The sequence below is a fragment of the Stenotrophomonas sp. GD03680 genome, from assembly GCF_029844625.1.
Taxonomy (GTDB): Bacteria; Pseudomonadota; Gammaproteobacteria; order Xanthomonadales; family Xanthomonadaceae; genus Stenotrophomonas; species Stenotrophomonas maltophilia_P.
This window is the reverse complement of the sequence record NZ_JAOCKC010000015.1, coordinates 1-56,577: the sequence shown is the minus strand read 5'-3', so window position 1 is coordinate 56,577 and position 56,577 is coordinate 1. Positions and strand designations below refer to the sequence as shown.

The 56,577-nt window shown below is 67.6% G+C and carries 49 protein-coding genes, 1 other RNA gene and 1 riboswitch (1 of these 51 only partly in view); of the genes, 18 read left to right on the top strand and 32 right to left on the bottom strand.

Annotated features, from left to right (window positions below; translation table 11 throughout):
• The 3 genes from N5J29_RS14620 to N5J29_RS14610 all read right to left on the bottom strand — a co-directional run.
• Positions 1-212, bottom strand: the 5' portion of a protein-coding gene (locus tag N5J29_RS14620; protein ID WP_279924465.1) for a TonB-dependent hemoglobin/transferrin/lactoferrin family receptor. 1,981 nt of this gene lie to the left of the window's left edge; 212 of the gene's 2,193 nt are visible here — the first part of the coding sequence; the start codon lies at positions 210-212; the stop codon falls past the left edge of the window.
• A 149-nt stretch (positions 213-361) separates the two neighbouring features.
• On the bottom strand, positions 362-556 hold the full coding sequence (locus N5J29_RS14615; RefSeq protein ID WP_005412278.1) for a hemin uptake protein HemP: 195 nt from the start codon (positions 554-556) through the stop codon (positions 362-364).
• 194 nt (positions 557-750) lie between these two features.
• Positions 751-1,722 carry an aldo/keto reductase gene (locus N5J29_RS14610; RefSeq protein ID WP_053516475.1) on the bottom strand — a complete coding sequence of 324 codons (972 nt, stop codon included), beginning with the start codon at positions 1,720-1,722 and terminating at the stop codon, positions 751-753.
• Between the two features lie 192 nt (positions 1,723-1,914).
• Between N5J29_RS14610 and N5J29_RS14605 the strand changes: the two genes are divergently transcribed.
• The 6 genes from N5J29_RS14605 (at position 1,915) to N5J29_RS14580 (ending at position 9,358) form a co-directional block, all read left to right on the top strand.
• Entirely contained in the window at positions 1,915-3,213 is a 1,299-nt protein-coding gene (locus N5J29_RS14605) for a nucleoside transporter C-terminal domain-containing protein (RefSeq protein WP_053516424.1), read from the top strand.
• Positions 3,214-3,238: 25 nt separating this feature from the next.
• Positions 3,239-4,204, top strand: a complete 966-nt coding sequence (locus N5J29_RS14600) for a ribokinase (protein WP_053516425.1) — start codon at positions 3,239-3,241, stop codon at positions 4,202-4,204.
• 240 nt (positions 4,205-4,444) lie between these two features.
• Positions 4,445-5,440, top strand: a complete 996-nt coding sequence (gene dusB, locus N5J29_RS14595) for a tRNA dihydrouridine synthase DusB (RefSeq protein ID WP_053516426.1) — start codon at positions 4,445-4,447, stop codon at positions 5,438-5,440.
• 51 nt (positions 5,441-5,491) lie between these two features.
• Entirely contained in the window at positions 5,492-6,319 is an 828-nt protein-coding gene (locus tag N5J29_RS14590; protein WP_053516428.1) for a methyltransferase domain-containing protein, read from the top strand.
• 163 nt (positions 6,320-6,482) lie between these two features.
• Positions 6,483-8,342 carry a hypothetical protein gene (locus tag N5J29_RS14585; RefSeq protein ID WP_164151656.1) on the top strand — a complete coding sequence of 620 codons (1,860 nt, stop codon included), beginning with the start codon at positions 6,483-6,485 and terminating at the stop codon, positions 8,340-8,342.
• A gap of 11 nt (positions 8,343-8,353) precedes the next feature.
• Positions 8,354-9,358 (top strand): glycosyltransferase, encoded by a 1,005-nt coding sequence (locus N5J29_RS14580; protein ID WP_164151658.1) that lies wholly within the window; start codon positions 8,354-8,356, stop codon positions 9,356-9,358.
• Between the two features lie 27 nt (positions 9,359-9,385).
• On the opposite strand, the gene N5J29_RS14575 is transcribed toward N5J29_RS14580, so the two are convergent.
• The 3 genes from N5J29_RS14575 to N5J29_RS14565 form a co-directional block, all read right to left on the bottom strand.
• On the bottom strand, positions 9,386-10,462 hold the full coding sequence (locus tag N5J29_RS14575) for a metal-dependent hydrolase (RefSeq protein WP_164151660.1): 1,077 nt from the start codon (positions 10,460-10,462) through the stop codon (positions 9,386-9,388).
• Positions 10,463-10,526: 64 nt separating this feature from the next.
• Entirely contained in the window at positions 10,527-11,330 is an 804-nt protein-coding gene (locus N5J29_RS14570; RefSeq protein WP_164151662.1) for a UDP-2,3-diacylglucosamine diphosphatase, read from the bottom strand.
• The gene (locus tag N5J29_RS14565; RefSeq protein ID WP_164151664.1) at positions 11,327-13,036 is read right to left on the bottom strand and encodes a lysophospholipid acyltransferase family protein; all 1,710 of its coding nucleotides are present in this window, start codon (positions 13,034-13,036) and stop codon (positions 11,327-11,329) included. The genes N5J29_RS14570 and N5J29_RS14565 overlap by 4 nt, the downstream gene beginning before the upstream one ends.
• Before the next feature lie 335 nt (positions 13,037-13,371).
• Here N5J29_RS14565 and metK point away from each other — a divergent pair, with 335 nt between their 5' ends.
• Positions 13,372-14,583, top strand: a complete 1,212-nt coding sequence (gene metK / locus N5J29_RS14560; protein WP_053516433.1) for a methionine adenosyltransferase — start codon at positions 13,372-13,374, stop codon at positions 14,581-14,583.
• 140 nt (positions 14,584-14,723) lie between these two features.
• Positions 14,724-15,230: an acyl-CoA thioesterase gene (locus N5J29_RS14555; protein WP_053516435.1), complete on the top strand. Its 507-nt coding sequence runs from the start codon at positions 14,724-14,726 to the stop codon at positions 15,228-15,230.
• A 67-nt stretch (positions 15,231-15,297) separates the two neighbouring features.
• Here the strand turns inward: N5J29_RS14555 and ppc are convergent, their stop codons facing one another.
• Together ppc and N5J29_RS14545 are read right to left on the bottom strand one after the other, a co-directional pair.
• The gene (ppc, locus tag N5J29_RS14550; protein WP_164151725.1) at positions 15,298-18,009 is read right to left on the bottom strand and encodes a phosphoenolpyruvate carboxylase; all 2,712 of its coding nucleotides are present in this window, start codon (positions 18,007-18,009) and stop codon (positions 15,298-15,300) included.
• Between the two features lie 169 nt (positions 18,010-18,178).
• The gene (locus N5J29_RS14545; RefSeq protein ID WP_164151666.1) at positions 18,179-20,695 is read right to left on the bottom strand and encodes a prolyl oligopeptidase family serine peptidase; all 2,517 of its coding nucleotides are present in this window, start codon (positions 20,693-20,695) and stop codon (positions 18,179-18,181) included.
• A 118-nt stretch (positions 20,696-20,813) separates the two neighbouring features.
• Positions 20,814-20,897: riboswitch (S-adenosyl-L-homocysteine riboswitch) on the top strand.
• A gap of 36 nt (positions 20,898-20,933) precedes the next feature.
• Here N5J29_RS14545 and ahcY point away from each other — a divergent pair.
• The 3 genes from ahcY (at position 20,934) to N5J29_RS14530 (ending at position 23,562) form a co-directional block, all read left to right on the top strand.
• Entirely contained in the window at positions 20,934-22,379 is a 1,446-nt protein-coding gene (gene ahcY / locus N5J29_RS14540) for an adenosylhomocysteinase (RefSeq protein ID WP_065182797.1), read from the top strand.
• Positions 22,380-22,603: 224 nt separating this feature from the next.
• Positions 22,604-23,077, top strand: coding sequence for a Cys-tRNA(Pro) deacylase (ybaK, locus tag N5J29_RS14535; RefSeq protein ID WP_164151668.1), 474 nt, complete (start codon positions 22,604-22,606; stop codon positions 23,075-23,077).
• Complete coding sequence (locus N5J29_RS14530) at positions 23,077-23,562, top strand: hypothetical protein (protein ID WP_164151670.1); 486 nt, start codon at positions 23,077-23,079, stop codon at positions 23,560-23,562. Before ybaK ends, N5J29_RS14530 begins: the two co-directional genes overlap by 1 nt.
• A 26-nt stretch (positions 23,563-23,588) precedes the next feature.
• Here N5J29_RS14530 and N5J29_RS14525 read toward each other — a convergent pair whose 3' ends face one another.
• Entirely contained in the window at positions 23,589-24,146 is a 558-nt protein-coding gene (locus tag N5J29_RS14525) for a DUF3228 family protein (protein ID WP_065175850.1), read from the bottom strand.
• Positions 24,147-24,284: 138 nt separating this feature from the next.
• Here N5J29_RS14525 and metF point away from each other — a divergent pair, with 138 nt between their 5' ends.
• Both metF and N5J29_RS14515 read left to right on the top strand, forming a co-directional pair.
• A complete protein-coding gene (gene metF / locus N5J29_RS14520; protein WP_053516480.1) occupies positions 24,285-25,112 on the top strand; it encodes a methylenetetrahydrofolate reductase [NAD(P)H] in 828 nt (275 codons plus the stop codon).
• A 40-nt stretch (positions 25,113-25,152) separates the two neighbouring features.
• Positions 25,153-25,731, top strand: a complete 579-nt coding sequence (locus tag N5J29_RS14515) for a DUF4124 domain-containing protein (protein WP_164151672.1) — start codon at positions 25,153-25,155, stop codon at positions 25,729-25,731.
• 70 nt (positions 25,732-25,801) lie between these two features.
• On the opposite strand, the gene N5J29_RS14510 is transcribed toward N5J29_RS14515, so the two are convergent.
• The 3 genes from N5J29_RS14510 to N5J29_RS14500 all read right to left on the bottom strand — a co-directional run bounded on the left by N5J29_RS14510 (position 25,802) and on the right by N5J29_RS14500 (position 30,808).
• Entirely contained in the window at positions 25,802-26,755 is a 954-nt protein-coding gene (locus N5J29_RS14510; RefSeq protein WP_065182800.1) for a Nudix family hydrolase, read from the bottom strand.
• A 102-nt stretch (positions 26,756-26,857) separates the two neighbouring features.
• Positions 26,858-29,590, bottom strand: coding sequence for a preprotein translocase subunit SecA (gene secA / locus N5J29_RS14505; protein WP_053516445.1), 2,733 nt, complete (start codon positions 29,588-29,590; stop codon positions 26,858-26,860).
• A gap of 264 nt (positions 29,591-29,854) precedes the next feature.
• Entirely contained in the window at positions 29,855-30,808 is a 954-nt protein-coding gene (locus N5J29_RS14500) for a M23 family metallopeptidase (protein WP_053516446.1), read from the bottom strand.
• A 12-nt stretch (positions 30,809-30,820) separates the two neighbouring features.
• Here N5J29_RS14500 and N5J29_RS14495 point away from each other — a divergent pair, with 12 nt between their 5' ends.
• Positions 30,821-31,270: a DciA family protein gene (locus tag N5J29_RS14495; RefSeq protein ID WP_053516447.1), complete on the top strand. Its 450-nt coding sequence runs from the start codon at positions 30,821-30,823 to the stop codon at positions 31,268-31,270.
• A 281-nt stretch (positions 31,271-31,551) separates the two neighbouring features.
• Here N5J29_RS14495 and lpxC read toward each other — a convergent pair whose 3' ends face one another.
• The 15 genes from lpxC to mraZ form a co-directional block, all read right to left on the bottom strand.
• The gene (gene lpxC / locus N5J29_RS14490) at positions 31,552-32,463 is read right to left on the bottom strand and encodes a UDP-3-O-acyl-N-acetylglucosamine deacetylase (protein WP_065182801.1); all 912 of its coding nucleotides are present in this window, start codon (positions 32,461-32,463) and stop codon (positions 31,552-31,554) included.
• Between the two features lie 188 nt (positions 32,464-32,651).
• Positions 32,652-33,887 carry a cell division protein FtsZ gene (gene ftsZ / locus N5J29_RS14485; protein WP_053516450.1) on the bottom strand — a complete coding sequence of 412 codons (1,236 nt, stop codon included), beginning with the start codon at positions 33,885-33,887 and terminating at the stop codon, positions 32,652-32,654.
• A 161-nt stretch (positions 33,888-34,048) separates the two neighbouring features.
• Positions 34,049-35,284, bottom strand: a complete 1,236-nt coding sequence (ftsA, locus tag N5J29_RS14480; protein WP_005408083.1) for a cell division protein FtsA — start codon at positions 35,282-35,284, stop codon at positions 34,049-34,051.
• Positions 35,281-36,030, bottom strand: a complete 750-nt coding sequence (locus N5J29_RS14475; protein ID WP_053516451.1) for a cell division protein FtsQ/DivIB — start codon at positions 36,028-36,030, stop codon at positions 35,281-35,283. Before N5J29_RS14475 ends, ftsA begins: the two co-directional genes overlap by 4 nt.
• Positions 36,027-36,989 carry a D-alanine--D-alanine ligase gene (locus N5J29_RS14470; RefSeq protein ID WP_164151674.1) on the bottom strand — a complete coding sequence of 321 codons (963 nt, stop codon included), beginning with the start codon at positions 36,987-36,989 and terminating at the stop codon, positions 36,027-36,029. The genes N5J29_RS14475 and N5J29_RS14470 overlap by 4 nt, the downstream gene beginning before the upstream one ends.
• Positions 36,986-38,422, bottom strand: coding sequence for a UDP-N-acetylmuramate--L-alanine ligase (gene murC / locus N5J29_RS14465; RefSeq protein ID WP_053516454.1), 1,437 nt, complete (start codon positions 38,420-38,422; stop codon positions 36,986-36,988). The genes N5J29_RS14470 and murC overlap by 4 nt, the downstream gene beginning before the upstream one ends.
• A gap of 40 nt (positions 38,423-38,462) precedes the next feature.
• A complete protein-coding gene (gene murG, locus N5J29_RS14460) occupies positions 38,463-39,551 on the bottom strand; it encodes an undecaprenyldiphospho-muramoylpentapeptide beta-N-acetylglucosaminyltransferase (RefSeq protein ID WP_065175811.1) in 1,089 nt (362 codons plus the stop codon).
• Positions 39,548-40,864 carry a putative lipid II flippase FtsW gene (ftsW, locus tag N5J29_RS14455; RefSeq protein WP_065175812.1) on the bottom strand — a complete coding sequence of 439 codons (1,317 nt, stop codon included), beginning with the start codon at positions 40,862-40,864 and terminating at the stop codon, positions 39,548-39,550. The genes murG and ftsW overlap by 4 nt, the downstream gene beginning before the upstream one ends.
• Positions 40,865-40,866: 2 nt before the next feature.
• On the bottom strand, positions 40,867-41,952 hold the full coding sequence (mraY, locus tag N5J29_RS14450) for a phospho-N-acetylmuramoyl-pentapeptide-transferase (protein WP_053516457.1): 1,086 nt from the start codon (positions 41,950-41,952) through the stop codon (positions 40,867-40,869).
• Positions 41,942-43,336: a UDP-N-acetylmuramoyl-tripeptide--D-alanyl-D-alanine ligase gene (murF, locus tag N5J29_RS14445; protein WP_164151676.1), complete on the bottom strand. Its 1,395-nt coding sequence runs from the start codon at positions 43,334-43,336 to the stop codon at positions 41,942-41,944. The genes mraY and murF overlap by 11 nt, the downstream gene beginning before the upstream one ends.
• A complete protein-coding gene (locus N5J29_RS14440) occupies positions 43,333-44,832 on the bottom strand; it encodes a UDP-N-acetylmuramoyl-L-alanyl-D-glutamate--2,6-diaminopimelate ligase (RefSeq protein ID WP_164151678.1) in 1,500 nt (499 codons plus the stop codon). Before N5J29_RS14440 ends, murF begins: the two co-directional genes overlap by 4 nt.
• On the bottom strand, positions 44,829-46,673 hold the full coding sequence (locus N5J29_RS14435; RefSeq protein ID WP_065182805.1) for a penicillin-binding transpeptidase domain-containing protein: 1,845 nt from the start codon (positions 46,671-46,673) through the stop codon (positions 44,829-44,831). The genes N5J29_RS14440 and N5J29_RS14435 overlap by 4 nt, the downstream gene beginning before the upstream one ends.
• A complete protein-coding gene (ftsL, locus tag N5J29_RS14430; RefSeq protein WP_053516463.1) occupies positions 46,670-46,933 on the bottom strand; it encodes a cell division protein FtsL in 264 nt (87 codons plus the stop codon). Before ftsL ends, N5J29_RS14435 begins: the two co-directional genes overlap by 4 nt.
• Positions 46,930-47,898 (bottom strand): 16S rRNA (cytosine(1402)-N(4))-methyltransferase RsmH, encoded by a 969-nt coding sequence (rsmH, locus tag N5J29_RS14425; protein ID WP_164151680.1) that lies wholly within the window; start codon positions 47,896-47,898, stop codon positions 46,930-46,932. Before rsmH ends, ftsL begins: the two co-directional genes overlap by 4 nt.
• A gap of 14 nt (positions 47,899-47,912) precedes the next feature.
• Positions 47,913-48,359 (bottom strand): division/cell wall cluster transcriptional repressor MraZ, encoded by a 447-nt coding sequence (gene mraZ / locus N5J29_RS14420; RefSeq protein ID WP_004143635.1) that lies wholly within the window; start codon positions 48,357-48,359, stop codon positions 47,913-47,915.
• A 324-nt stretch (positions 48,360-48,683) separates the two neighbouring features.
• Here mraZ and N5J29_RS14415 point away from each other — a divergent pair, with 324 nt between their 5' ends.
• On the top strand, positions 48,684-49,472 hold the full coding sequence (locus N5J29_RS14415) for an NRDE family protein (RefSeq protein WP_164151682.1): 789 nt from the start codon (positions 48,684-48,686) through the stop codon (positions 49,470-49,472).
• 51 nt (positions 49,473-49,523) lie between these two features.
• Here the strand turns inward: N5J29_RS14415 and rnpB are convergent.
• Both rnpB and rsmI read right to left on the bottom strand, forming a co-directional pair.
• Positions 49,524-49,875, bottom strand: an RNA gene (gene rnpB, locus N5J29_RS14410) — RNase P RNA component class A.
• 87 nt (positions 49,876-49,962) lie between these two features.
• A complete protein-coding gene (gene rsmI, locus N5J29_RS14405) occupies positions 49,963-50,781 on the bottom strand; it encodes a 16S rRNA (cytidine(1402)-2'-O)-methyltransferase (protein WP_053516466.1) in 819 nt (272 codons plus the stop codon).
• An 81-nt stretch (positions 50,782-50,862) separates the two neighbouring features.
• Between rsmI and N5J29_RS14400 the strand changes: the two genes are divergently transcribed.
• The 3 genes from N5J29_RS14400 to N5J29_RS14390 all read left to right on the top strand — a co-directional run bounded on the left by N5J29_RS14400 (position 50,863) and on the right by N5J29_RS14390 (position 54,425).
• A complete protein-coding gene (locus N5J29_RS14400; protein WP_128989130.1) occupies positions 50,863-52,584 on the top strand; it encodes a penicillin-binding protein activator in 1,722 nt (573 codons plus the stop codon).
• Positions 52,574-52,942 (top strand): YraN family protein, encoded by a 369-nt coding sequence (locus tag N5J29_RS14395; RefSeq protein ID WP_065182806.1) that lies wholly within the window; start codon positions 52,574-52,576, stop codon positions 52,940-52,942. The genes N5J29_RS14400 and N5J29_RS14395 overlap by 11 nt, the downstream gene beginning before the upstream one ends.
• Positions 52,943-53,039: 97 nt before the next feature.
• Positions 53,040-54,425, top strand: a complete 1,386-nt coding sequence (locus N5J29_RS14390; protein WP_279924460.1) for an FAD-linked oxidase C-terminal domain-containing protein — start codon at positions 53,040-53,042, stop codon at positions 54,423-54,425.
• Between the two features lie 72 nt (positions 54,426-54,497).
• Here the strand turns inward: N5J29_RS14390 and thiL are convergent, their stop codons facing one another.
• From thiL to ribH, 3 genes are all read right to left on the bottom strand, one after another.
• The gene (gene thiL, locus N5J29_RS14385) at positions 54,498-55,460 is read right to left on the bottom strand and encodes a thiamine-phosphate kinase (protein ID WP_164151686.1); all 963 of its coding nucleotides are present in this window, start codon (positions 55,458-55,460) and stop codon (positions 54,498-54,500) included.
• A gap of 126 nt (positions 55,461-55,586) precedes the next feature.
• Positions 55,587-56,066, bottom strand: coding sequence for a transcription antitermination factor NusB (nusB, locus tag N5J29_RS14380; RefSeq protein WP_128989124.1), 480 nt, complete (start codon positions 56,064-56,066; stop codon positions 55,587-55,589).
• Positions 56,063-56,530 carry a 6,7-dimethyl-8-ribityllumazine synthase gene (gene ribH / locus N5J29_RS14375; RefSeq protein ID WP_010481977.1) on the bottom strand — a complete coding sequence of 156 codons (468 nt, stop codon included), beginning with the start codon at positions 56,528-56,530 and terminating at the stop codon, positions 56,063-56,065. The genes nusB and ribH overlap by 4 nt, the downstream gene beginning before the upstream one ends.
• Positions 56,531-56,577 lie beyond the last annotated feature (47 nt).

The window sequence follows — 56,577 nt, the reverse complement described above, 5'->3', positions numbered from 1 at the left end:
ATGTCCTGGACCAGGTGCCGGTCCATCTGCTCACGGTCGATCACGTCCACCGTCGCGGCGACGTCACTCACTGCGCGCTCGGTGCGCGTGGCGGTGACCTGCACGCGATCGAATTCGCGCGCATCGGGCGCGGCGCTGGCGGCAGTGGCAGCGTGGGCGGACAGCGGCAGCGCCATCCAGACAGCAAGGCAAAGGGCGGTATGGCGGGTCATCGGGTTCGTTCGGTCAGGCAGGGGACCCCCGGCCACCGGCACGCCGGAGCGCACGCGGTAGACCGAGGGGGAGAGAGCGGGAGCGGTCGGGTCGCCCACCCTGCGGGCGGCGCCCGGCAGGAGGGAGGGAGGCGGGCGACCAGGCCGCATTACTTGGTCAGGATCAGCTTGTCGTTGCTGGTGTGCCGCAGGCGATAGAAGCGATCGCCGTGCTGGATCAGGATTTCACGACGGCCCTTGAGCAGGGCTTCGCTGTCGATGACCTCTTCCGGCGGAACGACGCGGACCGGACGATCGCGGAGGGTCAGTGTTTCAGGGCGCAGCAGTACAGGTTGAGCGTTCATGAGCATCTGGACTCGTGCGAGGGACGAGTTAAATGATAATGATTCTCAGTTGACAATCAACAACCATTCTCAATTTGATTGATGAGATTAATGATCGAAATCCAAAATTCGATAGATTTTGTGAATCGAATGGTGGGTGGCGGCGACCCTGGGGTCGAGCACAGCTCGACTCCCCGGCGGGAAAATGCTGCGGGTCAGACGAAGGCGGCTTCGATCCGGGCCCAGCCGGCGGCGTCGATCTGCTCCAGCACTTCCAGGGCCTGCAGGTTCTGCAGCAGCTGCTCGACCCGGCTGGCGCCCAGGATCACGCTGGACACCTGTGGATTGCGCAGGCACCAGGCGATGGCCACGCTGGCCGGGGCGTGGCCAAGCTCGCGTGCCACCGCGCTGAAATGACGGACCTGGGCCAAGCGTGCCTGTGCATCGGCGCCCAGAACCAGATCCTGCAGCCACTCCATGCCCTCGCGGCCCAGCCGGGCGTCGGCCGGAATGCCACGGTCGTACTTGCCACTGAGCAGGCCGGACGCCAACGGCGAGAAGATGGTGGTGCCCAGGCCGGCCCCCGCGTACAGCGGGGCGTACTCGGTTTCCACCCGCTCGCGGTGCAGCAGGTTGTACTGCGGCTGCTCCATCGATGGCCCCTGCAGGTTGTGTCGCGCGGCAATGTCCAGCGCCTGCTGGATCTGTGCCGCCGACCACTCGGACGTGCCCCAGTAGAGCACCTTGCCCTGCCGTATCAGGGTATCCATCGCGTGCACGGTCTCGGCGATCGGCGCGTCGGGATCCGGGCGGTGGCAGTAATAAAGGTCCAGATAGTCCACCCGCAGGCGCTTGAGCGCGGCATGGCAGGCATCGGTGACGTGCTTGCGCGACAGGCCGCGCTGGGTCGGTCGCGGATCCTTGGCACTGCCGAAGAACACCTTGCTGGACACGCAGAACCCATCGCGCGGCAGGCGCAGGTCGGCGATCACATCGCCCATCACCTGCTCGGCGCGGCCATTGGCATACCCCTCGGCATTGTCGAAGAAGTTGATGCCATGGTCCCAGGCCGCGGCAACCAGGTTGCGGGCCTCGTCGCGCGGAATCTGGTCACCGAAGGTCACCCAGGCGCCGAAGGACAGGGCGGATATCGGCAGGCCGGTGGAGCCCAGGCGGCGGTAGTGCATGCGAATCTCCTGCTGCGGGCCCGCATCCGGGCCGGAATCGAGCCCCATTCTACCCGTCGTGCCGACCGCAACCCCTTGCCGTTGCTGGCCCGATCGGTGCCGATGGCCGCGCGCACGCTGCTTTTCCTTGCCCCGGCCCCTGCCCTGCACTAGGCTTCCCGTTTTTCGCGACGCCCCAGGGGAGTCACTCACATGGTCGAAGGTTTGGGCAGGATCGGCTTCGGCCTGTTCGGGTTGGCGGTGCTGATCGGCATCACCTGGTTGTTTTCCAACAACAAGCGCGCGGTGGACTGGAAGCTCGTCGCCACCGGCATCACCCTGCAGATCGCCTTTGCGGCGCTGGTGATCCTGGTCCCCGGCGGCCGCGACGTGTTCGATGCGCTCGGCCACGGCTTCGTGAAGGTCCTGAGCTTCGTCAACGAGGGCTCGAAGTTCATCTTCGGCTCGCTGATGGACGTCCAGAACTACGGCTTCATCTTCGCCTTCCAGGTGCTGCCGACCATCATCTTCTTCTCCGCGCTGATGGGCGTGATGTACCACCTGAACGTCATGCAGGCGATCGTCCGGGTGATGGCGTGGGCGATCACCAAGGTGATGCGCGTGTCCGGTGCCGAAACCACCAGCGTCTGCGCCAGCGTCTTCATTGGCCAGACCGAGGCGCCGCTGACCGTGCGCCCGTACATCGCCAAGATGACCCAGTCCGAGCTGCTGACCATGATGATCGGTGGCATGGCCCACATCGCTGGCGGCGTGCTGGCGGCCTACGTGGGCATGCTCGGCGGGGGCGACCCGACCCAGCAGGCGTTCTACGCCAAGCATCTGCTGGCGGCCAGCATCATGGCCGCACCGGCCACGCTGGTGGTGGCCAAGCTGCTGATCCCGGAAACCGGCACCCCGCTGACCCGCGGCACGGTGAAGATGGAAGTGGAGAAGACCTCCAGCAACATCATCGACGCGGCGGCGGCCGGCGCCGGCGACGGCCTGAAGCTGGCGCTGAACATCGGCGCGATGCTGCTGGCCTTCATCGCCCTGATCGCCCTGCTGAACGCCCCGCTGACCTGGCTCGGCGAAGTGACCGGCCTGGCCGCACAGATCGGCAAGCCGACCAACCTGTCGACCATCTTCGGCTACCTGCTGGCACCGATCGCCTGGGTGATCGGCACTCCGTGGGCCGACGCCACCACCGTGGGTTCGCTGATCGGACAGAAGGTCGTGATCAACGAGTTCGTCGCCTATACCGAGCTGTCGCAGATCGTGAACGGCCAGGTCGCCGGCGTGACCCTGTCCAACGAAGGTCGCCTGATCGCCACCTATGCGCTGTGCGGCTTCGCCAACTTCAGCTCGATCGCAATCCAGATCGGCGGCATCGGTGGCCTGGCCCCGGAACGTCGCCACGACCTGGCCAAGTTCGGCCTGCGCGCGGTACTGGGCGGTACCATCGCCACCTTCATGACGGCGACCATCGCCGGCGTGCTGACGCATTTCAGTTGAACCCTAGTTCGAGAAAAGATTCCCTATGAGCAGCAGTGTCGTTGTCGTCGGTTCCTTCAATGTCGATCACGTGTGGCGGTGCGAGTCGCTGCCGGCACCGGGCGCGACCATTGCCGGCCGCTACAGCACCGGCCCCGGTGGCAAGGGCTTCAACCAGGCCGTGGCCGCATGCCGCGCGGGCGCCGACACCCACTTCGTGTGCGCCCTGGGTGATGACGCCGGCGGTGCCACCGCCCGCGACCTCGCCGGCCAGGACGGTTTCGCGCTGATCGCCGAAGCCAGCAGCGAACCGACCGGCACCGCCGGCATCTATGTCGATGCACGGGGTCGTAACACCATCGTGATCGGCCCGGGCGCCAATGCCGCCCTGAGCACCGATTTCCTGCAGCAGCAACAGGCGCTGCTGACCGGTGCCCGGGTGGTGCTGGTGCAGCTGGAGTCGCCGGTGCAGACCATCGAGGCGGCACTGGCTGCCGCCCGCGAGGCCGGTGTCACCACCGTGCTCAACACCGCACCGGCCGACGCCCCCTCGACCATCGGCCTGCTCAAGCTGGCCGATGTGATCACCCCGAACGAGACCGAGTTCGCCGCCCTGCTGGGCCGCCATGTCGGCGAGCGCGTGGATGCCAACGACGTGGCCGCGCTGGATGGTGCCAGCCTGCATGCGCTGTGCCGCAAGCTGGTCGGCAACGGTACCGTGGTGGTGACCCTGGGCTCGGTGGGCGTGTTCGTTTCGCATGCCGATGAGAACCTGCGCGGCGACACCCAGCCGTACTACCGCGTGGGTGCCGAGCAGGTGCAGGCGATCGATACCACCGGTGCCGGCGACGCCTTCAACGGCGCGCTGGCCGCCTCCCTTGCCCAGCTGCCGGAGGCGCCGTTCGCACGCCATGTGCGCTTCGCCAACCAGTTCGCGGGCCGCTCGACCGAGAAGGAAGGCGCCGCAGCGGCGATGCCACGGCTGACCCCGGCCGACGTGGAAATCCGGTAGGTCCACGCCGCAGCTGCATGAACCGGCCCGGGCGCGCAGGTGCCCGGGCCTTTTTCTGCCTGCGCCCATGCAGGGCACGCAGCCCTGCCGCAGCCGCCCACGATGACCCGCCACTGGGGGCGGCGGAAGCAACCGTCAAGCATCTGCTGATGCCCGTACGGCATGAGGTCGGTCCGGATCGGCCTGAACCGGCGCGTCGCCGACCCGGCCATGTGACCGCCTGCGGCCTACAATGGGCGTATGCAGATCGGCCCCTACACCATTGCTCCCAACGTCGTGCTGGCGCCCATGGCCGGCGTCACCGACAAGCCGTTCCGCCTGCTGTGCAAACGGCTGGGCGCGGGCCTGGCCGCCTCCGAGATGACCATCAGCGACCCGCGCTTCTGGAACACGCGCAAGTCGATCCACCGCATGGACCATGAGGGTGAACCGGCACCGATCAGCGTGCAGATCGCCGGCACCGAGCCGCAGCAGCTGGCCGAGGCGGCGCGTTACAACGTCGACCATGGTGCGCAGATCATCGACATCAACATGGGCTGCCCGGCCAAGAAGGTCTGCAATGCCTGGGCCGGTTCGGCGCTGATGCGTGACGAATCGCTGGTGGCGCGCATCCTTGCTGCCGTGGTCAACGCGGTCGATGTGCCGGTCACGCTGAAGATCCGCACCGGCTGGGACTGCGACCACCGCAATGGGCCGCTGATCGCGCGCATCGCCGAGGACAGCGGCATCGCCGCCCTGGCCGTGCACGGCCGCACCCGCGACCAGCACTACACCGGCCAGGCCGAGTACGCCACGATCGGCGAGATCAAGGCAGCGCTGCGCATTCCGGTGATCGCCAATGGAGACATCGATTCGCCGCGCAAGGCCGCCTTCGTCCTGCAGCAGACCGGCGTGGACGCAGTGATGATCGGTCGCGCGGCGCAGGGCCGGCCGTGGATCTTCCGCGAGGTGGCGCACTACCTGGCCACCGGTGAGGAACTGGCCCCGCCGTCACTGGCCGAAGTGCGCGATATCCTGCTCGGCCACCTGCACGCCCTGCATGCCTTCTACGGCGAGCCGCAGGGCGTGCGCATCGCGCGCAAGCACCTGGGCTGGTACGCCAAGGACCGGCCCGAGAATGCGGCGTTCCGCGCCGTGGTCAACCGCGCCGAAGATCCGCAGAGCCAGATCACGCTGACCACCGAGTACTTCGACCGACTGATCGCCGGACAACCGGCGCTGCCGTCGGCTGCCTGACCCCGCACGCCCCGCAGTCGACCCTGCACGACGCACCACGAGCCCGCGACCATGACACCGCCGATTTCCTCCCCCACCTACCTGCACGGGTTCTCCGGCACCGAACAGCAGCGCCTGATGACCCAGGCCCGCCTGCTGGAATCGAGCATCTTCGGCCAGATCGACTACGGCAGCGCACGACGCCTGCTGGAAGTCGGCAGCGGCGTCGGCGCGCAGACCGAGATCCTGCTGCGCCGCTTCCCGGACCTGCACGTGACCGGCGTGGACCTGAGCGAAACGCAGCTGGCGACCGCCCGCGAGAACCTCGCGCGCACGCCGTGGTGCAGCGATCGCTACACCCTGCAGCAGGCCGATGCAGGCGAGCTGCCATTCGAGGCACGCAGCTTCGATTCGGCATTCCTGTGCTGGGTGCTGGAGCATGTACCTTCGCCGGCCCGCGTGCTCAGCGAAGTGCGCCGCGTACTCGCACCGGGATCGCCGGTCTACATCACCGAAGTGATGAACGCATCGTTCCTGCTCGATCCGTATTCGCCGCACATCTGGCGTTACTGGATGGCGTTCAATGATTTCCAGTACGACCACGGCGGCGATCCCTTCGTCGGCGCCAAGCTCGGCAACCTGCTGCTGGCCGGTGGTTTCCGCGATGTGCATACCGAGATCAAGACGATCCACCTGGACAACCGCGAGCCGGCGCGGCGCAAGACGATGATCGCGTTCTGGGAGCAGCTGCTGCTGTCGGCCGCCGAGCAGCTGCTGCAGGCCGGCACCGTGGACGAGGATACGGTGGAGGGCATGCGTCGCGAGTTCCGGTTGGTGCAGAACGATCCCAATGCCGTGTTCTTCTTCTCGTTCGTGCAGGGCCGCGCGACGGTGTATTGACCGGCGCCTGCACCGCTGCGCTGCGGCAGTGCCACGCGCCGCATGGCTGGCAACCCGCTAGAATCGTCGCGGGCTGGCGTCGAGGACGGGCGCGCGCTGGACCCGGCCCCTTCCGCGTGTGCGGCAACGGGACCACCGAGCTCCGCGCCTGAAGGGATTCCTGATGACAGCACGCGCAACGACTCCGGGTAGCACGCTGCCCCTCGCCGCCCGGGAAGGCGGCCTGCTGGATGGCCTCGACTCCCGCCAGGCCCGTCTGTGCCTGGGCATCGTGGCGGTGCTGTGCCTGCTGTATGTCGCATTTGCACTGACGCCCTCGTCGTATGCGATGGCCAGCCAGTACCTTGGGCTGGCGCCGATCGAGCCCCTGCTCGGAAAGGCGCGGGGCATCCGCATGGACGAGTGGATGGTCTACACCCCTTACGTGCAGATCGCGGTGGCCAATGACTTCGGCGCGACCAACGCGTTTTCGCCGTACCACGAGACGCTGCGCTCGTTCCAGGCGCTTCCGCTGCTGGACTGGGGCCTGCTGTTCAAGCCTTACCACTGGGCCTTCTTCATCCTGCCACCGGCCAACGCCTACTCGTTCTTCTTCATGTTCATGGCGATGGCGTTCCTGTGCGGCTGGGCGCTGTTCCTGCGCCAGCTGCGGGTTCCGCCACTGGCGGCCGTGCTGGTCGCGCTGACCCTGTACTTCTCGCCCTACGTGCAGGTGTGGTGGACGACCAACTGGGGCGCGTTCGCGCTGGCCCCGTGGGTAGCCGTGGCCTGGCTGCGGATCGACAACCGCTGGCTGCGCATCCTCGCCAGCGCCTACGCACTGGTGGTCTGGCTGCTGGCCGTGGCCTACCCGCCCTTCATCATTTCAGCGCTGCTGGCCATGGGCGTGCTGGTGCTGGCCTTCCGCCGCGATGCGCTGACGGTGGCACGCCTGCTCGATGCGGCGGTCGCCGGCGGCCTGGCGCTGCTGGCGTTCCTGGGCTATTTCCACGAAGCGATCGAGATCGTCCGCAACACCGTCTATCCCGGCCAGCGCGAGAGCGCCGGCGGCGGGGTCAGCCCGGTCGCGCTGCTCACCCACGGGTTCCCCAACCTGATGACGCGCGGGTTCTATCCGCTGCCTGCGTTCGAGCCGTCCAACGCCTGCGAGATCGCAGTGTTCAGCAGCCTGCTGCCGCTGTTCACCGCCGTCCTCGCCGACTGGACGCAGGTGCTGCGCTGGGCGCGCGGCCACCGGCTGTCGCTGGGGGTGCTGGCCGCCGGCATCGCGCTGGTCGCCTGCTGGATCTTCCTGCCGGTGCCGCTGCGGATCGGCCAGCTGACCGGACTGTCGATGGTGCCGCCCACCCGTGCGTTGCTGGCATTGGGCCTGCTGCTGAACATCGGCTGCGCGATCGTGCTGGTGCGCGGCGGGGTGCGCCTGGGCCGCGGCCGCCTGCTGCTGCTCGCGGCCCTGCTGCTGGCGGGATGCCTGCTCAAGTTTGCCTTCGGCCAGGGCAGTTTCAGCCGGCTGCATGCCACGGCCGATGCATGGCCACTGCTGTGCGTGGGCGTGCTGGCCTTCGCCGCGCGCCGCCCACGGTTCGCCGCGCATCCGGTGGCGCTGGTGCTGGCGGTGGCCGCGCTCGGCAACGTGCTGACCAACGGGCTGTTCAATCCGGTGCAGTCGGCCCGGCCGATCTTCGACATGGACCGCAGCGCCGTGCTGGCGTCGATGCAGGCGCGCGGTGCACGGCAGGCTGCGGACGGAGCGCTGGTGGTGGAAGGGCGCTACGGTGCGCTGCTGTCCGGCGTCGGTATCCCGGCAGTCAACCACACGCTGTATTTCCCGCAGCTGGCGTACTTCCGCGCGCGCTTCCCGGACATGCCCGAAGACCGCTTCAACACCACGTTCAACCGCTATCACCATGTGATGGTCAGCGACGTCGCCGAACCCCGTTCGATGTACGCCGACCTGGTGGAAGTGCCCGCAGCCGCGATGCTGGCCGCGCCCGCGCAGCCGCCGGCACCGCCGCAGCCCTGAGGACGATGCAGATGAACGCCTACGCGCGCCCGGCCACGCCACCGAAGATCGCCGTCATCATTCCCTGCTACCGGGTGACCCGCCACGTGCTCGGCGTGCTCACAGCGATCGACGATGCGGTCACCGCGATCTACTGCGTTGATGATGCCTGCCCGGATGGCAGCGGCCGGATGGTCCAGGACAGCACGCGCGATCCCCGGGTCAGGGTGCTGTTCCATGCGCAGAACCGCGGCGTCGGTGGTGCGATCAAGACCGGCTACCGCGCGGCCATCGCCGAGGGCATGGACATCCTGGTGAAGGTCGATGGCGACGGCCAGATGGATCCCACACTGCTGATGGACTTCGTCGCTCCCATCGCCGAGGGCAACGCCGACTACACCAAGGGCAACCGCTTCTGGAACCTCAGCCACATCCGTTGCATGCCGCTGTTGCGGCGGATCGGCAACCTCGCGCTGTCGTTCATGAGCAAGGCGTCGTCCGGCTACTGGCAGGTGTTCGACCCGACCAACGGCTACACCGCCATCCACGCCCGCGTTGCCAGCCACCTGCCCCTGGATGCGATCAGCGACCGCTACTTCTTCGAGACCGACATGCTGTTCCGCCTCAACACGGTGCGTGCCGTGGTGCAGGACGTGGCGATGGACGCGCGCTATGCCGACGAGACCAGCAACCTGCGCATCAGCCGGGTACTGGGCGAGTTCGCCTTCAAGCACGTGCGCAACACGCTCAAGCGCGTGGGTTACAACTATTTCCTGCGCGACCTGACCATCGCCTCGCTGGAGCTGATCGCCGGGCTGGGACTGCTCGCCTTCGGTGGCGTGTTCGGCGCGTACCACTGGATCGCATCGGCATCGGCGGAGGTTGCGACGCCGGTCGGTACGCTCATGATCGTCATGGTTTCGCTGATTTCAGGTCTGCAGTTCCTGCTGGCATTCGTCGGCTTCGACATCGCCAATGCGCCGCGCCAGGTCCTGCATCGCTCGATCCAGCTCAACCGCACAGCACCGCCGGCCTGACGCCGGCACAGCATCCCCGCCTGCCGATCAATCGCCCGCGTGCACCGGGGCACCACCGCCGGTGGCGCCCGTCGCTGCCGGCGCATGCCAGATCCGCTGCCACATCGCGGCCAGCCTGACGCCGACATCGGCGCGCGCCGCTGGGCTGCTGTAATCCGTGCGCCGCTGCTCGGGCACGATCGCCTGCCAGCGCCCATCGACCTGCCGTGCCACCGCGAAGTTGAAGGTGTAATCCGGCTCCAGGCCCATGCGCAGATCACTCAGCACCAGCATTCCGTCCACTATCTGCGCACGCATGAAGCCACGGTTGAACCACTGCAGGCGTTGAACCGCCGGAATCGACTGCGCTTCACGCAGGGCCTGCACATTGGACGGGTGGCCTTCGAACTGCATCGGGCCGCGGTCGGCCACCAGCGAGCGATCGCCGACCACGTAACCGTTCGGGGTCATCGCCACCACCCGCCACAGCAGGGTGTTGAACGGCATCGGCACCGAGAATCGTGGTGCATCGCCCAGCCCCATGGCCGCAAGGCTCTGCTGGGCGGCACGGTCGACCTGAGCCTTGGCCAGCAGGCCCCATCCCAGGTAGCCGGTACTGAGCACCAGGGCGAGCCCGAGCACCTTGCCGGCCCACGGCCGCGCGCGCCCGAACCACGCCACCACGCAGCCCAGCAGCAGCCATACCGTGTACGCCGGATCGATGATGAAAACACTTGAGCCCATGGTCGGGTGTGGCCGCAGTGGCCACCACAGCTGGGTGCCGTAGACGGTGAGCGCATCCAGCAGCGGATGGGTGACCAGCGCCAGCTGGATGGCCCAGAACCAGCGCAGCGGCGACTGCGCCACCCGCCCCCGTCCGTAGCGCTTGAACAGCCACCAGATCAACGCCGCCACCCAGGGCAACACCAGCAGCGAATGGCTGAAGCTGCGGTGGTCGACCATCACCGCTACGGGATCCTCGGCAGTGAAGCCCAGCCACAAGGCATCCAGATCCGGCAAGGTGCCCAGTGCGGCACCGGCCAGCAGGGCCGCGCGGCGATGTCCGGGCGGGGCGATGGCAGCGGCTACGGCGCCGCCGAGAACGATCTGGGTCAAGGAATCCATGGCCCGATGCTAACGGCTTTGCCGGGCGACAGCAGAGCCCGGACGGTGGCCGGTGCCGCTGGGCTCAGGCAGCTGCCGCGCGCCGGGCTGCGCCGGGCAGCTCCACCAGCGTCCGCCCATGGTGATCGAGCAGGCGCAGCGCGCCGTCATGATCTTCGGCCAGCGCGGTCAGGCTCTCCACCCAGTCGCCGTCGTTGGCGTAGACCAGGCCGTCGCGCTCGACCAGCGCCGCACGGTGGATGTGCCCGCAGATGATGCCGTCCAGGCCGCGCCGGCGCACGTCGTCCAGCCCGGCCTGCACGAAGCGCCCGATGTAGCGCTCGGCCGCACCACTGCGCTTCTTGAGGAATTCCGACAGCGACCAGTAGCGCATGCCCAGCCGGCGGCGTACCGCGTTGAGCGCCTGGTTGCCGGTCAGGATGCGGTAGTACAGCCAGTCGCCGAACTTTTCCTGCAGGCCGCCGAAATGGGTGACACCGTCGTAGTCGTCGCCATGGGCGACCAGCAACCGTCGCCCGTCGGCGGTCACGTGGATCGCGCGACGGCGCACCTGCATCGCCGGCAGCATCAGCCCGCAGACATGGCGCAGCGAGGCATCGTGATTGCCGGGGATGTAGATGATCTCGGTACCGTTGCGACGCAGTGCATGCAGCGCCTGGATGACGTCGCTGTGCGACTGCCGCCAGTTGGCGCGGTGATGCGCCATCCACCACAGGTCGATGATGTCACCGACCAGGTACAACCGTTCACAGCGCAGCTGGGCGAGAAACACGGCCAGTTCGGCCGCATGGCAATGGCGCGACCCCAGATGCACGTCGGAGACGAACACGGCGCGACGGTGTGGCGACAACGTCGCCAGCGCGCTCATGCCTGCGCTCCGGCATCACGCAGGTAGCGCTTGCGCTTGTGTGGTCGGATCGCGCACAGGTCCACCTCGATCAGACCGTCGATCGAGTCGCTGAACGCCGGGTCGACACCGAACGCAAGGAAGCGCGCGCCACCGGGCTCGCACAGGTCGGTGTACTGGCGGTACAGGGTCGGCACGCCGGTCCCGAGTGCGGCCAGGTTGGCCTTCAGGACATCGAAGGCTGCGCCCGCATCCAGTTCACCGAAACTGGGCGGTGCCGCGAAGTACTGGAAGGGCCGGTTCGACTCGGCCAGGCCGGCGATGCCGCCGTAGTAGCGCTGGTAGTAGGCCACCAGTTGCTCGCGCGCATCGCGCGGCAGCGCCGCACTGATCGATACCGCACCGAACAGGTAGCGGATGCCGGGCCGGCACTGCAGGTAGGCGCCGATTCCCTGCCACAGGTAGTCCAGGCTGCGGCTGCCCCAGTAATCGGGCACTACGAAGCTGCGGCCCAGCTCCAGCCCCTCGGCGATATGGGTGATGGCATCGTCGGAATAGCGGAACAGCGACGCGCTGTAGAGCCCTGCCAGTCCGCGCCGGGCCAGCGCGTGCGCGCCCCGCATGATGCGGTACGCGCCCGCGATGCGCTGCGCGGCAGCGTCCCAGATCACGATGTGCTCGTACTGCGGATCGAAGGCGTCCAGGTCGCGGCTGTGGCCGGTACCCTCGCCCACCTGGCGGAACGTCAGCTCGCGCAGGCGTCCCAGTTCCAGCAGCAGCGGCGAGTCGGCGCTGCAGCTGGCCAGCAGGATCTGCTTGCCGTCGGCGGTCTGTCCGAGCCGGACAGCGCCAGCGATGGCGGCCGCCACCTGCGACGGCGGCACCGGTGCGGCCAGTGGTTCGGGGCCGGCACCGGCAGTCTCGCCGGGGCGCAGGTCGCGGCCCAGCGCATACACCGCGCGCCGTACCGCCAGCAGCTGTTCGCCCGGGTCGCCCTGTCCCAGCTGCATCGGTTCACCGACGCGCAACCGCAGCGGCCGACCACGCCGCGCGAACATCTCGCGCGCCAGCAGCGCGGTGCCGGCTGGCTTGAACAGGGTCGAGGCGCCGTAGAACAGGGCCGAATTGCGTGCCTCCACCCTCACCGGCAACACCGGGGCGCCGGCGGCCCGGGCGAACCTGACGAACCCGCGCTGCCAGCGACCATCACGGATGCCGCGCAACGACAGCCGGGATACCTCGCCGGCCGGAAACACGATCACGCACTGCTCGGCGGCCAGCGCCTGCTCCACCGCCTGCAGGCTGCCGCGCTGGACCTTGCCGCCGAGGATGCGGACCGGCAGCAGCAGGTCCTGCAGGGGGCCGATGGCGCCCAGCAGATCGTTGGCCACGATCCGCACATCGCGGCGGATGCGGCCGACCGCGTCCAGCAGCGCCAGCGCGTCGAGTGCACCGGAAGGATGATTGGCCACGATCAGCAGACGGCCCGTGGACGGAATGCGAGCCAGGGCGGCCGGATCCACCTGGTACTGGCCGTCCAGGAACTCCAGTCCGGCGGCCACGAAGCCGAATCCGCGCACGTCCGCGTTGCGCCGCAGGAAGTCCTCCACCCGGTCCAGCCGCGACCAGCGACCGACACTGCGCAGCAGTGGCCGCGCGAGCTGGCCGCGGCGGCCGTGGAACCACTCCGGAAAGCGCTGCTGCAGACGCTGTTCGAGTTCCTGCATGGCGTGCTCACTGATACCCGGCGGCCGGATTGGCCGACAGCCTGCGCCTGGCACGCGGCAGGCAGATGGCGGTTTCGGGGCAGAACGATGACGGCCGGCCCCGCTCCGGCAACGCCGGAACCGCCCCTTCCCCCCGCAACACGGCCTTGCGGCAATGGTCACGCCAGTGGAACACTGCCTGCGCACCGTGTCCTGCAGACGCCCGCCAGGCCTTGTGCCAGAGGGCACGTCACCTTAACCACCGGCAACCCGTACGGGTTCACAATGCACAGGCGGCGCACCCCGTGTATGATGCGCGCCCATCTTTCCATCCGAATCAAGGGATATTAAGCCTGATGTCCAGCTACCTGTTCACCTCCGAATCGGTCTCCGAAGGCCATCCGGACAAGATTGCCGACCAGATCTCCGACGCGGTGCTGGACGCGATCCTGACCCAGGACCAGCGCGCCCGCGTGGCCTGCGAGACCATGGTCAAGACCGGTGTGGCCATTGTTGCCGGTGAGATCACCACCAGCGCCTGGATCGACCTCGAAGCGCTGACCCGCAAAGTCATCCTGGACATCGGCTATGACAGCTCCGACGTCGGCTTCGACGGCGCCACCTGCGGCGTGCTGAACCTGATCGGCAAGCAGTCGCCGCACATCGCCCAGGGCGTGGACCGCAAGAAGCCGGAAGAAATGGGCGCGGGCGACCAGGGCCTGATGTTCGGCTACGCCACCAACGAGACCGACAGCTACATGCCGGCCGCGATCCACCTGTCGCACCGCCTGGTCGAGCAGCAGGCCAAGATCCGCAAGAAGAAGAACTCGCCGCTGTCGTGGCTGCGCCCGGACGCCAAGAGCCAGGTCACCCTGCGCTACGAGAACGGCGAAGTGGCCGCCATCGACGCGGTGGTGCTGTCCACCCAGCACGCCCCGGGCATCAAGCAGAAGGACCTGATCGAGGCCGTCCGCGAAGAGATCATCAAGCCGGTGCTGCCGGCCAAGTGGCTGCACAAGGGCACCAAGTTCCACATCAACCCGACCGGCAAGTTCGAGATCGGCGGCCCGGTGGGCGACTGCGGCCTGACCGGCCGCAAGATCATCGTCGACACCTACGGCGGCTGGGCCCGTCACGGTGGCGGCGCGTTCTCCGGCAAGGATCCGTCCAAGGTTGACCGCTCGGCCGCCTACGCTGCCCGCTACGTCGCCAAGAACGTGGTCGCCGCCGGCCTGGCCGACCGCTGCGAAGTGCAGGTCTCCTACGCCATCGGCGTGGCCGAGCCGACCTCGATCTCGGTCACCACCTTCGGCACGGGCAAGATCAGCGACGACAAGATCGAGAAGCTGATCCGCAAGCACTTCGACCTGCGCCCGTACGGCATCATCAAGATGCTGGACCTGATCCACCCGATGTACCAGCAGACTGCGGCCTACGGCCACTTCGGCCGCAAGCCGAAGGAGTTCAGCTACCTCAACGGTGCCGGCGAGACGGTCAACGCCACGGCCTTCTCCTGGGAGAAGACCGATCGTGCCGCCGCCCTGCGCGCCGATGCGAAGCTGAAGTAAGACAGACGAAGGGCCGCGCAAGCGGCCCTTCTGCTTTCTGTAGAGCCGAGCCCATGCTCGGCTTTCTTTTGCCTGCGCCGAGAGCAGCCGAGCACGGGCTCGGCTCTACACGAGCTGCGCCACGCCGATACAATCGGTGCATGTCGACCGAACTCAAAACCCACCAGCTGTCCATGACCGTGCTGATGTCGCCGGAGATGGCCAACTTCTCCGGCAAGGTCCACGGCGGCGCCATCCTGCGCCTGCTCGACCAGGTCGCCTATGCCTGTGCCAGCCGCTACGCCGGCAGCTACGTGGTCACCCTGTCGGTGGACCAGGTGATGTTCCGCCAACCGATCGCGGTGGGCGAACTGGTGACGTTCCTGGCCTCGGTGAACTACACCGGCACCTCGTCGATGGAGATCGGCATCAAGGTGGTGGCCGAGGACATCCTCAAGCGCAGCGTGCGCCACGCCAACAGCTGTTTCTTCACCATGGTGGCGGTGGACGAAGAGGGGCGGCCAACGCCTGTCCCCCCGCTGCAGCCCGCCAGTTCGGACGAGAAGCGCCGGCAGGCCGCCGCGCTGATCCGGCGCCAGCTGCGGCAGGAAATGGAGCAACGGCACCTGGAACTGCTGGCGTCCAATCCGCCTTCGCCTGAAGAGTGAGAGCGTGCGGGGCAAGCCCCGCACCCACCGAGGCGGGTAGCGCCGGGCCATGCCCGGCGGATGCGGATCACCCGGTGTTCTGCACGCCCTGCGAAACACCATTCACGCAGGCCACCAGCGCGCGCAGCAGTTCTTCGTCCTCCCGCCCGCTTTCGCGCCAGCGCTGCAGCAGGTCCACCTGCAGCACGCTGATCGGATCGACGTAGGGATTGCGCAGGCGGATCGACAGCGCCAGCCGCGCATCGTGCTCCAGCAAGGTCTGCTGGTCCATCAGTGCCAGCAGCCAGCGGCGGGTCAGCGCCAGTTCGTGCTGGATCTGCGGGAAAAAGCGCCCGTGCAGGTCACCGGAGAGACGCGAGAACTGTTCGGCGATGGTGATATCGCCCTTGGACAGCACCATTGCGATGTCGTCCAGGAAGGTGCGGAAGAACGGCCAGTCGCGCGCCATGTCGCGCAGGACAGGTTCATGGCCGGCATCCACCGCCGCCTGCAGGCCGCTGCCCACGCCATACCAGCCGGGAATCACCGCGCGGGCCTGGCTCCAGGCGAATACCCACGGGATCGCACGCAGGTTGCCCAGTGCCGCATCCTGGCCGAGACGACGCGACGGCCGTGAACCCAGCGTCATCCGCTCGATCACATCGATCGGCGTCGCCGTACGGAAGTAATCCATGAAACCGGCCTGGCCGACGAAGACGCGATAGACCTCGCTGCTGGCGGCGGCGACCACGTCCATCACCGGTCGCCAGCCCTCCTCGCGAGGTTCCGCGGCACGCGGACGCAGACTGGCCCGCAGCACCGCACCGGTGGCCTGCTCCAGCGATCGCAGCGCCAGCGCGCGGATGCCGTACTTGCGGTGGATCACCTCGCCCTGCTCGGTCACGCGCAGGCGACCATCGATGCTGCCACGTGGCGACGCGTCCACCGCGTGCGTGGTCTTGCCACCGCCCCGGCTGATCGAACCACCACGGCCGTGGAAGAAGGTCAGGCGGATGCCGGCCTCGGCCGCCACGTCCAGCAGTTCCACCTGCGCACGCTGCAGGCCCCAGCGCGAAGCGGCGATGCCGCCGTCCTTGCTGCTGTCGGAATAACCCAGCATCACCATCTGCACATCACCGCGTGCCCGCAGATGAGCGCGATAGACCGGATCGGCCAGCAGGTCACGCAGCGTCGCAGTACCGCGCTTGAGATCGTCCACCGTCTCGAACAGCGGTGCGATGTCCAGCGGCACCGCGCCGTCCTCGTCAGCCAATCCGCCACGGCGCGCCAGCGCCAGCACGGCCAGCACATCGCTGCGATCATGTGCCATCGAGATGATGTAGCTGCCCAGCGCCTCGCTGCCATGCCGCGCGCGCGCGTCGGCCAGCGCCGCGAACACCGCATCCAGTCGCTGGTTGCCCTCGTCGTCACCCACCGGCAGCGGCTGCTCGCCGCTGGCGTGTGGCCCGAGCAGGCCGGCGCGGGCCAATGGATCCAATCCCTCCCACGCCGCTTCGCCGCCCAGCACCGCCGCCAGCGCGCGCGCATGCACGCTCGATTCCTGCCGCACGTCCAGCCGCGCCAGATGGAAGCCGAACGTCTTCACCCGCCACAACAGTCGCTGCACGGCGAATCCGCCGGCATGCTCGCCACGGTTGGCACGCAGGCTGTCGAGGATCAGCTGCAGATCGTCGATCAGCTCGTCCGGGCCTGCATAGGCTCCCTCTGCATCGTCCAGGGTGGCCTGCAGGCGCGCACGCATGCGGTCGTTGAGCAGCCGGTACGGCATGTCGGCGTGCCGCGGGCGCGACTGCACCTTCGGCAACAGCTGCTGGTAGTGCGACACGCGCGCCTGCAGCGCATCGCTCACGCCCACCCGCTCGGTGGACTGGCTGAGCAGGCTGGCCAGCTGCAGCAGTTCCTTCTGGTAGCGCCCCAGCACTGCCTGTCGCTGGGCATCGAGCGTGCTGCGGATGGTGCGGGCGTCCACGTTCGGGTTGCCGTCCATGTCGCCGCCCACCCATGTGCCGAAACGCAGCAGGCGCGGCAGCGCCAGTTCTTCGCCATAGGTATCACGCAGCGCCTGCTGCAGGGATTCGTACAGCACGGGTATCACCCGGTACAGCACCTGCACCAGATAGAAGCCGACATGCTCGCGCTCGTCATCGACCGTCGGCCGCACCGGCGAGGAGTCGGTGGTCTGCCAGGAAGCGGTCAGCGCCATGCGGAAGCGTGCAGCATCCGCTGCCGCCTCGCCCGGCGTGCGCTGGCCGTCGAGGTTGTCGACCAGGCTGGCCACCATCAGCTGCTCTTTCTCCAGCAGTGCGCGGCGCACGGCTTCGGTCGGATGCGCAGTGAACACCGGTTCGATATCGATGCGCGGCAGCCACTGCGCCAACTCATCCAGCGTCACGCCCTGCGCCTTCAGGTGCTGCAGCGCATCCTGCAGGCCATCCGGCTGCGGCGCGGCAGTACCGGCGCGCTGGTAGTCGCGGCGGCGGCGGATGCGGTGCACGCGCTCGGCAATGTTGACCACCTGGAAGTAGGTGCTGAATGCCCGCACCATCGTCTCGGCCTGCTGCGGCGTACGACCGGCCAGGCCATCGGCCAGCTCCGACAGCGGCGCCTGGTTTTCGCGGCGGGAGATGGCCCGCGTGCGCACGTCCTCGACGTCGTCGAGGAAGGTTGCCGAAACCTGCTCGACCAGCAGGTCGCCGACCAGCGCGCCGAGCCGGCGCACGTCATCGCGGAGCGGAAGATCGGGAGAAGCAAACTCGATGCTGCTGCGGTACTCGTTCATCGGCGACGCACGGGCCTCGGTCAACGGATCCTGGATCCAAGCCTATCCCAGATCGGGGGCTGTGCTGCGATGCAGAAATGGTTTCATCTGCATGCAACGCCAGCGCTGCCGATGTGGAATGCAACCGCGTCGGGGCGGCCCCCTCGCAGGGGCCGCCGGCATGCACGTGTCAGCGCTTCTTCTTCGCCTTGCCCGAGGCTGCCGGGCCGATGGTCTGCTCCAGCCAGCGCTCGCTCTCGGCCAGCATGGTCATGATCGATTCGCGTGCACGATAGGCGTGCGATTCGTTCGGCAGCATCACCAGGCGCGCCGTCCCTCCGAGTCCCTTCACCGCAGCGAACATGCGCTCGCTCTGCATCGGGAAGGTGCCGGAATTGTTGTCATCCACGCCGTGAATGAACAGGATCGGATCCTTGATCCGGTCCGCATAGTTGAACGGCGCCATCTTCTGATACACGTCCTGCGCCTGCCAGTAGTTGCGCTCTTCGGCCTGGAAGCCGAACGGCGTCAGCGTACGGTTGTAGGCACCACTGCGGGCGATGCCGGCCTTGAACAGGCGCGTATGCGCAAGCAGGTTCGCGGTCATGAACGCACCGTAGGAATGGCCACCGATGGCGATATGGTCGCGGTCGGTCACGCCACGGCGCACCACTTCGTCCACCGCAGCCTGGGCATTGGCCACCAGCTGTTCGATATAGGTGTCGTTGGGTTCCTTGTCGCCCTCGCCGATGATCGGCATCGAAGGACTTGCCAGCACCACATAGCCCTTGGCCAGGAAGGCCTGCGGGCCCCAGTAGCTGATCGCGTTGAAACGGTACGGCGAATCGGTGACCTGGCTGGCGGCCGCGGCGCTCTTGAACTCGCCCGGGTAGGCCCACATCAGCAGCGGGCGCGGGCCGTCGCGCGTGGGATCGTAGCCCGGCGGCAGCAGCAGCGTGGCCGTGAGGTCCACGCCGTCGGCACGCTTGTAGCGGATCTGCTCCTTCTGCACGCCCTTGAGCTGCGGCAGCGGATGCGGGAAGTGGGTCAGCGCGCGCGGTGCCGCGCCGGCATCGGTGAGCGACTGCACATGGAAGTTGGTCGGCTCGTCCGGGCTTTCACGGCTCAGCAGCAGCGAGCTGCCCTGGTTGTCCAGCAATGCCACCGGCACCGAATAGTTCGGCGCCTGCGAGTGGAACAGGCGGGTGGCCTTTCCGCTGGCGATGTCGAAGCGGTCCACGAACGGACGGTCACCTTCCGGCGAAGCACCGGCACCGACCAGATACAGGCTGCCACCATCGGGGCTGGTCTGCAGCAGCGAGCGGCCGCGATCGTCGCTGGACAGCTGGGGCCGGCCCGGATCGGAATAGCGGTCCTGCGCATCACGATCCCACAGCAGGCGCGGCTCGGCACCGGCGTTGTCCGGGGCAATCAACCAGGTCTTGGTCCTGCGGGTCTTCCACCACGACTCGGTGAGCAGGGCCAGGTCGCCGCGGCCCCAGCTGATGCCGGCCAGACGGCTGCCGAGCTGGGCCAGCGTCACCGGCGGCCTGTCGAACGGGGCGGCCTGCATCAGCACCGCGTCGCGCACCTTGGCGTCGCGGTTCGGATCACCACCGTCCTGGGCCTCGGCCCAGACCAGCGTGGCATCGGCATCGCCGCGCCAGATGATGTCGCGTACGCCGGTCACTTCGGCGTCGTTGCCGGTCGGCAGGCCTTCCACCAGCGGGCGCACGGCCACGATGTGCACCAGTTGGCCGCTGGCACGGTCGATCACTTCAATGCGGCGCGGGAAGCTGCTGACCGGCACCACATAGGAGTAAGGCCGCTGCACCGGCTGGCGCAGCACGAAGCGGCCATCCGGCGATACCGAGAAGCCCATGAAGATGCCCGCCGCGCCGATCGCGCGGGTGCGGCCATCCAGGCTGACTTCCATCGGCTGGGTGGTGGCGTAGTAGTCGAACTGGCGCGCGTCGGCCTCGTTCTTCAGCAGGTCCTGATAGGTACGGATCGACACCACGCCGCCGCCCTGGCTGGTCTGCTGCACGGCGGGGCCGGTGGGAATGCCGTCGGCGGCCGGGGCGGCGCCGAGGTTGGCCGGGCGGGTGAACACCACCAGACCACGGCTGTCCGGCAGCCACTGGTAGCCGCTGCCGATCACCGTGTTCAGGCCGGCGACCAGGCGACGGGCGCTGCCGGCGGCCACATCCACCAGCCACAGTTCATTGGCGCCATTGGCGGCGTCGACCTGATTGAAGGCCAGCCACTTCTGGTCCGGCGACCATGCCAGGCTGGCAATCGACAGCGTGCCCGGCAGGCCGCTGATCTGCCGCTCCCTGCCGTCGGCCACGCTCATCAGCCACAGCTTCTCGCCGAAGCTGAAACGGCTGTCGGAGAACGTGCGCGGGTTGATGCGCAGGCCTGCCAGCTTCAGTTCCGGCTGGGCCACCACCTGGATCGACGGCAGCGACGGCATCTGCATCAGCGCGGCCACATCGCGGCGCGGCGACAGGTACAGCGAGGGCGCACGCGGGGCGTCGACCACCGCCTGCAGCTCGGCCGAGGGCAGCTCGTAGCCGTTTGCCCCCTGGGCCTGGGCCGCCGCAGGCTGCGGCGCTGCCGCCCAGGCCAGCGGGGCCACCGCCAACAGGGCCATGGACAGGACCAGGCCGGTCAAGCGCCGGTTGCGGCGTACATGCATGCTCATCGTTCCACCTGAGGGTGCGTTAAAACCCGACCTTAACAGTCCGTGCACAGGCGCCCATCTGCCGATGGTTGGGTCACGCCGATGAAACACCGGGCGCGCGATATAATGGCCGTTCTCCCCTCCCGAGGGGCGCTGCGACCGGACCCCCATGAGGCCGGCCAGGCTCGGTGAGGTGGCTCTGTAACAACGGCGCCCGGCTAGATGCGAGCACCCGCTCGCCCACAACCGGAGCTACTGCATGAACGCTGTTGCCAAGACCTTCTCCACCGAAGGCGATTACAAGATCCGCGACATCACCCTGGCCGACTGGGGCCGCAAGGAACTGGACATCGCCGAGCATGAAATGCCGGGCCTGATGTCGATCCGCCGCAAGTACCAGGCCGAGCTGCCGCTGAAGGGCGTGCGTGTGACCGGCTCGCTGCACATGACCATCCAGACCGCGGTGCTTATCGAAACGCTGAAAGACATCGGCGCCGACGTGCGCTGGGCCTCGTGCAACATCTTCTCGACCCAGGACCATGCGGCTGCGGCCATCGCCGCCACCGGCACCCCGGTGTTCGCCTGGAAGGGCGAGACCCTGGAAGAGTACTGGGACTGCACCCTGGACGCGCTCACCTTCACCCTGGCCGACGGCACCCTGACCGGTCCGGAGCTGGTGGTCGATGACGGTGGCGACGTCACCCTGCTGATCCACAAGGGCTACGAGCTGGAAAACGGCAGTGACTGGGTCAACACCGCCTCCTCCTCGCACGAGGAACAGGTCATCAAGAACCTGCTCAAGCGCGTGGCCAAGGAGCGCCCGGGTTACTGGGGCCGCGTGGTCAAGGACTGGAAGGGCGTCTCCGAAGAGACCACCACCGGCGTGCACCGCCTGTACCAGCTGGCCCAGGCCGGCACCCTGCTGATTCCGGCGATCAACGTCAACGATTCGGTCACCAAGAGCAAGTTCGACAACCTGTACGGCTGCCGCGAGTCGCTGGCCGATGGCCTGAAGCGTGCCATGGACGTGATGCTGGCCGGCAAGCTGGCCGTGGTCTGCGGTTACGGTGACGTCGGCAAGGGCTGCGCCGCCTCGCTGCGTGCCTACGGCGCACGCGTGGTCGTGACCGAAATCGATCCGATCTGCGCCCTGCAGGCAGCGATGGAAGGCTATGAAGTCAACACCATCGAATCGACCCTGGGCCGTGCCGACCTGTACGTCACCACCACCGGCAACAAGGACATCATCCGCATCGAGCACCTGAGCGCGATGAAGGACCAGGCCATCGTCTGCAACATCGGCCACTTCGACAACGAGATCCAGGTCGATGCGCTGGTGTCCTACCCGGGCATCAAGCACGTCAACATCAAGCCGCAGGTCGACAAGTACGTCTTCCCGAACGGCAATGCGATCTTCCTGCTGGCCGAGGGCCGCCTGGTGAACCTGGGCTGTGCCACCGGCCACCCGAGCTTCGTGATGTCCAACAGCTTCGCCAACCAGACCCTGGCACAGATCGACCTGTGGGCGAACAAGGACAGCTACGAGAAGAAGGTCTACCTGCTGCCGAAGAAGCTGGACGAGGAAGTGGCACGCCTGCACCTGGAGAAGATCGGCGTGAAGCTGACCACCCTGACCCAGGAACAGGCCGACTACATCGGCGTGCCGGTGGAAGGCCCGTTCAAGCCGGACCACTACCGCTACTGATGCCGCGCCCGGGGTAACGGAAGCAGAAAGAACGGGCGCCTTCGGGCGCCCGTTCTGCATTCGGCACGCCGGTAGCGCCGGGCCATGCCCGGCGGGTACAGGGCGCCTGCTCATCGACACGCAGGCAATACGATCTCCACGCCACCGGGCATGGTCCGGCGCTACCAGATCATGGCAACAGCCTCGGTCAAGGCAGCCGCGTCGCCCCACGCTACGATGCGCCCATGACTCCGGCCATCACCCTGCTCAAGCGCGAGAAGATCGCCCACACCGTACGCAGCTACGTGCACGATGCCCACGCCGAATCGTATGGTGGCGAGGCCGTCGACAAGCTGGGCCTCAACCCGGCACAGGTATTCAAGACCCTGCTGGCCAGCACCGAAACCCACGAGCTGCTGGTGGCGATCGTGCCGGTGGCCGGCCAGTTGGACCTGAAGGCGTTGGCGGAAGCAGCCGGCTGCCGGAAGTGTGAGATGGCCGCTGCCGACGCCGCCCAGCGCGCCACCGGCTACGTGGTCGGTGGCATCAGCCCGCTCGGGCAGAAGAAGCGCCTGCGCACGTTCCTGGATGCCAGTGCGCAGGTATTGCCCAGCCTGCATGTCAGCGCCGGGCGTCGTGGACTGGAAGTGGAACTGGCGCCGGCCGACCTGCTGCGCCTTACGGCCGGCCATTACGCCGCCATCGGCAAGGCCCACTGATGCGCTGGCCGTGGTCCGCAGCGCCGATACCCCGGCTCGACGATGCACAGGCCGACGTGCTGCTGCAGGATCTGCTGTCGCGCGACGCCAGCCGCATCACCGACGCCGCGCGCACGGTTGCGCGGTTGTTCACCCCCTCCTCGCTGGAGGCCCTGGCATCGCACGCCGACCTGATCGAGCGACGCTGCGAGCCCATCGAACTCGGCGGCATGCTGGTCAGCAACCAGGCGCACCTGAAGGCGGCGCTGCGACGATTGCGCCACTGGCAGGCGCGCGAGGGTTGCCTGTGCGCGCTCAACCCCACCTACCCGTTCTTCGATCCCCGGCGCCTGCTCGAACAGGGCCACATGCAGCTGCTCTCGTTGCAGGAGGCCGAAGATGGTTGGGGCGATTGCCACACGGTCGCCTGTGCACACTGCGGCCAGCACTGGCAGGCAATCGACCGCGAATACCATTACCCGTGGTGGGAATGGCTTTCCGGCTGAGCGCGGCCGGACGCACGTGACCGGGCTTACGGCCGCCAGTTGGCGTTGTTCTCCCAGAACGCCACCGAACGCTGGTAGGCCTCACGGTCCAGCGGCACGCCGGACCCCCCCTCCTCCACACCGAGCGCATTGCGCATCATCGTGATCGGCGCCATCGGCACCTCCTCCGGTTCGGCAGTGTAGATGCAGCCGACGATGCCCCAGTCCGCATCGATCGGTGAGCCCTCTTTGGCCAGCTGCTCGGCGCTGTACAGGATCACCACCAGGTAGTTCGCACGCGGCGATTCGACGCCTTCGAACCAACGCACCAGCACCGGCAGCTCATCGCGGTTGCGCGCTTCGTAGCCGCTGCGCAGCAGGTGGCGGTTGGCATCGGTGACCGGCACGGTCAGGCAGCGCGTGCTGGTCCAGTTCTCGTAGACGAACAGCTTGCAGAACGGCGCGTAGCCGTCGAGCACCTTCAGCGGTGCGTGTGCGTTGAGATACGCCTCGAACTGCTCGGCAGTGCAGTCCTGGATGGTGTTGCCGCGCGGCACGCGCGGGAACAGGCGGGGACGGGCGAAATCGGTAAGGACGATGGACATGGTGTGCGGCGTGATCAGGAATTCAGTGGCACAGGGTACCCGCCCTTCCCCCTTCGCGGCAGGCGCTTCACACATTCATTGCACATCCATCTTGATGAAGCGATATACTGGTTCGCACCCGCCGCCATCGCCCGTGCCATGACCGCCATCAGCTTCGAGTTCTATCCGCCCAAGACCGACGAACAGCGCAGCCAGCTCGACCGTGCCGCGGCGAAGCTGAAGGACTACGCGCCCGAGTACGTGTCCTGTACGTTCGGCGCCGGTGGCTCGACCCTGAGCTACACCTCCGAGACCGTGCGCCATCTCAACCAGCACCACGGCTTCGAGGCGGCGCCTCATCTCTCCTGTGTCGGCGGCACCCGCCAGGAAATCCGCGAGCTGCTCAAGCTGTACCGCGCGATCGGCTGCCGCCGGCTGGTCGCACTGCGCGGTGACCTGCCCTCGGGCATGGGCTTTCCTGGCGACCTGCGCTACGCCGCCGAACTGATCGCCTTCATCCGTGCCGAACATGGCAATGCCTTCCGCATCGAGGTCGGTGCCTACCCCGAAACACATCCGCAGGCCTCCGATGCCCTGGCCGACCTGAAGCACTTCAAGGCCAAGATCGATGCCGGCGCCGACGCGGCGATCACCCAGTACTTCTTCAACCCCGACGCCTACTTCCACTTCGTGGATGAAGTGCGCCGGCTTGGCGTGGACGTGCCGATCACGCCCGGCATCATGCCGATCGCCAACTTCAGCCAGCTGCGCCGCTTCTCCGAGCAATGCGGTGCCGAGATCCCGCGCTGGATCGGCCGCAAGATGCAGGCCTACGGCGATGACGCGGCATCGGTGCGTGCATTCGGCGCCGAAGTGGTGGCCAAGCTGTGCCAGCGCCTGATCGAAGGCGGCGCGCCGGGCCTGCACTTCTACACACTGAACCTGGCCAAGCCGACAACGGCCGTGTTGAAACTGCTGCAGGGCTGAAAGCACGCTGCACGCGTGCATTCGGCGCTACCCTGCGTCGATGAGATCCATTTCACTCCTGCTGCTGCCGCTGCTGCTGTCCGCTGCGCCCAGCGTTGCCCACGGCCAGGCCTCGCGCCTGAACCGCTGCACCGATGCACAAGGCCAGAGCGTCTACACCGACCGGCCCTGCGACAGCATCGGCGCGCGATCACGGCTGCCACCTCCCGCTCCTGCCGGCAACCACCTGCCGCAGGACTCGCTGGGGGCGCGCTGCCCGCGCCGCCTGAGCGAGCTGGTACAGGCCCTGCGCACCGGCATTACCGGCAACGACGTGAACCGCTTGTCCTCACTCTATCTCTGGGGGGCGGTGTCCGACGCGGGCGCGCAGCGCATCCTCGGCCAGCTGGAGTCGCTGGCGCGGCGGCCACTGGTGGACGTCGTGCCGGTCTATCCGCAGCAGGCACAGGCCGTTCTCCAGGACGAGGATCCTGCACTGGCCGGATCCGCGACCGAGCCCTCCGCATCGCGCCATCCCGTAGGCCTGCGGCTTGAGCAGACGCTGCCTGGCAGCGCCACCCGCGCCGCGACGGTGCTGGGACTGCGACGTCAGTACGGCTGTTTCTGGATCACATTGTGATCGCTAGGGGTCCGATCCCGGCAATGGGGTCAGAGCCCGGCTGCGCGGGGATCTGACCCGCGAGCGTGCTCTACTCCGGCCACAGGCTGCGGATGGCGGCGATGCCCTGCCCACCATGGCGGCGCGCCTCAGCGACCTGGCCGCGTGCCATCCCACCCAGCGCGTAGATGGGCAGCGATACCTGTGCACGCAGGGCGGCAAACGCATCCCAGCCCAGCGGCGTTGCCTCGGGATGGCTGGCGGTCGCCTGCACCGGCCCAAGCACGGCGAAGTCGCATCCCAGCCGTTGTGCGGCCTGCAGCTGCTCAAGATCGTGGCAGGAGGCTCCCACCAGCTGCCCATCCGGCAACGGTCGCGCCTGCAGGGACAACAGCTGTTCGCTGCCCAGATGCACGCCGACACCCAGCGAGCGCGCCAGTTCGATATCGCGGTTCAGCAGCCACTGCACCCCGCGCCGGTGCGCGCGCAGCGCCTGCTCGATCAGGGCCTGACGGCGAGGATGCTGCAGCGGCAGGCGCAGCTGGATGCGCTGCTGGCCGCCACTGACCGCGCGCTGCAGCCGTTCCTGCCACTGCCGTTGACCGGCATCGTCCTCACCCGGTGCAGGGGTGACCAGGTAGCAGTCGGGCTCGCGCAGTGCCGCCACCACCGGCAGGTCGGCCGGCGGCATCGAGTAGCGTCCGAGCTTGTCCTGCGCGACCCAGGTGATGGCCTGGCCTTCGCGACCGCGCGGCGTGCCCTTCCAGCTGCGGACGTGCCGCACTTCCAGCGTCAGGTGCTTGTCCGGGTACCGCTGTGGCACGTCCATGATCCAGTCGCCGACCTCGGCTTCGATGCCCAGTTCCTCGCGCAGTTCACGCACCAGGGCCTGCGCGGAGGTTTCGCCCGCTTCGCGCTTGCCGCCGGGGAACTCCCACAGGCCGGCCATGTCGCGGTTCTCGGTACGACGGTTGAGCAGCACGCGGCCACGGGCGTCGGTGATGACGGCCGCCACGACATGGATCGATCGGGTGGGGGAAGGCATGCAGGGAGCATGCCTACAACAGGGGGACCGGCGCAATCGCGGATCGCGTACTTTCCTGCCCCAGAACGGGAGAGCCCCGCTTTCGCGGGGCTCTCTGGCCGGTCAGCTCAGCTGGCCGTGGCAGTGCTTGTACTTCTTGCCACTGCCGCACGGGCACGGATCGTTGCGGCCGATCTTGGCTTCTTCGCGCTGCACCTGGGCCACGCCCTGCTGCGCGGCCTGCACCTGCGCCGCTTCCTCGTCGGCGCTGTAGCCGCCGGCGTCCTGGTGCTGGAACTGCGACTGGCGCAGGCGTGCCTCGACCTGCTGGCGCTCGGCCGCTTCCAGTGCCTGCACTTCCTCGTCGCTGCGGATGCGCACGCGGGCGAGCAGGGTCACCACTTCGCGCTTGACGTTCTCCAGCATGTCCGAGAACAGCTCGAAGGCTTCCTTCTTGTACTCCTGCTTCGGCTGCTTCTGCGCGTAACCCCGCAGGTAGATGCCCTGGCGCAGGTAGTCCATGCGTGCCAGGTGCTCCTTCCAGCTCTGGTCCAGCACGGTCAGCATCACATGCTTTTCCAGCGCGCGCATGGTCTCGTCGCCGACGCTGGCTTCCTTCTCGGCGAAGTGCTGGTTGACGCGCTCCTGCACCTTGGCGGCGATGGTTTCGGCGTCCAGTTCCTCGTGCGACTTGACCAGGTCGGTCAGCGACATCTGCAGGCCGAACTCCGACTCCAGGGTCGCTTCCAGGCCACGCAGGTCCCACTGCTCGTCTACCGAGTTCGGCGGCACGAAGCGCGCAACGATGTCGAAGACGACGTCGTCGCGGATGCCATCGACGTTCTCCTTCACCGATTCGGCGTCCAGCAGTTCATCGCGCTGGGCGTAGATGACCTTGCGCTGGTCGTTGTTGACGTCGTCGAAGTCCAGCAGGTTCTTGCGGATGTCGAAGTTGTGGGCCTCGACCTTGCGCTGCGCCTTCTCGATCTGGCGGCTGACCAGGCGGTCTTCGATGACGTCGTCTTCCTTCATGCCCATCATGCGCATGGCCTTCTGCACCCAGTCGGAGGCGAAGATGCGCATCAGGTTGTCTTCCAGCGACAGGTAGAAGCGGGACGAACCCGGGTCGCCCTGGCGGCCCGAACGGCCACGCAGCTGGTTGTCGATACGACGCGATTCATGGCGCTCGGTGCCGACGATGTGCAGGCCGCCTGCCGCCTTCACTGCTTCGTGGCGCTGCTGCCAGTCGGCCTTGATCGCCGCCTTCTGTTCATCGGTGGCATCTTCGCCCAGCGCATGCAGCTCGGCTTCCAGCGAACCACCGAGCACGATGTCGGTACCACGACCGGCCATGTTGGTGGCGATGGTCACCGCGCCGGGACGACCGGCATTGGCGACGATGGTCGCTTCGCGGTCATGCTGCTTGGCGTTGAGCACTTCGTGCTTCACGCCCGCCTTGCGCAGGTGCTCGGACAGCATTTCCGAGGTTTCGATCGAGGTGGTACCGACCAGCACCGGCTGGCCGCGCTTGGCGCATTCCTCGATGTCGGCCAGCACCGCGTTGAACTTGCCCTTGCGGTTGAGGAACACCTGGTCCGGGCTGTCCTTGCGGATGGTCGGGCGGTTGGTCGGGATCACCACCACTTCCAGGCCGTAGATGCTCTGGAACTCGAATGCTTCGGTATCGGCCGTACCGGTCATGCCGGACAGCTTCTTGTACATGCGGAACAGGTTCTGGAAGGTAATGCTGGCCAGCGTCTGGTTCTCACGCTGCACCGGCACGCCTTCCTTCGCCTCCACCGCCTGGTGCAGGCCGTCGGACCAGCGGCGACCGGCCAGGGTACGGCCGGTGAACTCGTCCACGATCACCACTTCACCATCGCGCACGATGTAGTCCACGTCACGCTGGTAGATGGCATGCGCGCGCAGGGCGGCGTTGAGGTGGTGGACCACGGTCAGGTTCTGCGCCGCGTACAGGCCTTCGGTGTCGCCGTTGAGGATGCCGGCCTCGACCAGCAGCTGTTCGGCGTGCTCCATGCCCGCTTCGGACAGGTGCACCTGCTTGCCCTTCTCGTCGACCCAGAAGTCGCCCTCGCCGTCTTCCACTTCCTGCTTGACCAGGTTCGGCACGATGCGGTTGACGCGGATGTACAGCTCCGGGGAATCGTCGGCCGGGCCGGAGATGATCAGCGGGGTGCGTGCTTCGTCGATCAGGATGGAGTCGACTTCGTCGACGATGGCGTAGTGCAGGCCGCGCTGATAGCGATCGGCCTTGGACAGCGCCATGTTGTCGCGCAGGTAGTCGAAACCGAATTCGTTGTTGGTGCCGTAGGTGATGTCGGCGGAATAGGCTTCGCGCTTGTCGCTGTGCGGCATGCCCGGATACACCACGCCCACGCTCAGGCCCAGCCAGTTGTACAGCTTGCCCATCTGCGCGGCATCGCGGCGGGCCAGGTAGTCGTTCACGGTGACCACGTGCACGCCCTTGCCTTCCAGCGCGTTTAGGTACACCGGCAGCGTGGCCACCAGGGTCTTGCCTTCACCGGTACGCATTTCGGCGATCTTGCCCAGGTGCAGGACCATGCCGCCGATCAGCTGCACGTCGTAGTGGCGCATGCCGAGCACGCGGCGACCGGCTTCGCGGCAGACCGCGAATGCTTCCGGCAGGACCTTGTCCAGGGCCTCACCGCCGGCGATGCGCTGCTTGAACTCCGGCGTCTTGGCCTGCAGCTGCTCGTCGGAAAGCTTCTCGATCTCCGGCTCCAGCGCATTGATCTTGGCGACGATGCGGTTGAGCTGGCGCAGCTGTCGTTCGTTACGACTGCCAAATACGCGGGTAAGCAGGCTGTTGATCATTGAAGGAACCGGGTTGGATGGACACGACGCCCGGCCTTCCCTGGGGAATCCGTCCGCCGCAAACGAAACAGGGCGCTTGGCGCCCTGTCGATGGCAACACCCATTGTAGCTTGGGACGGCCGGGAGGGGTTTCAAGCGTCCCGTGCGGCGTGATCGGCCCGGATCCGGCAAACCGGGGTTGAGCAAAGGGGTCGGATCCCTTTCGCCGTGGCGAAAGGATCTGACCCCAAGGAGGGTGGCGCCGGGCCATGCCCGGCGCTGGAATCAGCCGCGGCTGATACGGCCGACCGGCGTGTTGCCGCCGTCGCCGAGGAACTTGCGCGGGTTGACCACGTTGCCGTTTTCCCACACCTCGAAGTGCACGTGGGCGCCGGTGGAGCGACCGGTGGAACCGGCCTTGGCCACTTCCTGGCCGGCACGGACCAGATCGCCGACCTTCACGACCAGGCGCGAATTGTGCGCGTAGCGGGTGACGTAGCCGTTGCCATGGTCGACATCGACGACGTTGCCGTAGCCGCCCTTGACGCCGGAGAAGCTGACCACGCCATCGGCCACGGCCATGACCGGATCGCCGACCCGGGCGTGGAAGTCCATGCCCTTGTGGGTGGCGGCACCGCGGCCGAAGGGGTCGGCACGGGTGCCGAAGCCGGACGTGACATAGCTGTTGCGGATCGGCATGCGCGAAGGCACGGCGTTCTGCTGCAGCTGGTGATCGAACATCAGCGATTCCATCACCGACAGCTGGCGGCCTGAAGCAGCGAAACGCTGCTCCAGCACCTGTAAGTCGGCGTTGACATCCTTGACCGGGATGTCCGAGGTCGGGCCGCCGGCATCGCCGTCACCCAGGCCGGGAGTTTCGTTGAAGTCAAACTCGCCATCTTCCAGCTTGCCCATCTGGGTCAGCCGTTCGCCCAGGGCGTTGAGGCGGGTGGCCTGCGCCTGCAGCTCGCCGAGGCGGGCCGCCAGCGCGTTGACCTGGGTCTGCGCATCGCGCTGGACCTTGGCCAGTTCAGCCTCCTGGCGGTCGACCTTGGCCTGCAGCCGCGAATCGTTGAACGCGTTGGCGCCGATTCCGCCTGCAAAGCCGATAATGCAGCCTACCCCGAGCACGCTGCCCAGCAGGGCACGGGGGCGGTCCTCGAAATAGAACCGCAAACGCGTGAGCGCCGATTTGGCCTGACCTTCACGCGTTTTGATTACGATCTTTTTGAATGCCATCAGTGAGTTTTCATGTCTGAGCCGAAATCCAGCGTTCGCCCCGCTTCCGTGCCGAAACCGGCACTGGATGCGGTAATGGCGGACAAAAGCGGGAACCCGCTGCGGCGTGCCTTGTGGCTCGACGCGCTGGACCGTCAGTTGCGCCCCCAGTTGCCGCCACCTCTGCGCAGCCGTTGCCGGCTGGCCAATGTGGACGGGGAACACCTCGTTTTTCTCGTCGAGTCCCCGGTCTGGCATGCCAAGTTCCGGCTTGCCGAGGCCCAGCTTCTCGACGCGGCCCGGTCCATCGGGCTGAAGGCCACCAGGGTGACCATCAAGACTGCGTCCACCACTCCCTCACGCTCCCCAGCGATCGACAACCGGAATGGCCCCCACGCAGTTTCAGCCGCCACGCACAAAGGGCTACGCGACGCCTTGGCAGCCCTGCAGGATGTTCCTTCGAAGCCGAAGAAGCGGTCCTGAGGACAACGGAGCCTCCTGCTCCGCTCCCCGTCGCGCGTGTCACCGCAGCGTGAAACATTTCGGGGGCCGGGTCGCATCCTAGCGGTCCCCGGTGGACCTGTCGTTAGATTGTTGTTAAAACAACGTTAAATTCAGGCTTCCGATCCAACAGGTTCACGAAACCGTGACGACAGACCGACAGTCGCGTCACCTGCTGCGTCGTATCCATCGCAGCCTCCAGAAATGCGGACGCCGCCCTGAGAGGCGGCGTTTTTTCCTTTCAATTCAAAACGTTATGTGGATCAGGCGTAGGCCGGGGTGGCGTACTCGACCGGATCCGGTAGCGCCGGCGAGTCATAGCTGACCCACTCCCACGCGCTGGCATCGGCCATCAGCGCGCGCACCAGCTTGTTGTTGAGCGCGTGACCGGACTTGAAGCCCTCGTAGGCGCCCAGCACCTGGCCACCGGCGAGGTAGAGGTCGCCGATCGCATCAAGGATCTTGTGGCGCACGAATTCGTCGGCGTAGCGCAGCCCGTCTTCGTTGAGCACGCGGAACTCGTCAAGCACGATGGCGTTGTCCATCGACCCGCCCAGGCCCAGATTGCGTTCACGCATGTACTCCAGGTCGCGCATGAAGCCGAAGGTGCGCGCGCGGGAGATTTCCTTGGTGTACGCCAGCGTGGAGAATTCGATTTCCTGGCGTGACTGCTTGGCCGGGATCATCGGGTGGTCGAACTGGATGGTGAAGCCCAGCTTGTACCCCTCGTAGGGCGTGAAGCGGGCCACCTTGTCACCCTCGGTCACTTCCACGGTCTTGAGCACGCGGATGAAGCGCTTGGGCGCATCCTGTTCCACGATGCCTGCCGACTGCAGCAGGAACACGAACGGGCCGGCCGAACCGTCCATGATCGGCAGCTCGGCCGAGGACAGCTCGACGATGATGTTGTCCACACCCAGGCCGGCCAGAGCCGACATCAGGTGTTCAACGGTCTGGACCTTGGCGTCGTTGCAGGTCAGGCCGGTGCACAGGGTCACTTCGGTGACCAGCTCCGCCTTGGCCGGCACTTCCACCACCGGATCCAGATCCACGCGGCGGAACACGATGCCGTGGTTGACCGGTGCCGGGCGCAGGGTCATGTAGACCTTGTCACCGCTGTGCAGGCCAACGCCGGTAGCGCGGATCGTGTTCTTGAGGGTGCGTTGCTGGATCATGGGGGCAGACCGGAAGTGACACCTTAGATTAACACGCGCACTCCCCTACCCCGGCTGAAACGGCGGCAGGACACACCGGCGCGCGGGTGGGACACGCGTGAAGGGCCGCCGGGCCTATCCTGGCCCGGCGCCCGCACTTCAGGACATGGTGGCGCGACCCGGGGAGGACAAGCCCCGGGCAGCTCCGCTCAGTCCGCCTGGCGGCGCAGGAACGCCGGGATGTCCAGGTAATCATTCGGCAGTTCCGCCGCCGCCGGGGCCGAAGAGGCCGGGGCCGACGCGGTGGAGGCTGCCGCGGTATCGCTGCTGGCACGACGCAGGCCCAGGCCCATGCCGCCCACGGCCTTGGAGACCGCATCGCCACCCGTGTCGAACTCGCCGAACTCCGGCTGGCCGGTGGTGGCATTGCGCACCAGCTTGATCGGCGCACGCTCGCCCGGACGCTGGCTCTTGCTGGCCGACACGCGGTTCAGGCCGGTAGCCACCACCGTCACGCGCACTTCGTCCTGCATGTCCGGATCCAGCACGGTACCGACCACCACGGTGGCATCTTCGGACGCGAAGCCATCGATGGTGCGGCCGATCTCGTCGAACTCGGCCATGGTGAAGTCGGCGCCAGCGGTGATGTTGACCAGGATGCCGTTGGCACCGGCCAGGTTCACATCGTCCAGCAGCGGGTTCTGGATCGCCGCTTCGGCGGCAGCCTGGGCACGGTCATCGCCACGGGCGGTGCCGGTACCCATCATCGCCAGGCCCATTTCGGACATGACGGTGCGCACGTCGGCGAAGTCGACGTTGATCAGGCCCGGACGCACGATCAGGTCAGCAATGCCCTGCACGGCGCCCTGCAGCACGTCATTGGCGGCACGGAACGCCTGGATCATGGTGGCGTTGCGGCCCAGCACGGTGATCAGCTTCTCGTTCGGAATCGTGATCAGCGAGTCGCAGTGCTGGCTCAGTTCCTCGATGCCCTTCAGCGCAACCTGCATGCGGCGACGGCCTTCGAACGGGAACGGCTTGGTGACCACGGCCACGGTCAGGATGCCCATTTCCTTGGCCAGCTGCGCCACCACCGGCGCCGCACCGGTGCCGGTGCCGCCGCCCATGCCGGCGGTGATGAACACCATGTCGGCGCCCTGCAGGGCGTCCATGATGCGCTCACGGTCTTCCAGGGCGGCCTGGCGGCCCACTTCCGGGTTCGCGCCTGCGCCCAGGCCCTTGGTCACGTTGGTGCCCAGCTGCAGCTGCAGCTTCGCACCGCAATTCTTGATGGCCTGCGAGTCGGTGTTGGCGGTGATGAACTCCACGCCGTCCACCGCCGAGTTGACCATGTGCGCCACGGCATTGCCGCCGCCGCCGCCCACGCCAACCACCTTGATCACCGCATTGGGTGCCATCTTTTCGATCAGTTCAAAATGCGCCATGTCCGTGTCCTCGTTGTATCCGCTTTCGATGGCATGGGCATTCGGGCGTCCTGCCGTCCTGCTGCATGCCGCCGTTGCGGCTGTGTGGGTTGTGTGTTGCCGGTGTTGCGTTGTGTTGCGGGTGTTGCATCCGGGCGATGCCCGGCGTTACGGGTTCCGCGTCAGAACTCGCCGCGGAACCAGGTCTTGAGTTTCTTGAACATGCTGCCGGCGCGCCCGGTCGGCAGCGATGGCCGGCGCGGATGCTCGATCTGGCTGCCCATCAGCAGCAGGCCCACGCCGGTGGCGTGCACCGGGTTGCCGACCACTTCGCCCAGGCCGGTGACGTGCTGCGGAATGCCCACGCGCACCGGCATCTGCAGCATCTCTTCAGCCAGCTCGACCACGCCTTCCATCTTCGATGCACCGCCGGTGAGCACCATGCCCGCGCGCACCAGCTCTTCGAAGCCGGAGCGACGCAGTTCGGCCTGCACCATCTCGAAGATTTCCTCGTAGCGGCCCTGCACTGCCTGCGCCAGCGAATGGCGCGGCATGCGCCGCGGCGGGCGATCACCCACCGACGGCACCTGGATGCTCTCCTCGGCAGTGGCCAGCTGGGCCAGGGCGCAGGCGTAGCGCACCTTGATCTGCTCGGCTTCCGGGGTCGGCGTGCGCAGCATGTGCGCGATGTCGTTGGTGACGTGGTCGCCGGCAATCGGCAGCGATGCGGTGTGGCAGATCGCGCCCTGCACGAACACCGCGATGTCGGTGGTGCCTGCGCCCATGTCGACCAGCACCACACCCAGCTCGCGTTCGTCGGCGGTCAGCACCGCCACGCTGGAGGCCAGCGAGGACAGCACCAGATCATCCACCTGCAGGCCGCAGCGCTGCACGCACTTGCTGATGTTGGCGGCGGCGGACTGCGCGCACACCACCAGGTGTGCATGCACTTCCAGGCGCACACCGGTCATGCCCACCGGGTTGCGGATGCCTTCCTGCGAATCATCCAGCACGTACTCGCGCGGGATCGCATGCAGGATCTTCTGGTCGGCCGGAATCGCCACCGCCTTGGCAGCGTCGAGCACGCGGTCCAGGTCGCCCCAGGTCACCTCGCCATCGCGGATCGGCACGATTCCCGGCGAGTTCTTGCACTGCACGTGGTTGCCGGAGATCGAGGCGTAGACCGAACGGATCTCGCAGCCGGCCATCAGCTCGGCCTCTTCGACCGCACGCTGGATCGACTGCACGGTCGATTCGATGTCCACCACCACGCCGCGCTTGAGGCCGCGCGACTCGTGCGATCCGATGCCGATCACTTCGATCGGATTGCCCGGCGAATACTCGCCCACCAGCGCCACCACCTTGGAGGTGCCGATATCCAGGCCGACGATCAGCGATTTGTCACCCTTGCGATTCATGTCCTTTCCTGCGTCCTTCTTGCCGGGGTCGCCGGCGCGTCAGCCGGCGCGGCCGGGGTGCCCCAGCTCAGCGTGAAACCATTGGTGTAGCGGAGATCGGCGCGCTCGATCGGCGCAGCCTGGTTGGCCAGTTGTGGCAGCACGCGCACGAAGCGCTGCAGGCGCGAACGGGCGTCATCGCGTCCTACCACCACTTCGGTGCCGTTGCTCAGCACCAGCGACCAGCTGCCGCGCGCATCCATGGTCAGCCGGCGCACGTCGACGCCGGCAGGCGCGAACAGCGCGCGTGAATCGTTGTACAGCTTGACCACTTCCTCGGTCTGGCTGTCGGGGCCATCCAGCTCGGGCAGCTGCAGGTCGGCCAGCTTCTTCGGCGTGGGGAACAGCTTGCCCTGCTCGGACAGCAGGCGACCCTCGCCCCAGCGGGCGAAAGGCTTGTGCTCGACCAGCGTCACTTCCAGCACGTCAGGCCACTGCTTGCGCACCTGCGCGCTTTCCACCCACGGCAGCTTCTCCAGTGCGTCCTGCGCATCCTGCAGCTTGACCGCGAAGAACCCGGCACGCGCATACGGCAACAGCACCTGCTGCAGCTGCTCGGCCGGCACGCGCTTGAATTCACCGTGCACGCGCAGCTTCGCCAGCGGCCAGCGCTCGGCGCCGACCCAGCCATTGACCACGGCCACCACCGGCAGTGCCACCACCGACAGCGCCAGAAGCCAGACGAAGATGCGCAGCACCGCGTTCATGCGTGGCCAGCCTCCAGGGTCTGTTCAAGCACGCGCCACACCAGCTCCTCGAAGCCGATGCCGGCCTGGCGGGCCGCCTTGGGCACCAGCGAGTGGCTGGTCATGCCCGGCGCGGTGTTCACTTCCAGCAGGAAGAAGCGGCCACTGGCCCGGTCACGCATCACGTCCACGCGCCCCCATCCACGGCAGCCGGCGGCGCGGAACGCGGCCAGCGCGATGCGACGGATCTCGTCCTCGGCCTCGCCGTCCAGGCCCGGGCACAGGTACTGGGTATCTTCTGCGATGTACTTGGCGTTGTAGTCGTACCACTGGCCCTTGGGCACGATGCGGATCGACGGCAGTGCGACGTCGCCAAGGATGGCGACGGTCAGCTCGTCGCCGACCACCATCTGCTCCATCAGCAGCTGGCCGTCGTAGCGCGCGGCCAACGCCACCGCCTCGTCCAGGCCTGCTTCGTCGGTCACACGGCTGATGCCCACGCTCGAGCCTTCGTTGGCCGGCTTGACCACCACCGGCAGGCCCAGCTCGCGCGCCTGTGCGTGGACGGTCTCGGCAGTGACCTTCCGGTACTGCGGGGTGGGTAAACCGACCGAGAGCCACACCTGCTTGGTGCGGATCTTGTCCATGCTCAATGCCGAACCCAGCACGTCCGAGCCGGTGTACGGCACGCCGAAGGCGTCCATCAGGCCCTGCACGATGCCATCCTCTCCGCCACCGTTGTGGCCGTGCAGGATGTTGAACACGCGATCGATGCCGCCGCCCGCCAATGCCCGGGCCAGGGCCGGAATGCCGTCCACGACGAACGCATTGACGCCGCGCGACTGCAGCGCCTCCAGCACGTTGCGGCCGGAGTCCAGCGACACCTCGCGCTCGCTGGAGGTGCCGCCGAGCAGCACGGCGACGCGGCCGAACACGGCCGGGTCGGTACTGCGCAGCGGCGGGAAGGTCAGCGTGCTCACGCCTCGCCCTCCGCCTTGAAGCCTTCCACTGCGATGTGGGTGGCGACGGCGCCGATATCGCCGGCCCCCATCATCAGCAGCAGGTCACCATCCTGCAGCACGTCCGGCAGCACGCTCGCCAGCTCGGCGGCCTTGCCCACCACCACCGGCTCGCTGCGGCCGCGGGCGCGGATGGCGCGTGCCAGCGCATGCGAATCGGCACCTGCGATCGGCTCCTCGCCGGCCGGGTAGACCTCGCTCAGCACCAGCGCGTCGACGCTGGACAGCACTGCAGCGAACTTGTCGAACTGGTCGCGGGTGCGGCTGTAGCGGTGGGGCTGGAACGCGACCACCAGGCGCTTGTCGGCCCAGCCGCCGCGGGCAGCGGCGAACACCGCCTCCAGTTCGCTCGGGTGATGACCGTAATCATCGATGATCCGCACCCTGGCACCGCTGGCGGTGGTGACTTCGCCCAGGTCGTTGAAGCGACGGCCGACGCCGGCGAAGGCCTCCAGCGCACGGGCAATTGCATCCGGTGCCACGCCCAGCTGCCAACCGACCGCAGCGGCGGCCAGCGCGTTGAGCACGTTGTGTCGGCCCGGCAGTGCCAGCACCACTTCCTGGCTGGTGCCCTGCGGCAGGCGCAGGGTGAAGCGCATGCGCGAGCCCTCCTGCACCACGTTCTCGGCGCGCACGTCGGCCTGCGGGCTCATGCCGTAGCTCATGACGTGGCGCGGCGTCCTGGCGGCCAGTGCAGCCACTTCCGGATCGTCGATGCACAGCACCGCCAGCCCGTAGAACGGAAGGCGCTGCAGGAATTCGGCGAATGCGGCCTGCACCCGGGCGAAGTCGTTGCCGTAGTTCTCCAGGTGGTCCGCATCGATGTTGGTGATGATCGACATCAGCGGATTCAGGCGCAGGAAGCTGCCATCGCTCTCATCGGCCTCTGCCACCAGCCACTGCCCACCGCCCAGCTTGGCATTGGCGCCGGCGGCCAGCAGCTGGCCACCGATCACGAAGGTCGGGTCCAGGCCGCCCTCGCTCAGCACCGCTGCCGTCAGGCTGGTGGTGGTGGTCTTGCCATGGGTGCCGGCCACGGCGATGCCACGCCGGAAGCGCATCAGCTCGGCCAGCATCGCCGCACGCGGCATGATCGGAATGCGCTGGCTGCGCGCCTCCATCAGCTCCGGGTTGTCTTCGCGGATCGCGCTGGACACCACCACGCAGTCGGTGCCCAGCACATTGGCCGCCGAATGGCCACGCATGATGCGTGCGCCCAGGCCGGCCAGGCGGCGGGTGGCCGCATTGTCGGCATTGTCCGAACCGGACACTTCATAACCCAGCGTCAGCATCACTTCGGCGATGCCGCTCATGCCGGTGCCGCCGATGCCGACGAAGTGCACGCGCGGGAAGGCGCGCACCAGGTCGTTGGTGTCGTGCAGGCGACGGATCATGCGCGGCCTCGCGCAGGGCAGGCGCGCTGGCATGCCTTCTTCATACAGCTTCCTCGAGAATGATATCGGCGATGCGCTCGGCGGCATCGACCTTGGCCAGGGCACGCGCGGCTTGCGCCATCTGCATGCGGCGGCCGGGATTTTCGGACAGATCGCGCAGCAGTGCGGCAATGCCGTCTGCCAGCGTTCCGTCCTGCTTCAGCAAAACCGCCGCGCCGCGCTCGACCAGATACTCCGCGTTGCGGGTCTGGTGATCGTCGACGGCGGCGGGGAATGGCACCAGCACGCTGCCGACACCGACCGCGCACAACTCGGCCAGGGTCGATGCCCCGGCACGGCACACGACCAGGTCGGCCCACGCGAATGCCTCGGCCATGTCCGCGATGAACGGCGTGATCTGCGCCTGCACGCCCGCCTTGGCATAGGCCTCGACCGCTTCGGCGTGCAGCTTCTCGCCGCTCTGATGGCGCACCTGCACCGGCACTTCGGCACCGAGCGCTGCGATGGCCTGCGGCACGCCGCTGTTGAGTGCGCGCGCACCCTGGCTGCCACCCACCACCAGCACGCGCAACGGACCGTGGCGATCGGCGAAACGCTGTTCCGGCGGCGCGATCGCGGCGATCTCCGCGCGCACTGGATTGCCCACCGCTTCTTCACCCTTGGCGAAGGTGCCCGGGAACCCGGTCAGCAGGCGGCGCGAGTAGCGCGACAGGATGCGGTTGGTCATGCCGGGTGCGCGGTTCTGCTCGTGCACCAGCAGTGGCAGCCCATGCAGGCGGGTGGCCATGCCACCGGGTCCCGAGGCGAATCCGCCGAAGGCAATCACCGCACGCGGCTGGCGACGGCGGATGATCATGCCGGCCGCACGCAACGCGCGCATCAGCCGCCACGGTGCGCCCAGCAGTGCCAGCTTGCCCTTGCCACGCAGGCCGGTGATGGACAGCGTGTCGATCGGAATGTCGTGCTGCGGCACCAACCGGGTTTCCATCGCGCCTTCGGCGCCCATCCAGGTGACCGGCACGCCACGCTCGCGCAGCACGCGGGCCACGGCCAGCCCCGGGAAGATATGCCCGCCGGTACCACCGGCCAGGATCATCACCGGGCGAACGTTGTGGTCGGCAGCGCTCATCCGAGCCTCCCGAAAGTCGGTTCGACGCGGGACTGCAGGCGGCTGGTGCCACGCACGGCAGGGCCCGCGCCGGCAGGCGCGTCCGCGCCCATCGGCAGCGACCCCGCGGACGGGGCGGACGGCTCTTCGGCCGGTGCGGTGGCAGCATCGTCGCCGCCGCCGATGCGCACGGCCTGGCGGCGCTCGGCACGCTTCAGCTCGTAGGACACGCGCAGCAGCAGGCCCATCGCCACGCAGGTCATCAGGACCGACGAACCGCCCGAGGAGATCAGCGGCAGGGTCAGGCCCTTGGTCGGCAGGATGCCCAGGTTCACGCCGATCGAAACGAAGGTCTGCATGCTGATCCACAGGCCGATGCCGAAGGCGATGTAGCCGGAGAAGTGGCGCTTCATTTCCACGCAGCGCATGCCCAGCCAGAAGGTGCGGCCGACCAGCAGCGCGAACAGGGCGATGATGACGCAGGTGCCCATGAAGCCGAATTCCTCGGCGGTCACCGAGAAGATGAAGTCGGTATGTGCTTCGGGCAGGTAGTACAGCTTCTGTACCGAATTGCCGAGGCCGACGCCGGTCCACTCGCCGCGCCCCACCGCCATCAGCGCGTTGGACAGCTGGTAGCCGTCGCCCTGCTGGTCGGCCCACGGGTCCAGGAACGAGGTGATGCGGCGCATGCGGTACGGCTCGATGATCGCCAGCGCGCTCATGCCGACCAGGCCGATGATCACCGGCATCGACATGCGCGGCATGTTGACTCCGCCCAGCACCAGCATGCCGGCCGTGATCGCCAGCAGCAGGGTCGACGAACCGAAGTCGGGCTGCAGCAGCAGCAGCACCACCAGCGCACCGGCCACGCCCAGCGGCTTGAGCATCGCCGGCCAGGTCGCGTTGACCTCGTCGCGGAAGCGCACCAGGTAGCTGGACAGCCAGACGATGTACAGCACCTTCACCGCTTCCACGGTCTGGAACTTGGAGACCCCCAGGTTGATCCAGCGGCGGGCACCATTGACGCTGCTGCCCAGACCGGGAATGAACACCACCAGCAGCAGTGCGAAGCAGCCCAGCAGCAGCACCTGGTTGTACTGCTCGATGGACTTCAGCTCGGTACGCGCGGCAATGGCCGCCAGCACGATGCCGATCGCCAGGAACACCAGGTGGCGGTTGAGGTAGTAGAACGGGCTGCTCATCAACGCGATCGAGCTCGACGCCACCATCACCACGCCCAGCCCGGTGAGCGCGAGCATCGCACCCAGCAGCCACTTGTCGTAGCTGCCTTCGATGGCTTCGAGGCGTGTTGCCTGGCGGGACAGGTCGTTCATCGTCAGCGCACCTTCAACGTGGCCAGGCCGATCAGCACGAGCACGACGGAGATGATCCAGAAGCGCACGATCACCCGCGGCTCCGGCCAGCCCTTCAGTTCGAAATGGTGGTGGATCGGCGCCATGCGGAACACGCGCTTGCCGGTCAGCTTGAACGAGGCGACCTGGATCATCACCGACAGGGTCTCGATGACGAATACGCCGCCCATGATCACCAGCACCAGTTCCTGGCGGGTGATCACCGCGATCGTGCCCAGCACCGCGCCCAGCGCCAGCGCGCCGATGTCGCCCATGAAGACCATCGCCGGATAGGTGTTGAACCACAGGAAGCCCAGCCCGGCGCCCGCGATGGCGGCGCAGATGATGACCAGCTCACCGGCACCGGGAATCTGCGGGATCTGCAGGTAGTTGGCGAACACCACGTTGCCGGAGGCGTAGGCGAACACGCCCAGCGCGCAGGCGACCAGCACGGTGGGCATGATCGCCAGGCCGTCCAGGCCATCGGTCAGGTTGACCGCGTTGGAGAAGCCGACGATCCAGAAGTAGGCGATGGTCACGAAGCCGATTCCGGCCAGCGGCAGCGCCACCGACTTGAACATCGGAATGTAGAAGGTCAGTGCGGCAGGTACATCGGCGGTATAGAACAGGAACAGGCCGGCGGCCAGTCCGAAGATCGACTGCAGCAGGTACTTCCAGCGCGACTTCAAGCCGTTCGGGTCGCGGCGGACGATCTTGATCCAGTCGTCGTACCAGCCGATCGCGCCGAAGCACAGCATCACCGCCAGCACCAGCCAGACGTAGCGGTTGCGCAGGTCGGCCCACATCAGCACCGACAGGGTGACGGTCAGCAGGATCAGCGAACCGCCCATGGTCGGCGTGCCGGCCTTGGAGAAATGGGTCTGCGGGCCGTCCTTGCGGATCGGCTGGCCGCCCTTGAACTGGGCAAGCTTGCGGATCATCGCCGGGCCGAGCCACAGCGACAGGAACAGGGCCGTCAACGCGGCAAGGATGGCGCGGAACGTCTGGTAGTTGAACAGCCCGAACAGGCTCTCCAACTGCTGCAACCATCGAGCCAGTTCATACAACATGCGGGGATTCCTCTCCTTGCGCCAGCAGCGCTTTGACGATCGTGTCCATGGCGCTGCCACGGGAACCCTTGACCAGGCAGCGCACGCCGGCGTGCAGCTCGTCCTTCAACGCCTGCGACAGCGCGTCATGGGTGGCGAATTGGCGGCCGCCTTCGCCGAACGCGGCGGCGGCGGCGGCACTGAGCGGACCGAGCGCATACAGGCGCTTCAGCCCTGCGGCGCGCGCGCGGACGCCGGCCTGCGCGTGCAGCGACTGCGCATCCGGGCCAAGCTCACGCATGTCACCCAGCACCAGCCAGCCCTCTTCCGGGGCGGCCGCCAGCGCATCGATGGCGGCGGCCAGCGAACCGGGATTGGCGTTGTAGCTGTCGTCCACCAGCACCGCACCATTGCGCAGCTGGTGGGCGATCTGGCGTCCGGGCACCGGCTGTGCGTCGGCCAGGCCGGCGGCGACCCATGCCAGGTCGATGCCGGCAGCCAGCGCCAGGCTGGCGGCAGCAAGCGCATTGCTGACGTTGTGGCGGCCCGGCAGGCCCAGCACCACGCGTGCTTCGCCCATCGGCGAGACCAGCGTGAACTGGCTGCCCTGCGCACCGGCGCGGATGTCACGCGCGGTGATGTCGGCAGTGTGTTCCAGGCCGTAACGCAGCACGCGGCAGCGCGGCGGAACGCCGACGAAGTGCTGCTCGAACCAGCGTCCGTAGGCATCATCGGCATTGATCACCGCCACGCCGTCGGCCGGCAGTGCGGCGTAGATGGCGCCTTTGGTGGTGGCCACGCCGAGCAGACTGCCCATCCGCTCGAGATGCGCAGGCGCGATGTTGTTGACCAGCGCATAGCGCGGGCGGGCGATATCGGTCAGGTAGGCGATGTCGCCCGGCTTGCCGGCGCCCATCTCGTAGACGGCGTAGTCGGCATCTTCCGGCGCATCGATCACCGCCAGTGGCAGGCCGATCTCGTTGTTGCGGTTGCCCGGGTTGGCATAGACCACCTTGTGCGCGTGCTGCGCCACCTGTTGCAGGATGGCCAGCAGCAGGCTCTTCACGCTGGTCTTGCCGTTGCTGCCGGTGATCGCGAAGACCTCGGTGCTGCGGTCGCGCTGCATGCCCGTGGCGATCTTCGCCAGCGCCAGTTCGCTGTCGGCGACCAGCACCTGCGGCAGCTCGACCGGCAGCAGGCGCTCGACCAGCAGCGCGCTGGCGCCACGGGCCTGCGCGTCGGCGGCGAAGTCATGGCCATCGAAGCGCTCGCCACGCAGGGCCACGTACAGGCTGCCCGGGCCAAGACTGCGGGTATCGTTGCTGATGGCATCGATGGCGACATCGTCGCCGTGGATCTCGCCGCCGGCCCAGTGCGCGATCAGCGACAGCAGGGTGCGCTTCATCGTGCACCCTCCGCCGCCAGCACACCGGCCTTGGCAGCCAGTGCAGCGGCCGCCACTTCGGTATCGTCGAAGTCGTGGCGTACGCCCTTGATCTCCTGGTAGGGCTCATGGCCCTTGCCGGCGATCAGGATGATGTCGCCGGCACCGGCGCGCTTCACGGCCAGACCGATCGCGCGCGCACGGTTGCGCTGCACGGTCACCGCGCCGGCATCGGTGAATCCTGCAAGGATGTCGGCGACGATGCGGTCACCGTCCTCGCCACGCGGGTTGTCATCGGTCACGATGATCTGGTTGGCCAGCCGCTCGGCAATGGCCGCCATCTGCGGGCGCTTGCCGGTGTCACGTTCACCGCCACAGCCGAACACACAGTACAGCGTGCCCTGCAGATGCCCGTGCAGGCTGTCCAGTGCCTGTTCCAGTGCATCCGGCGTGTGCGCGTAGTCGATGACCACGGTCGGCAGGCCCTGCTCGCCGCCAAGGCGGTTCATGCGGCCGCGGATCGGCTGCAGCGCCGACAGTACCTCGGCGATACGCGGCAGTGACTGGCCCTGTGCGTGCAGGGTGCCGGCCACGGCCAGCAGGTTGTCGACGTTGAAGCGGCCCAGCAGCGGCGATCGGACAGCTGCGCGCTGTCCTTCGATCACCAGGTCGAAGGCGATGCCACGGCCGTCCAGCTGCAGCGCGTCGGCGAGCACGACGGCGCCGTCGGTACCGCGCGAGCTCAGGCCGATCGGCAGCACGCCGGCCGGCAGGTCGGCGAACAGCTGACGCCCGAACGCGTCGTCGAGGTTGATCACCGCGGCCTTCAGGCCAGGACGATGGAACAGGCGGGCCTTGGCCGCGCCGTAGCTGGCCATGTCGCCGTGGTAATCGAGATGATCGCGGGTGAGGTTGGTGAACACGGCCACGTCGTAATGCACGGCATCGACGCGGCCCTGGTCCAGCGCATGTGAACTGACTTCCATCGCCACCGCACGCGCACCCTGGTCGCGCAGCTGCGCCAGCAGGGCATGCATCTGCAGCACCAGCGGCGTGGTGAAGCCGGTCGGCTCGACCGCGCCGTAAAGTCCAGCACCCAGCGTGCCGATACTGCCACTGGGAGTGCCCAGCAGATGCCAGGCCTGGGCCAGCAGCTGCACGGTGGACGTTTTGCCGTTGGTACCGGTGACCCCCACCATCGCCATTGCCCGCGACGGTGCACCGTGGAACTGGTCAGCCATTGCGCCCATGCGTGCGCGCAGGCCCGGCACCGCGATGGCATCGGCCGGTGCGGGCAGATCGTCCGGTGCCGGTGGCTCGAACAGGATCGCGCCGGCGCCCGCCGCGCGCGCCTGATCGACGAAGCCCAGGCCATGTGCGCCGAAGCCGGCGATGGCCACGAAGGCATTGCCGGGGCGTACGGCACGGCTGTCCAGCACCAGGCCGGTCAGAACGGGATCATGGCCCGCCAGGGCCACGTCCGGAAGCAACTGCGAAAGCAACATCGAAGGGCTCATTGCGTGCCTCCCGTGGCGGGCGGCGTCTGGACCTGCGCGCTGGGCAGCGCGGCATCGAATTCGGCGGCGGCATCGACCGGCAGCGCGGTCTCGGCCGGCGGGGCCGGCAGGATCGAGGCCGAGTGCCCCATCTTTCCGGACTGCTGCGCGGCCAGCCACGACTGCAGGTCGTCCAGCGGCACATCCATCAGGCGTAGAGTGCCTTCCATCACGTTGTGATAGACCGGCGCCGACACCAGGCCGCCGTAGAACTTGCCGGCCTGCGGATCATTGATGACGATGACAGTGGCAAAGCGCGGGTTGGTGGCGGGCACCACGCCGGCGAACAGCGCGTTGTAGTGACCGCGCTCGTAGCCGCCGGGGCCGGCCTTGCGCGCAGTACCGGTCTTGCCGGCGACGTGGTAGCCCAGGACCGCCGCCTGCTTGGCGCCGCCCTGGGTGACCACCGTTTCCATCATCGCCACCACCTGCTTGGCGACGTTCTCGTCGATGATCTGCTGGCCTTCGTTGCGCTGCCCCTTGACGAAGGTCGGTGCGATCAGGCGACCACCGTTGGCCAGCGCCGAGTACGCGGTGGCGATCTGCAACGGCGTGACCGACAGGCCGTAGCCATAGGACATGGTGGTCTTGGTGGTTCCCGACCAACGGCCCGGACGCATCACCACACCTCCCGACTCACCCGGGAAACCGCTGTGCGGTACCGAGCCGTAGCCGAAGCGCCGCACACCGTCATAGAAGGTCTGGTCGGGCATCTTCGCCGCGACCTTGGCGGCACCCACGTTGGAGCTGCGGGTGATCACGCCGGTCACGTTCAGTACCCCGTTGTTGCGCGGCACGTCGCGGATGGTGAAGCGGCCCAGGGTCATGTAACCCGGATTGGTGTCGACGATGGTGTCCTTGGTCACCACACCTGCCTGCAGCGCGGTGGCGATGGTCAACGGCTTCATCGTCGAGCCCGGTTCGACCAGATCGGTCACCGCGCGATTGCGGCGCGAATCGGGCAACGCACCGGTCAGCGAGTTCGGGTTGTAGGTCGGCAGGTTGACCATGGCCAGGATCTCGCCGGTGGTCACGTCCATGATGACCATCGAACCGCCGGCCGCCTTGTTGGCCACCAGCGCATTGCGCAGTTCCTTGAAGGCCAGGTACTGGATGCGGCGATCGATGCTGAGGGTCAGGTCCTTGCCCGGTTCGGCGGCACGCAGCAGATCGCTCTCGACGGTCTCGCCCTTGCGGTTGCGGATCACCCGCTTCGCGCCCGGCTTGCCGCGCAGCCATTCGTCGAACGCCAGTTCCAGGCCTTCCTGGCCGCGGTCGTCGATGTTGGTGAAACCCAGCACATGCGCCATCGCTTCGCCCTGCGGGTAGAAGCGGCGGAACTCGCGCTGCGCGGCCACGCCTGGAATCTTCAGCGCGACCACCTTTTCTGCCTCGTCCGGATTGATCCGGCGACGCAGGTACATGAATTCCTTGTCCGACTTCTGCGACAGGCGGCTGCTCAGCTCGTCCACCGACATGCCCACGGCCTGCGCCAATTCCGGAATGCGGTCAGGCGCGCGCAGCAGGTCCTGCGGGTTCACCCAGATCGAGGCCACCGGGGTGGAGACCGCCAGCGGTTCGCCGTTGCGGTCGGTGATCATGCCGCGCGAGGTTTTGATCGGCAGCTCGCGCAGGTAGCGGGCCTCGCCCTGGCGCTGGTAGAAATCGCTGTTGATGATCTGCACGTAGGCCGCGCGGCCGACCAGCGACACCGAACACAGGCCGAGCGCCAGTGCCACCCAGCGCAGGCGCTGGCGCAGGTTGAAGGCGTTGCGTGGACGGTTGCGGCCGGTCTTGCTCATGGGCGCACCACCACTACGTCGGCGGCTTCGGGGAACTTCATGCCCAGCTTTTCACGGGCGATGCGGTCGACGCGGTTGGCTTCGGCCAGGGTGGCCTGTTCCAGCTGCAGGCGGCCGAATTCGATGTTCAGGTCATCGCGCGCACGCTCGGCGCGCGACAGCTCGATGAACGTCTGCCGGTGGCGGTGGCGCACGAACACCACGCCGATCGCCGAGGCCACGGTGGAGGCCAGCAGAATGATCAGCAGCAGGCGGCTCATGCGTCGGCCTCCCGCTTTTGGGCCACGCGCAGCACGGCGCTGCGCGCGCGCGGGTTGGCGGCCAGTTCGTCGTCCGTGGCCTTGATGGCCCCGCCGATCAGGTCCAGGGTCGGCACGAACGCGACCGCTTCAGGCAGGCGGCGGTTGGCAGGCGGCGCCTTGGCCAGACGGTTCATGTACTGCTTGACGATACGGTCTTCCAGCGAATGGAAGCTGATGACCGCCAGCCGGCCGCCGGGCTTGAGCCGTTCCACCGCCGCGTCGAGCCCGGCCTCCAGATCGGCCAGCTCGCGGTTGATGTGGATGCGGATGGCCTGGAAACTGCGAGTGGCCGGATGGATCTTGTCCTTGCCACGGGGCATCACCGACGCGATCAGTTCGGCCAGTTCGGCGGTGCGGGAGAACGGCTGCTTCTCGCGGCGGGCAACGATGGCGCGGGCGATGCGCCGGCTCTGCCGCTCTTCGCCGTAGGTCCACAGCACGTCGGCGATCTCGCGCTCTTCGACGCGGTTGATCCACTGCGCGGCACTTTCGCCGCTGTCCGGATCCATGCGCATGTCCAGCGGGCCGTCCTTGCCGAAGCTGAAACCACGTTCGGCCACGTCCAGCTGCGGCGAGGACACGCCGAGATCGAACAGCACGCCATCCAGGCCTTCGGCCGTCTCGTTCCACTGCAGCAGCTGGGCGAAGCTGCCACGGAAAATCGACACGCGCGGGTCCGGCGCGAAGTCGCGCTCGGCCACAGCGATGGCTTCCGGATCCTTGTCCATGACCAGCAGGCGTCCCTCCGGCCCCAACTGGGTGAGCACGCCACGTGCGTGACCGCCACGACCGAACGTGCCATCCAGATAACGTCCGTTTTCGATCACCCTCAGGCCGTCCAGGACCTGGGTGTACAGGACCGGCAGGTGCACCGCCGGCGACTGCGACACCGGAAGGTGACCGGCCTGCGCTCCTGGGCGCATCCGGGCACCCCGGCTCACAACTTCAGGTCGAGCAACCCATCGCCCAGATCCTCGTCAGACAACGTCTGCTGGATCAGGGCACGATGCGCCTGCTCGCTCCACAATTCGAACTTGTCGCCCATACCGAGCAATACCGCCTTCTTTTCTATGCCCACCGCACCGCGGTGGCTGGCGGGAATGCTGATACGACCGTTGCCGTCCAGCTCCAGGTGGGCGGCCGAGCCGACCAGCTTCTGCTGCAACAGGCGCACGACACGCTGGGTATTGGGCTTGGACATGACATCGTCGCGGACCCGCTCCCATTCGGACTCGGCATACAGCCACAGGCAGCCGGCTTCGAACGGGTTGTAGGTCAACACGAGACGGTTGTTGCTGGCGCGCGCGACGAGGTCGCGGTAAGCGGTGGGAACCGCCATGCGCCCCTTGTCGTCAACTGTGATGGCCGTCTCGCCCTGAAACACGACGCCTGCACCTTGTCCTTCGCCCGGTGAAACATTGAACCACGAAAACCCACAAAACACCCGGATTTCCCTCTGATGCCCACCTTAGCAGCGAGCGAAGGGTTGTCAACAACTTTTCCGCAGGGAAATCGCCAGCCACATCAATGGCTTGCAGCAACCTTTAGAGAATTGTTCAAGGCTTATCCACAAGTTGCTGATCCGTCTCAATTTTTGAGATTGAACGGAAGTTCAGGCCTGTGCAGGGGGCGTGAAACATCGCCCCCGCATTCATCGGGAACTGGCTGAAAGCGGCGCCAGACTGCGCAAACCGGGCACAATGACGTCATGTGCCTGCTTGCTCTTGGCTGGATGCACCACCCGCACTGGCGGCTGGTGATGACCGGCAACCGTGATGAGTTCCACGCCCGCCCCACTGCGGCGCTGGCCCGCTGGCAGGATGAGACCTCCGTCATCGGCGGGCGCGACCTCCGCTCCGGAGGAGGCTGGGCCGGCGTCGGTGCCGGCGGCCGTATGGCGGTGGTCACCAATGTGCGCGATCCGCTGGCCGCCCAGACCGGTCCCTCGCGTGGCGCGCTGGTGGCCGACTTCCTGCGTGGCCGCGACCCGGCCGCAGTGCATATCGACCGCTTGGCGGCCGTGGCCGGCGCCTACGCCCCGTTCAACCTGCTGCTGGCCGATAGCGACAGCCTGGAGTATCTGGGCAACCACCCTGCCGAACGGCAGCGCCTGGGGCCGGGCGTGCATGGCATGTCCAACGGCGCACTGGATGCCCCCTGGCCGAAGACACAGCGGCTGATGGCCGCGCTGACGGCCTGGCTGGAAGAAGACGGGGTCAGATCTCCTTCGCAAAGCGAAAGGGATCTGACCCCGGACCTGACCCCGCTATGGACCGCGCTGGCCGACGAACACCGGCCTGCCGACAGTGACCTGCCGGACACCGGCATCGGACTGGAACGCGAGCGCTGGTTGAGCCCGGCCTTCATCCGCGGCGACGACTACGGCACCCGTGCCAGCACCGTGCTGCTGATCGATGGTGATGGCCACGGGCAGATCCATGAACGCCGCTTCGGGCCGCAGGGCGTATTCGTCGCCGGAAGCCGCATCGACTTCTGAACGGCGGGCAGGATGCCGCCGGGCATGGCCCGGCGCTACACAAATGAATGGAGGCGGAGCCGGCCGATAAGCCGGGTTCTGTCGTGGACAGTCATTCCTCTAGGCGTTACGTCACCGCAACGCTCAAGCAACCTACCCGGATCCAACGCGGGCCGCGCCAAAGGATCCCTATTTGGTCTTGCTCCAGGTGGGGTTTGCCGTGCCGGTCTGTTACCAGACTCGCGGTGCGCTCTTACCGCACCATTTCACCCTTACCGGCCTTCCGAAGAAGACGTAGGCGGTATCTTTCTGTTGCACTTTCCGTCGGCTTGCGCCGCCCAGGCGTTACCTGGCACCTTGCCCTGTGGAGCCCGGACTTTCCTCGGCACCCCGCAAGGGATGACGCGACTGTCTGGCCGGCTCCGCCAGCGCGCATTCTACCGTACGCGGGTGGTTCCTGCCCGGTGGCTGTTCGATGCCGCGCGACGCGCACGCCGGGCATGGCCCGGCGCTACCGGCCGTACAACGCCTTGCGCGGTGCGCCGGTCAGCTCGGCGGCCAGCTTGGCGGCGGTCGACGGCGGCAGGTGCTCGCTCAATGTGGCGTAGACGCGACGGCCATGGGCCAGCTGCGCTTCCTCGTCGTCGCCGGCCCCCTGCACCATCACCACGAACTCGCCCTTGCGCTGGTTCTCGTCGGCTTCGACCGTTGCCAGCAAGGCCGCCAGATCGCCATCCAGCACCGTCTCGAACAGCTTGGTCAGCTCCCGCGCCAGCACCGCAGGCCGCTCACCGCCGAAGATCGCCGCCATGTCCGCCAGGGACTCGGCGATCCGGTGCGAGGATTCGTAGAACACCATCGTGCGCACCTCGCCGGCGAGCGCCTGCAGCCGGTCGCGGCGCCCGCTGGCCTTGGCCGGCAGGAATCCCTCGAAACTGAAGCGATCGCTGGGCAGGCCGGCCACGCTGAGCGCGGCAATGGCGGCACAGGCACCCGGAACCGGGCTGACCCGGATGCCCGCCGCACGCGCGGCCCGTACCAGGCGGAAGCCGGGATCGCTGACCAGCGGCGTGCCGGCATCGCTGACCAGCGCCAGCGATTCGCCCGCCTGCAGGCGCGAGACCAGTCGCTGCGCCAGGGCGTCTTCGTTGTGCTCGTGCAGCGCCACCAGCGGCTGCTGGATGCCGAAATGGGACAACAGCTGGCCGCTGCGCCGCGTGTCTTCGGCACAGATCGCCGCTACCGAACGCAGCACCTCCTGTGCGCGCGGACTCAGATCGGCCAGGTTGCCGATCGGCGTGGCGACGACATACAGGGTGGGGACACTCATTTCAGCGGTACTCACGGGGCAAGGGTAGAATCCTAGCGTGTACCTGGCCAAGGCCGCTGCCCTCATCGCATGGACCCGATCATGAACAAGCCCGCCGCACGCATCTCCGCCCTTTCGTTGTCGCTGATGCTCCTGGCCGGCTGTGCCACCACCAGCTTCACCAGCGCGCCCGAATCGCCGGCCCAGAGCCAGGCGCTGGCGCTGATCGAACAGGGCAAGCCGCGCGACGCCGCGATGCAGCTGGAGGGCCTTGCGGCCACCCTGCGCGGCAGCGCGCGCAGCAATGCCCTGGCGGATGCAGCCTGGGCGTGGCACCTGGCCGGCGACAGCACCCGCGCGCGCAGCCTGTTGGGGCAGCTCAGCGCCCGACAGCTGTCCGGTGCCAGCCTGCAGCGTTACCAGCTGACCGGCGCCGAGCTGGCACTGGCTGACAAGCAACCCGCACAGGCGCTGGCCCTGCTCAAGGACAATGGCGACAACGTCGCACCCGGCCTGCGCACGCGCTGGCTGCTCGCCCGTGCCCAGGCCCTGCAGGCCACTGGCGATGCCTTCGGCGCCGCCAGCGACCGCGCACGCGCGCAGGCCGGCCTCACCGGCAGCGCGCGCAACGAGAACCAGGCGGCCATTTCAGGCCTGCTTGGCACCCTCGACGATGCCACCCTGCGCAGCCGTGCCGCCGCGCTGCCGGCCAACGATCCGCTGTACAACTTCGCCGGCCGTGCGTTGATCGCCCGCGGCCTGCCGCTTCCGCGTCCGTTCGACCGCGACGGTGCCGCCCAGTTCGATACCAGCAAGCGCCCGCCGGCAATGAGCGATGGCTACCGCCCGCCGGCGAAGCTGGCCGTGCTGCTGCCACTCAGTGGCCGCCTTGCCACCGCGGCACAGCCGGTGCGCGATGGCCTGCTCGCCGCCTATTACGGCGAATCGCGCCGCCGCCCGGACATCAATTTCTTCGATACCGCCGGCACGCCGGCCGGTGCATTGGCTGCATACGACAAGGCAGTGGCCTCCGGTGCCGACTTCGTCGTCGGCCCGCTGGGCCGCGATGAAGTGGATGCGGTATACGGCCGCCAGCCGCTGCAGGTGCCGGTGCTGGCGCTGAACCGTGGCAAGGATTCACCGCCGGCCGGCAGCGCCGGCTTCTCGCTCGCCCCGGAAGACGACGGCATCGTCGCCGCCGAATACCTGCGTGGCCGTGAGCGCAATCGCGCCCTGGTCATCAGCAGCAGCGACGATACCGGCCGCCGCGCCGCCGCGGCCTTCTCCCAGCGTTTCACCCAGCGCGGTGGCCAGGTGGCCGCCACGGTATCGGTCCCTGAAGCGGTGGGCGATGTCGGCGCCCAGGTGCGCAATGCCGGCCAGGTCGACGCTGTGTTTCTCGCCGTGCGCGCTCCGCAGGCGCGGCTGCTCGCGCCGCAGCTGGCGCTGGCCGGTGTCGGCGGCGCCACCCGCGTCGGCACGTCCCAGCTGACCATCGGCAGCGGCAAGGTGGAGGAAGACGTGGCACTGGACGGCATCGTCTACCCGAATGAAGCCTGGAACGTGCGCAGTGTCTCCGGCCTGCCGTCGGCCAGCCAGGTCGCCAGCACGCTGCCCAGCGCGCGCGGTGCCGCCGGCCGCCTGTTCGCCTTCGGCGCCGACGCGTGGAAGATCAGCAGCTATCTGGACAAGCTGGCCAACGAAGGCGGCCTGGAAGGCGCCACCGGCACCCTGTTCCTCGATGGCAATGGCAACATCCTGCGCCAGCCGGCGTGGTCGACCTTCAGCGGCGGCCGGCCGATGCCGATCGTCGGTGGTCGCTGAGCGCACGCAGCGGGGCTCGGCGGTGGAAACCGCCGCCGAGCTGCACCTGCAACAGGCCGGGCTGCAGCCACGCGCGCGCAATGTCCGTTATCGAAGCGGTGAACTGGACCTGGTGATGGACGACGCCGGTACCGTGGTTTTCGTGGAGGTGCGGTACCGCGCGCGCAGCGACTTCGGCGGCGCTGCCGCCTCGGTCGACCCCCGCAAATGCCGGCGCCTGGTACAGGCCGCACAGTTGTACCTGCAGGCGCATCCTGCACTGGCCGATGCGCCCTGCCGCTTCGACGTGGTCGAGGCCAGCGGCGAACCGCCACAGCTGCACTGGCTGCGCGACGCATTCCGGCTGGACGACTGCTGATGCCCTCGATCATCACCCACGCTGCCGTGCCGATGCCCGGCGCAGAAGCCGCCTGTAAGGCCATCCACTCCGTACCGGTTGTTCCACGAGATCCAACATGAGCCCTGCCCTGCCCGCTGCCCTGGTTGCCGAACTGTCCGCCCTGCTGGGCACGGAGGGCTGGCGCATGGATGACACCGCGCTGGAGGCGAATGCGCAGGACAACTCATGGCGCCGGCAACGCCCCGCCGCCGTCGCGCTGCCGGCCGACACCGAACAGGTGCAGGCGCTGGTCCGCGCCTGCCGTGTGCACGGCGTGGCCCTGGTCGCGCGTGGCGCGGGCACCGGTACCACCGGGGCGGCGGTGCCCCTGCCGGGCAGCATCGTGCTGTCGTTCACCCGCATGGATCGCATCGTCGAGATCCGTGCCGGTGATCGTTGCGCGGTGGTGCAGCCTGGCATGCTCAACGGCGCCCTGCAGCAGGCGCTGACACCGCATGGGCTGTTCTGGGCGCCGGACCCGTCCAGCGCGGAGATCTGCAGCGTCGGCGGCAACCTCGCCTGCAATGCCGGTGGCCCACGCGCGGTGAAGTACGGCACCAGCCGAGACAACGTACTGGGGCTGGTCGCGGTCACCGGCACCGGCGAGGTGATCCGCTGCGGTGGTGCCTATACCAAGGATGCCACCGGCTACGACCTGACCCACCTGCTGGTGGGTAGCGAGGGCACCCTGGCGCTGATCGTGGAAGCTACCTTGAAGCTGACGCCGCTGCCGGTCGCGCAGGCCGGACTGCGCGTGCTGTACCGCGATGCCGATGCCGCCGCCGCCGCGGTATCGCGGCTGATGTCGCAGCCAGTGGTACCCACCCGCCTGGAGTTCATGGACGCGCGCAGCCTGGAGCTGCTGCGCCTCAATGGCGCCGACGTACCGGAGGCCGGCGCGATGCTGCTGGTCGAGGCCGATGGCGACCACGACACCCTGCCCTACCTGCTGCAGGCGCTGGCCAGCGCTGCCGAAGGCGACGGCATGATGGAACTGGACGTAGCGATGGAGGGCCGCGCACGCGACCAGCTGTGGGCGGCGCGCAAGGCACTGTCGCCCGCGCTGCGCAGCGTTGCACCCGGCAAGATCAACGAAGACGTGGTGGTGCCGGTATCGCGCATTCCCGACCTGGTTGCCGGGGTACAGGCGCTGGCAGGCGAGTACAGCCTGACCATCGTCACCTTCGGCCATGCCGGCAACGGCAACCTGCATGTCAACATCCTGTACCACCCGGACGATGCCGATGAGAGCGCGCGAGCGCATGCGGCGCTGCCGAAGATCTTCGCGCTGACGCTGGCGCTGGGCGGCACACTGTCCGGTGAACATGGCATTGGCCTGGCCAAGCGCGATTTCATGGCGCAGGCGTTCACTCCCGCCACGCTGGCGACCATGCGCGCGATCAAGGCCACGCTGGACCCGGATGGCATCCTCAACCCGGGCAAGGTGCTGCCTCCTGCATGAGGCGCCGCCCTGTGCATGAACGCCGTCCGTGTCAGGACGGTAGCGCCGGGCCATGCCCGGCGTTCTCATTCGTCAGGCGAAGTGCTGATAACCACCGTCGGCCACTTCGCCATCCACGTGCACGCCCTGCCCTTCGGCGATGCGGCCAATGCGGGTGAGCGGCAGGTCCAGCGATTCGGCGAGGTAATGCAGTGCGTCGCGCTGATCGGCGGCCGCGGTGAAGCACAACTCGTAGTCGTCTCCGCCACGCAATGCACAGTCGCGCGCGCCATCGCGGCCGAGCAGCTCACGCAGCGCGTGCGAGATCGGCAACGCATCGGTATCGACATGCGCTGCCACGTCACTGCGGCGGGCGATGTGGCCCAGATCGGCCAGCAGTCCGTCGGACACATCCACTGCCGCATGCGCGAAGGCACGCAGGCGCAGGCCGAGGGTGACACGCGGCGTCGGCCGCAGCAGGCGCACGCGCAGGCGTTCGTAATCGGCCAGCAACGTGGCCGTGGCCACGTTCAGCGCCCCCTGTTGCCACAGGCGCAGCGCACCTGCCGCATCCCCCAGCGTGCCACTGACCCAGATGTCATCGCCGGCCTGTGCACGGTCGCGGCGCAGGGCCTGACCACGGCCAACCTGGCCCATTGCGGTGACAGACAACGACAGCGGTCCGCGCGTGGTGTCACCCCCGATCAGCGCGACGTCATGCTGGTCGGCCAATGCGAAGAAGCCATCGGCGAATGCCTCGATCCAGTCTTCGGACGTTTCCGGCAATGACAGCGCCAGGGTGCACCAGGCCGGTCGCGCGCCCATCGACGCAAGATCGGACAGATTGACCGCCAGCGTCTTCCAGCCGATATCGAAGGCCGGCGTCTCCACCGGGAAGTGCACGCCACTGTTGAGTGTATCGGCGGTCACCACCAGCTGTTCATTCGCGCGCGGCTGCAGCAGCGCAGCATCGTCACCGATGCCGAGCAGCACGTCGTCGCGCTCGGCGGTGCGGGCGCGGATACGGTCGATGAGGGCGAATTCGGCCAGGGACATGGGGCGTTCTGCTCTTATGTAGCAGCCGGGCCATGCGCGGCTGCAGTTCGATCACGCGCCACACTACCGGACGCAGCCCTGCCCCGCGCGGCAAGCCAGGCAGGGCACGGCTCTACAGCGATCGGGTCAGTGGCCCGATTCGACCTTGCGCCATTCCACGGCGGCGCGGTCCAGCACACCGTTGACGTAGGTGTGGCCGTGTTCGGAGCCGAAGCGCTTGGCCGATTCGATGGCCTCGTTGATCACCACGCGGTACGGCACGTCCAGGCGGTAGCGCAGCTCGTACGCGGCCAGGCGCAGCACCGCGCGTTCGATGGCATCGACTTCCTCGATGCCACGGTCCAGATACGGGGCCAGCGCTTCGTCGATGTCGGTGCGGTTGTCGAGCACGCCGTGCATCAGCGCCTCGAAGTACGCCAGATCGGCGATCTCGCGGGCCTGCTCATGCGCGAACTGGGCGATCAGCGACTGTGCGTTGCCGCCGGAGATCTGCCACGCGTAGACGGCCTGCACGGCACGACGGCGCGCGCGCGAGCGCAGCACCGGATCAATGCCATCGCGGCGGACGGGTTTACCGGAGGGCTTGCCCTGGGTGTTCTTGTTCATGGCAGCTGCTCCAGAAGATTGACCATTTCCAATGCGGCGAGTGCGACTTCCTCGCCCTTGTTGCCGTGGCTGCCGCCGGCGCGGGCCTCGGCATCTTCCACGCGCTCCACCGCCAGCACGCCGTTCAGTACCGGCACGCCGAAATCCAGCTGCACGCGCATCAGGCCTTCGGCGCAGCGGTCGGCCACGTGTTCGTAATGACGGGTGTCGCCGCGGATCACACAGCCGAGGGTGAGGATGGCGGCGTGTTCATGGGCGGCGGCCAGGCGTGCGGCGACCAGCGGCAGTTCCCAGGCGCCCGGCACCCGGATCACGTCGATGTTGGCTTCGGTGATGCCGTTGCCGGCCAGGCTCTGGCGCGCGCCGGCCACCAGCGTATCGGTGATGCGGGCGTTCCAGCGGCTGGCCAGGATGGCAAAGCGCGCCGACTCGGGAGTGCGAAGATCGCCTTCGTAGTGGCTCATATGCGGCTTGGGGGACTCGATAAGGGGTAATTCTAGCGTGGATGGGC

What these genes read in the sequence shown, in the direction of transcription:
- N5J29_RS14615 (WP_005412278.1), bottom strand. Translation starts at nt 556, where the DNA reads ATGAACGCTCAACCTGTACTGCTGCGCCCTGAAACACTGACCCTCCGC.
- N5J29_RS14610 (WP_053516475.1), bottom strand. Translation starts at nt 1,722, where the DNA reads ATGCACTACCGCCGCCTGGGCTCCACCGGCCTGCCGATATCCGCCCTG.
- N5J29_RS14605 (WP_053516424.1), top strand. Translation starts at nt 1,915, where the DNA reads ATGGTCGAAGGTTTGGGCAGGATCGGCTTCGGCCTGTTCGGGTTGGCG.
- N5J29_RS14600 (WP_053516425.1), top strand. Translation starts at nt 3,239, where the DNA reads ATGAGCAGCAGTGTCGTTGTCGTCGGTTCCTTCAATGTCGATCACGTG.
- dusB (WP_053516426.1), top strand. Translation starts at nt 4,445, where the DNA reads ATGCAGATCGGCCCCTACACCATTGCTCCCAACGTCGTGCTGGCGCCC.
- N5J29_RS14590 (WP_053516428.1), top strand. Translation starts at nt 5,492, where the DNA reads ATGACACCGCCGATTTCCTCCCCCACCTACCTGCACGGGTTCTCCGGC.
- N5J29_RS14585 (WP_164151656.1), top strand. Translation starts at nt 6,483, where the DNA reads ATGACAGCACGCGCAACGACTCCGGGTAGCACGCTGCCCCTCGCCGCC.
- N5J29_RS14580 (WP_164151658.1), top strand. Translation starts at nt 8,354, where the DNA reads ATGAACGCCTACGCGCGCCCGGCCACGCCACCGAAGATCGCCGTCATC.
- N5J29_RS14575 (WP_164151660.1), bottom strand. Translation starts at nt 10,462, where the DNA reads ATGGATTCCTTGACCCAGATCGTTCTCGGCGGCGCCGTAGCCGCTGCC.
- N5J29_RS14570 (WP_164151662.1), bottom strand. Translation starts at nt 11,330, where the DNA reads ATGAGCGCGCTGGCGACGTTGTCGCCACACCGTCGCGCCGTGTTCGTC.
- N5J29_RS14565 (WP_164151664.1), bottom strand. Translation starts at nt 13,036, where the DNA reads ATGCAGGAACTCGAACAGCGTCTGCAGCAGCGCTTTCCGGAGTGGTTC.
- metK (WP_053516433.1), top strand. Translation starts at nt 13,372, where the DNA reads ATGTCCAGCTACCTGTTCACCTCCGAATCGGTCTCCGAAGGCCATCCG.
- N5J29_RS14555 (WP_053516435.1), top strand. Translation starts at nt 14,724, where the DNA reads ATGTCGACCGAACTCAAAACCCACCAGCTGTCCATGACCGTGCTGATG.
- ppc (WP_164151725.1), bottom strand. Translation starts at nt 18,009, where the DNA reads ATGAACGAGTACCGCAGCAGCATCGAGTTTGCTTCTCCCGATCTTCCG.
- N5J29_RS14545 (WP_164151666.1), bottom strand. Translation starts at nt 20,695, where the DNA reads ATGAGCATGCATGTACGCCGCAACCGGCGCTTGACCGGCCTGGTCCTG.
- ahcY (WP_065182797.1), top strand. Translation starts at nt 20,934, where the DNA reads ATGAACGCTGTTGCCAAGACCTTCTCCACCGAAGGCGATTACAAGATC.
- ybaK (WP_164151668.1), top strand. Translation starts at nt 22,604, where the DNA reads ATGACTCCGGCCATCACCCTGCTCAAGCGCGAGAAGATCGCCCACACC.
- N5J29_RS14530 (WP_164151670.1), top strand. Translation starts at nt 23,077, where the DNA reads ATGCGCTGGCCGTGGTCCGCAGCGCCGATACCCCGGCTCGACGATGCA.
- N5J29_RS14525 (WP_065175850.1), bottom strand. Translation starts at nt 24,146, where the DNA reads ATGTCCATCGTCCTTACCGATTTCGCCCGTCCCCGCCTGTTCCCGCGC.
- metF (WP_053516480.1), top strand. Translation starts at nt 24,285, where the DNA reads ATGACCGCCATCAGCTTCGAGTTCTATCCGCCCAAGACCGACGAACAG.
- N5J29_RS14515 (WP_164151672.1), top strand. Translation starts at nt 25,153, where the DNA reads ATGAGATCCATTTCACTCCTGCTGCTGCCGCTGCTGCTGTCCGCTGCG.
- N5J29_RS14510 (WP_065182800.1), bottom strand. Translation starts at nt 26,755, where the DNA reads ATGCCTTCCCCCACCCGATCGATCCATGTCGTGGCGGCCGTCATCACC.
- secA (WP_053516445.1), bottom strand. Translation starts at nt 29,590, where the DNA reads ATGATCAACAGCCTGCTTACCCGCGTATTTGGCAGTCGTAACGAACGA.
- N5J29_RS14500 (WP_053516446.1), bottom strand. Translation starts at nt 30,808, where the DNA reads ATGGCATTCAAAAAGATCGTAATCAAAACGCGTGAAGGTCAGGCCAAA.
- N5J29_RS14495 (WP_053516447.1), top strand. Translation starts at nt 30,821, where the DNA reads ATGTCTGAGCCGAAATCCAGCGTTCGCCCCGCTTCCGTGCCGAAACCG.
- lpxC (WP_065182801.1), bottom strand. Translation starts at nt 32,463, where the DNA reads ATGATCCAGCAACGCACCCTCAAGAACACGATCCGCGCTACCGGCGTT.
- ftsZ (WP_053516450.1), bottom strand. Translation starts at nt 33,887, where the DNA reads ATGGCGCATTTTGAACTGATCGAAAAGATGGCACCCAATGCGGTGATC.
- ftsA (WP_005408083.1), bottom strand. Translation starts at nt 35,284, where the DNA reads ATGAATCGCAAGGGTGACAAATCGCTGATCGTCGGCCTGGATATCGGC.
- N5J29_RS14475 (WP_053516451.1), bottom strand. Translation starts at nt 36,030, where the DNA reads ATGAACGCGGTGCTGCGCATCTTCGTCTGGCTTCTGGCGCTGTCGGTG.
- murC (WP_053516454.1), bottom strand. Translation starts at nt 38,422, where the DNA reads ATGATCCGTCGCCTGCACGACACCAACGACCTGGTGCGCGCCTTCCCG.
- murG (WP_065175811.1), bottom strand. Translation starts at nt 39,551, where the DNA reads ATGAGCGCTGCCGACCACAACGTTCGCCCGGTGATGATCCTGGCCGGT.
- ftsW (WP_065175812.1), bottom strand. Translation starts at nt 40,864, where the DNA reads ATGAACGACCTGTCCCGCCAGGCAACACGCCTCGAAGCCATCGAAGGC.
- mraY (WP_053516457.1), bottom strand. Translation starts at nt 41,952, where the DNA reads ATGTTGTATGAACTGGCTCGATGGTTGCAGCAGTTGGAGAGCCTGTTC.
- murF (WP_164151676.1), bottom strand. Translation starts at nt 43,336, where the DNA reads ATGAAGCGCACCCTGCTGTCGCTGATCGCGCACTGGGCCGGCGGCGAG.
- N5J29_RS14440 (WP_164151678.1), bottom strand. Translation starts at nt 44,832, where the DNA reads ATGAGCCCTTCGATGTTGCTTTCGCAGTTGCTTCCGGACGTGGCCCTG.
- N5J29_RS14435 (WP_065182805.1), bottom strand. Translation starts at nt 46,673, where the DNA reads ATGAGCAAGACCGGCCGCAACCGTCCACGCAACGCCTTCAACCTGCGC.
- ftsL (WP_053516463.1), bottom strand. Translation starts at nt 46,933, where the DNA reads ATGAGCCGCCTGCTGCTGATCATTCTGCTGGCCTCCACCGTGGCCTCG.
- rsmH (WP_164151680.1), bottom strand. Translation starts at nt 47,898, where the DNA reads ATGCGCCCAGGAGCGCAGGCCGGTCACCTTCCGGTGTCGCAGTCGCCG.
- N5J29_RS14415 (WP_164151682.1), top strand. Translation starts at nt 48,684, where the DNA reads ATGTGCCTGCTTGCTCTTGGCTGGATGCACCACCCGCACTGGCGGCTG.
- rsmI (WP_053516466.1), bottom strand. Translation starts at nt 50,781, where the DNA reads ATGAGTGTCCCCACCCTGTATGTCGTCGCCACGCCGATCGGCAACCTG.
- N5J29_RS14400 (WP_128989130.1), top strand. Translation starts at nt 50,863, where the DNA reads ATGAACAAGCCCGCCGCACGCATCTCCGCCCTTTCGTTGTCGCTGATG.
- N5J29_RS14390 (WP_279924460.1), top strand. Translation starts at nt 53,040, where the DNA reads ATGAGCCCTGCCCTGCCCGCTGCCCTGGTTGCCGAACTGTCCGCCCTG.
- thiL (WP_164151686.1), bottom strand. Translation starts at nt 55,460, where the DNA reads ATGTCCCTGGCCGAATTCGCCCTCATCGACCGTATCCGCGCCCGCACC.
- nusB (WP_128989124.1), bottom strand. Translation starts at nt 56,066, where the DNA reads ATGAACAAGAACACCCAGGGCAAGCCCTCCGGTAAACCCGTCCGCCGC.
- ribH (WP_010481977.1), bottom strand. Translation starts at nt 56,530, where the DNA reads ATGAGCCACTACGAAGGCGATCTTCGCACTCCCGAGTCGGCGCGCTTT.